Below are 57671 nucleotides of genomic sequence, written 5' to 3' on the forward strand. Positions count from 1 at the left end.
AGGCTTTTATCGTAACATTTTTTAATCTAGAAACTTCCCCAATTGAAAAATACCTTTTGTTCTCCATAAATTCCTCCAATTAGTGTTATACAGGAGCTTTTATACGGTCAAGTCATTCTATACCTCAAAGCACTTTCTTTTCGATACGTCGTCGGAAGAACCCCCGTTTCCCGTTTAAACGCCTTTGTAAAATAATTATAGTCGGATATTCCGACTCGTTCCGCAATTTCGTAGACTGGCGCATCCGTATCACCCAACAGTTGCTTTGCCAAGTGAATCCGTGTACTACGAATATGCTCGGCGATACCCATACCGAAGCTTTGCTGCGATAGCTTATAAAGATGCGATTTACTGATCCCAAAGTGTTTGCAGAGAACGGGAACGGAAAGATTTTCTTTGATATTGACCGTGATATAATCGTCTATTTTTTGAGCTAGCGTATCCTTTTTCAAGATTAGTTTTCGTGAAAGGTAGAGGTAACTGGCGCTCATTTCCATCGTTTTCGCATAAGCGTCAATGATTTCCTTAGATATATATTTTTTGCGCAAAAAAGCTCTGTGCAGCTCGTTCATATCCAAGTTAAAAGCGCTTAATTCTTTGCTGATTTCAGACCATAATCGCTCGCGGTTTTCGGTTTGCAGGACCTGGCCAAACATGATATAGCCGATCACTAGATTGTCCGCTTTGATGGGAACCACCGTTTCCGTTAGCCCGGCATGACATTGATATGTATAAAGACTCTGTTCGTTTTTACAGCGAATACATGCTGCCTGGTCGCAACTGATACACTTCGCCTCTGCGCGGGGATCGCTGCGAATGAGATGGCAATAGGAGGAATGGTGAGTTGGATAGGCGGCTAGCTCATGGAATGAATCATCGAAGATGACGGTGCGTATTTTCGTCAACGTATAAAAATTACGCAGCAGTTCCTTTAAATCGGGTAGGTTAAACTGCAGACCCATTTCCTCGCCTCCGGAAGCAAAATGACTATTTTTCTGATCAATTGTTACTATGATCATACATTTTGCAAGTGATAAGATCAACATGTAATGAAATCAAAAATACTACTTATATGGAAGGTGAACCAAGTGGCAATAGCCGGAATCGATATCGGTACAACAGGCTGCAAGTGTACGGTATATGACCGGGAGGGACATTTCCTGAGTGAGGTATATCGGGAGTATAAGAACGGTATGACCGAAAATTATAGATTAGATCCATCGCTCGTCTGGGATAATACGAAAACCGTTTTACGAGAAGCTGCAAAAGGTGTCGAACCGATAACAGCAATCGGCGTCACTTCTTTTGGAGAAGCAGTTGTATTGCTGGACGGAAATGATAAACCGTTGACCTATTCTATGCTGTATACCGATCCAAGCGGAGGCGAGCAATGCGAGCGGCTAGTAAGGCACTTCGGAAAAGAGAATTTGTCGCAAATAACTGGATTAAATCCGAGTCCTATGTACAGCATTCCCAAGATCATGTATATCAAAGAGACTCAACCTGAGTTGTTCAAGCAATGCGAGAAAGTTTGTTTGTTTGGTGACTTTATCATTTATATGTTATGCGGAGTTCTGCAGATCGATTATTCGCTCGCGAGCAGAACGATGGCTTTTGATATCAACTTCCTGGAGTGGAGTGAGTCTATCTTAAAATTCGCAGGAATCGACAGTAATTTGTTACCGAATCCTGTTCAGATTGGAAGCAAAGCAGGGAAAATCCGGAAAGGAACAGCCTTGGAATTGGGGATATGGGAAGAGGCGGTCATTGTTTCCGGATGCCATGATCAGGTTGCAGCAGCGATCGGAACTGGCGTTTACAAAGCTGGAATGGCAGTGGACGGAACGGGGACCGTCGAGTGCATCACTCCGGTTTTTGGCCGAGATACTCATCGTGAACCGTTATACAGAGGAAGTTACGCCATCGTTCCGTTTCTGGATCGCCAGTTTGTGACCTATGCTTTTTCTTTTACAGGCGGGGCTTTACTGAAATGGTACCGTGACAAGTTGGCATTTGTGGAAACGGATACAATCCGGAAACTCGGAGCGAATCCTTATGATTTCTTCAACGGGCAAGTTGATGCTTCTAAACCGTCCGGACTGTTGGTTTTGCCTCATTTTGCCGGAGCGGCAACCCCTTATATGGACCCTGAGTCCAGAGGCGCCATTATCGGTTTAACCACCGAAACCACCCGTATGCAGATTTATCAGGCGCTAATGGAAGGAGTCACGTATGAGATGGCTTTGAATATGGAGCGTTTATCGGAAGCGGGGATCGAAATTCATATGATCCGGGCGACCGGCGGCGGGGCTGCATCCGATGTCTGGCTGCAAATGAAAGCGGATATTCTGAATAAACCTATTGTCTCCCTTAGGGCGACACAGTCGGGTACACTGGGGTGTATTATGCTAGCGGGACTGGCATGCGAATTGTACGAATCCATTGAAGAAGCAGAGCAAATTTTCGTTAAAGTCAACCGGACCTATACCCCAAACCCCGATAAACATGAACAATACAAAAAATGGCTGCAAAAATACAAAAAGTGTTATGACGCTGTCAAAACCGTGCTTAAAACGAAAGAGGAGGATTAAGCCATGTTGAAAATAAAGAAACTCACTTTCGCCCTTTATTTCGGGAACCGAGGTTTTATGCCGGAATCGCTGGCGCTTGAAGCAAGGAAGGAAGTATCCAAGGCGGTTACGGACGCCGGCTACGATTACATCATGATGGATGAAAAAGCCACAAGATACGGATCGGTGGAAACCAGGGAGGAAGGCAGGATTTACTCGAAATGGCTAAAGGAGCATGAAGGACAATATGATGGGGTCATCTTGTCCATGCCGAATTTTAGCGACGAAAACGGCGCAATTGCAGCCTTGGAGGAATCCGGAAAGCCGATCTTGATCCAGGCTTATCCGGATGAAATCGGCAAAATGGGCTTTGAATATCGAAGAGACGCTTTTTGCGGTAAATTAAGCATCGAAGATGTGTTTCATCAGTACCGGGTTCCTTTTACCACATTGCACCCGCATGTCGTTCATCCGTTCTCTCCACAATTTACGCAGAATCTGTGGGAATTTGCGGCGATTTGCCGAGTGGTTAACGGGATGCGAAAGTTCGCCATCGGCTGTTTTGGAGCTCGGACCACTGCATTCAAGACGGTTCGTTTTGATGAGATCGCGTTACAGAAATACGGTATTACGGTAGAGACCTTCGATTTGTCCGAATTAATTCATCGCGTGCAAAAAATGAAGGACGATAGACCGGAAGTATTAACCAAGCGGGAAACTTTTATTAACTACACGGATTGCAGCAACGTGCCGGATGACAAGCTGACCATTCTGGCCAAAATCAGCATAGTGCTCGACGATTATATTGCTGAGTACCAATTGCAGGCGTTGTCGATTCGATGCTGGACGGAGCTGCAGACGGTACTAGGCGTTGCGCCATGCGTGATCCTGAGTGAGTTGAATGATCGAGGGATCGTTGCTTCCTGCGAGATAGATATCTGTACCGCGATTAATATGTATTCAATGCAACTCGCTGCAGAAGAGCCGGCCGCTTGCCTCGATTGGAACAACAATTACGGCCATGATCCGGATAAAGTTATTTTGTTCCATTGCGGACCAGTAGCCCAAAGCTTAATGACTGGAAAAGGAACCGTAACCGACCATAAAATGTTCGCCAAAACGGCTCCTGGATGCGGTTGGGGAAGTAACGAAGGGCGAATCAAGGCGTTCCCGATGACCTATTCCAACTGTATTACGCAGGATGGGAAACTTACTTTCTATGTAGAAGAAGGCGAGTTCACTGAGGATGTCATCGAAGACGGATATTTCGGCTGTGCCGGTGTGGCCCATATCCCAGGCTTGCAGAGGAAGCTCATTACGCTCGGACGCAATGGCTTCCGCCATCATACTGCGGTTGGTGTAGGTCATTTGAAAACGGTATTGTATGAAGCCTTCAAGTATTATTTAGGGTATGAAATTCTTAATTTGGAGAAATAAGGGGTGAGTACCGTATGATCCATAAATATATCGGACATCCTTCCCAGGTTAGCGGAGTAGAGGAACACCGACTGGTTGGAGGAAAAGGCGACGGGATGCGTCTATTGGAGGTACGCAACGGACTAGGCCTTCATTTTATAGTATCGGTGGACAGGGGGGCGGATATTTCCAGGCTGTATTTTAAAGGAGATAACTATGCATACATTTCCCCGAGCGGCTACGTAGCGCCAGCCTATTATGATGACAAAGGCACAGGATTTTTAAAATCGTTTACTGCCGGATTTTTAACAACCTGTGGCTTAACGGCGGTTGGGGCTCCTTGTGAGGATAACGGTCAGGAGCTGCCCTTGCATGGAACGGTAAGCAACACGCCAGCGGAACAAGTCAACTATATGGAAAATGAAGACAACATCGTTATTCATGCCGTTGTCAACCAGATGCGCCTTTTTTCGGAGAAGCTGATGATGTTCCGTAAGATCACGTGTTCGAAACGGGATAACAAATTACAGATTGAAGACCGGATCGAAAATAAGGGTGGTCAGGTAACTCCACTGATGATTTTGTACCATATGAACATCGGATATCCTTTGCTGAGCGAGCATGCAGAATTGTTCGTTCCCTCCAGCCACATAACGGCAAGAAACAAACATTCGGAAAAAGATATCCTGACTTGGGATCAAATGTTGGAACCCCAGGACAATTTCGAAGAACAGTGTTATTACCATAAGTTCGAGCGTGAAAGAGGATTTGCTGGAATCTTTAACCCAGTGATTCATAAAGGTTTGGTTATTTCATTTGATGCTCGGTTCCTGGACTACTTCACTGTCTGGAAAATGCTTGGACATAGAGACTACGTGCTGGGACTGGAGCCTGGTAACTGCCATCCCGGCGGCAGAGATGTCATGCGTAGAGACGATACCTTAAAGTTTATCGGCCCGGGGGAAACGGTCACGTATCAAATCGAAATCGAAATGATTCAAAGTTATCAGGCCTGGAAAAGAATCAAGGAGGCAAAAATATGTTATTTTCATTGACCGAAGTATTGAAAATGGCGGAGGATAATAATTTCGCCGTCGGGGCTTTTAACACGCCTAATTTGGAAAGTATTCTGGCGGTGATTGAAACCGCGGAAATCATGGGCGTACCGGTGATCATCAGCCATGCCCAAATACATGAAAGCATTATGCCCATCGATAAAATCGGACCAGTTATGCTCCATTTTGCCAAAAGCGCTACGGTTCCCGTATGTGTCCATCTGGATCATGGCGAGACCCTTGATTATGTAGAAAAAGCTCTAAAACTGGGATTTACCTCCGTTATGTACGATGGATCTCTGCTGTCCTATGAGGAAAATGTGCGCAATACCGTTGAAACCGTCTGTATGGCCAAACAATACGGTGCAAGCGTAGAAGCAGAGATCGGCATTCTCGGTAGCAGGGAAACAGGAGGGAATGAACCTTCTCCATTAATGGAAAGTGTCTATACGGATCCGGATATGGCAGACCGATTTGTGAAAGAAACCGGCATCGACGCCTTGGCTGCGATCTTCGGAACCGCACACGGTTTCTACAAAGCAAAGCCCAAACTGGATTTTGACAGAATTGAAAAAATCAGATCCCTGGTTAATCTTCCCCTGGTGATGCATGGAGGTTCTGGAGTGAGTCCGGAAGATTATTTAACCTCTATCGACAAAGGCATACGGAAAATTAATTATTATTCTTACATGGCTAAGGCTGGGGTGCAGGGTGTAGAACAGATGTTGAATGAGAAGAAAGTAGACTTTTTCCACGATTTGTCCGCCCATGCAACAGAAGCCATGAAAGCTGATATTGAAAAAGCGATGAAAGTTTTCTATAGCTAAAAAAATTGATGTGAACACAGTACATTTTCGGTAGCGGAAATTTTACGCGTATATTAAAGACGCATATTAAGGGGCGACAGGTCGCCCCTTAAACATAATCTTCAATATATAACTACTTTCCTTTCGATATACCTTATCAAAAAAAGATCAGAGTAATCAACAATATTGACGGTAAGAATTCATCGTTTCGAGTCCATAACGTCAAAAAATTCGAGAACGTTTGCGAATGCACTAAATTGGCAACATTTGCAGCCAGATGTATTGAAAACGAGATCCTCATGCACTGCGTTCCCTCAAGAAAACCCGCAAGGACATCCTCCTGCAAGACTCTATTGGGACTGATAAAAAAAGGTCATGAAATAACACTGATAGATATCCTTGGCTCCAAGGATAATGATGTGATCAATACGGTGCAGTTCAAGATCGAGAAGAAAAAAACCTACTGCAACCTCGACATCCTGGATGACCTTAAAAAGGAACTTGCCATTGGGCGTTAATTAAGCTGTCTCAGTCGCTCAGTTGCGGTTTTTTTTAGTTACAATAAGTTTTTTAATTTGCTTTCCTTTGGTTTGATGAGATTCAGGACAGCGAGGTACCAGCAAGATAAGATTGCAACCGAAACTAGGGCAGTTAAAGATAAGCTTCGAGGTTCATTTGAATGGATTAAACTTGAGAATGAACTGTTTCACAAAGATATAATATATGGGTGTAATAACCATTTTTGCGTGGCTTACATAATCTTGAATTTTATAAAAGTGACGTTAATAGCGTTTTTCGCGATTTAATTTTTTTATTTCTTATTTGTATGTCTTTTGAATAATAATGCAATTAAATCGCTTTCAGGATTAAAAAAATTTCAGAGTATATTATTAATCTAATTGGTCCCTAGTTAGCCTATAAACACATTTGGGAGATGCTTTTTAAGCTTTTTACGGGCTCGACGAAATGGAGTGCACCGGCCCTTGATAGCCAGTATTGTTGTATAGTTTGCACGACTCTGCCGGAACATCGACTGTAATACTAAGTGTTTTCTGCCAAAGCGTTGGTTGTACATTTAACAAGGGGGCACGCGCAATCATGAAACGCTTTTTTCTACTTTTGTCTGAGCCGTTTCGACGAAGCATACGGAATAAGCTTATGCTTGCCATGATCATGCTCGCAGTTCTTCCGGTTATCACCGTTTCCGCCCTTGCGGCAGAAAAAAGTCGACAATCGATGGAAGACGAGGTCATTGAAACGAATTTATCCACTATCAAATGGACCGGCATCTATCTTGGAGAGCAATTCAGTCGGCTAAACAGCTTGATTTATTCCATTTTGCTGAACGAGCATCTGAGCGAAAATATCATGGAAACCGAGAACGACAGTTTATCGAGCCAGTTCACTGCTCAGCGCAATATAACCGATATGTTTAGCTCCGTTTTAAACTCGGCCAATACAAATGTAATCAGCGCAGAGCTATATGTACGAGATAGCGGCAAGTTGTTCAGGTTCAGCTCCGACGGCAGCGAAATCCGTTCTCCCGAAGAAATTCCCGTTCCATATAAAGAATTGTTCGATGAGAAGCAGTATTTTATGATTCGAAATGATCCAGGAAAGCCGGGGCAGTTCGAATTCACCCGAAGCGTCAACCGGTTCGAGAACCGACAGGCTGTAGGGGGCGTGACGCTCGGCGTTCGCTGGACATATCTAGACCAGACGCTGGCGTTGCTGAATACCGCCCCGAATCAGACCGTATTGCTAGCTGATAAAAACGGCAGGATTCTGTATAAGCAAGGAAGCGTAACTCCTACATTGGATGCGGGAAATTTGATCAATCTACCGAGAGACCAACCCGGGTATGTACATACGAGGAATGCGTACATCTTTTATAGCTCGGTCGATCCGTCAGGGCTTATGCTAGTGAAGATCATTCCTGCGAACGCTATCAATCATAGCGCACGCTCTACGATGAACTACGGATTTATTGTAGGAAGCAGTTCAATTGTGGTTGCTATTATAATCGCCGTCTATATCGCTTACCGTATGTCACGACCAATCGTAATGCTAGCCCGCTCCATGCAGGGGCTTGGACCGATTGTTGGCGATGTCGAACCAGTGGACATTCAGCTTAGTGGCAGAATCGACGAAATCGGTTGGTTGGAGACTCATTTCGTAAATATGACTGGGCGAATTAGGGAGCATATCAAGACCGAATACAACATGAAATTGGAAAAAAAAACGGCTGAGCTAAAAGCCCTACAAGCGCAGATCAACCCACACTTTCTTCAGAATACGCTTCAGATGGTTGGCAGCATGATCTATGATAAGAAACCCAAGGAGGTGTATAAAATTATCAAATCTCTTAGTTCCATGTTCCGGTACGTTATCCGCGAACCGGAAGACATGTGCTCCTTGCGTATCGAAATCGGACATCTGCAGCACTATATGCAAATTCAGAAGGAACGTTATGGCTCGCGGCTTGCATACACGTTAATAGCGGACGAAGAACTACTGGAATGTAGAATTCCCAAATTGACCCTGCAGCCAATCGTAGAAAATTCCTTTTTCCACGGCTTGGATACTAAACTGGGTGATTGGCGAATTGATGTTGAAGTCCGCCTTGAAAGCGGAGAGATCGTTATCCGCGTGCGTGATAACGGCGTCGGTATTTCTGCAGTCCGACTAGAAGAGATTCGTAAAGAACTTGCAGACAGAAGAGGATTACAAACGAAGGGTAGCCGGATCGGTTTATATAATGTTGTTTTGCGCATACGCATGCACTTTGGCGAGCGCTATGGGATTGAGGTGGAGCAGGCTTCTGGTGGTGGAACGGTAGTCACCGTACGGATACCGTACGTACAGGAAGGAAGGGATGAACCATGATCAAAGTTTTGATTGTAGACGATGAGCAGTGGAACCTGAATCTGATCCGCAAAGTTGGCAAATGGGGGAAGCTTGGAATGGAAGTGGTCGGCGAAGCGAACGATGGTATTGAGGCTGTCCAGCTACTCGACACCATAAAGCCGCAGATCGTAATCACGGATATGCGGATGCCTGGCGTGGATGGTGTTGGGTTGTTGGAAGTGTTAAACGACTGCTATCCGGCGATCCGTTCCATTGTCGTCAGCGGCTATGAGGACTTTACTTATACAAAGCACGCCATTCGCTATAAGGCGGTGGATTACCTGTTGAAACCGATTGACGAGGAGGAGCTAAACTGCGCACTGTCAAAATGCAAAGCTGAGATTGAAAACGCAAAGGAAGGGAACAGGACGGTGGCACCTAATTCGGAATGGTCTAGGTCTGTTGCCCTGCTGAAGAAACAACTGTCCTACCATTTCAACGATCTAAACGCTTCCGGCATTCAAAGAGTATTATCACAGCTGGAGCAGAAACAGTTGTTATTTGCCGACGGTGCTTCCGGCATGACAGCGCGTCTCGCAGAGGAACTGCATGTTCTATTGCTCGAACTGTTGGCCGAGAACGAGTTGAAGGACGAGCGGAGGCAGGTCTTGGACGAAGAGCTTGTCCAACATAAGAGCACTCCCAAAATGACTGTAACAGCGATCTGCGACGAGTACCTGAGTGCGCTGGAACGGCTCATCCAGCGGCGAAAATTTAAGAACAAGCTGAACGTGGAGGAAGTCAGGCAGTTCATCGACCGCCATTTTGATGAGCCTTTGTCGCGCGATCGGCTTTCCCGACTATTCTACGTCAGCAAGGTGTATATCAGTAAGACGTTCAAACAGAGATACGGCTGTAACATCACCGATTACGTGCTCAAAGTACGGATGACCAAAGCACGTGATTGGCTAGTGGAGGAACGGCTTTCGATCAAAGCGGTGGCTGAAATGAGCGGGTATGATGATATTTCATATTTTCATCGGGTTTTCAAGAAGCACTTCGGCGTCGCACCGGGCGAGATGCGCAAACAAGATGAGGTATAAAATTATCCTATCCAAGAGGATAAATCCGTCCAGATAATCGTTTTCGATTAAACGCTATAATGAAAGCGCTTAATTAAAATCGATTTGAGGAGGTAACTAGTAGATGAAACAGGTATGGAAAGGCATAGTCAGTACGGTCCTTGCCACTGTTATGCTGCTGGATGTGACGGCAACAGTGAAAGGCGATTCTTTGTTGCACTGTGGGCAGTTGGTTCCCGACAATAGCTGTCCATGGCCGACCCAGTACGAGGGGACATCGCCTCGGCCAACAACTATTCCAGCTTTGCGTGAATGGACGGCTGCATCAGGCTCGTTCCAGATCGGCTCAAACTCCCGGATTCTCATTCGTCCCGATGATGTACTTGGACTTAGATCTGATGCCAAGACCTTTGGCGAAAACCTCGAAGCAATGACTGGTACTGCTGCTCGTGTCGTAGTTACGCAAGCAGATCCTGAACCTGGTGATGTATTGCTCGAGCTCCGCTCAATGGACAACGAGATTGGTGACGAGGGATATAATCTCACGGTTGGAGCCTATGTGAAAATTAAAGCGAACACAGCAACCGGCGCCTTCTATGGGACCCGCACACTTCTCCAACTGCTGCGACAGTACCCGTCGGTGCCCGCTGGTGAAGCGCGGGATTGGCCGCGCTATTCCGAGCGCGGACTGATGATCGACATAGCTCGCAATTACTATTCGTACGACTGGCTTGCGGAACGAGTCCGGGACATGGCTTACCTAAAGCTCAACTATCTTCACCTCCATTTCACGGACGACCAGGGCTGGAGCATCCAAAGCGACCAGAACCTACATTCGTCAGAGTTCCTCACAAAAAAACAAATCCGAAGCCTCGTGGAGCTTGCGGAGAGCTATCACATCACAGTCGTGCCTGAGATCGACATGCCAGGGCACATGGGCTGGGCGTTAAGGTCTCATCCCGAATTCCAATTAAAAGACGCAAATGGCGTCGTCTTCCCCAACAAGATCGACTACTCGATTCCTGAAGCTCGTCAATTTCTGTTCAGTCTTGCAGAAGAGTACCTGTCCCTTTTCCCAGGACAGTATTGGCATATGGGAGCTGACGAGTTCCTCGGAGAAGCAGAATTTGATAACTTTCCCCAACTTGAACAGTATGCCAAGCAGACCAACGGGCCACTTGCTACGGCAAAGGACGGAATTCATGGATTAATTAACGATATCAATGCGTTGGTCCGTGCACAAGGCAAAACATTACGAGTTTGGAATGATACCCTGACACTCGGTTACACCGTTCCGATTGACAAGAACGTTAATGTGGATTGGTGGACGGACTTGAATACTCCAATCCCATCAACAAACCCGATGTCACCTCAAGAGCTATTGCTCGAGGGATATAACGTTCAAAACTCCAGTTTTTGGCCTACTTATGACTATAACGATATCCATACTCCGGCCCCACCCTCAATTAAGGGCATGTATGAAATTTGGGCTGTGCAGCGCTTCCATGGCTTTGTTTATTTTGACGAAACTGCCAGCGCGGCACCATTCAGCGATATCAACCCGGCAGAGCCCCGGAATCTCGGTTCAGCGGTCCATTTTTGGAACGACGGAAATGAGAATGACTACACTGAAACGCAAACGGCCGCATCGATCTTTCCAAGGCTACGGGTAATGGCGCAGAAGACTTGGGAGTCCGCTCCACTCGTAACGACCTATGCAGAATTCCAGCCAATCATCGAGAGTGTCGGATCAGCAACTTACGGGCAGTAGGTCGACGCAACGGGCAGGAAGTCGTAATTAAGGCGATTAACCAAACGGACACAGCTTTGTCTCTAATATTAATGATAGTAATGCTCTTTCCCGGTCTTTGACCGGGATTTTTTGTTCTTATGGAATGCAAAATGAACCCCTTTGCACTGTTTCCATGATTTACATACTCGAGGCATATTAGGAGCTTTTGCACAGCCAGGACGAGCGGCTGTCCAATAAAGTGTTAGAATGATTAGCTATGTGGATGTTCTCTACTTTTAGCGGATACTCAAGATAATTTTCGTGCGCCTTAGGGCGAGATGCAAATAAAGCGAGGATAGATTTGTGCTATAGAAGAAGATAAATCTGTCTAATTAACCGCTTTCATTTTTGCGCTATACTGAGCGCATGTAAAAAAATTATGAGAGGGGTATTAGTATGATAAAACTGGCATGGAAATGCGCCGTTGGCACAGTACTTGCCGCTGTTCTGCTGGCAGGCTGCGGCGTCAATGGCGGAGGAAACACAAATGTAAGCGATGTAAATGCCGGATCGACCGGTACTGGCAATGTCAAAAGCGTTACGCTCAGAGTGTTCATTGAGGGACCACGGTTCAAGGAGTACTATGACAAGTATATTGAACAGTTCAGGGCGAAAGAATTAGCGGAAAAGAACATCGACGTCAATGTGCAGCTTGAGATGCCCCCCATCGATAATGCCCCACAAATACTGAAGACGCGTCTTGCATCGAATGACGCTCCGGATGTGTTCACGCTTCATGCCATCAATAATATTCCGCAATATAGTAAGGCTGGTTACCTAATGGATTTATCTGATCAGCCATTCGTGGGCAAGCTCTTGGATAGCGTCAAGCCGGCCGTCACGAATGAAGAGGGGAAAGTGGTTGCCGTTCCTCTTGAAACTCTGTTGTGGGGTTACCTGTACAACAAGAAGATCTTCTCTGAGCAGAGCATTACGCCCCCGACTACGCTTACCGAAATGGAGGTAGCCGTTAACAAACTGAAAGCGGCCAACATTACGCCGTTCCTGTTGTCGTATAAAGATTCCGCGATTCCTCAGCTGTTCCTGCCGCTTGCGGTTGGAGCCTTGGTTAATACGGAAGACAAAGAGAAAGATTTCGTCGATCGGATGAATAAAAACGAGGGTTCGTTCAGTGAGATGAAGTCTATGTTCGAGGTCATCGATCTTGTTAACAAAAACGGCACTGATAAGGCGCTTGAAGCCGGTGGTGGCGATGGTGCTGCAGCATTTGCGCAAGGCAAAGCGGCTATGTGGGTGGAAGGCCCATGGTACGCCGAGTCGATTCTCAAATCCAACCCGGATATGGACTTCGGTGTAGCCCCGTTGCCGATCAATGATAACCCGAATGCTACCATGATCAACCTAAGTGTATCTACGTCGCTCGCAGTCTATTCAGGCACCAAGAACAAGGAAGTGGCGACGGACTTCGTAAACTACATCCTGAACGACAAGGATTCAAATGCTTTCTTTGAAGCATTGAAGTACAACCCGGTAGCTACGGTTCACACTTTCGAGAGCTATCCGTGGATCAAAGACGCTACCGAATACGTGAAGCAGGGCAAATCTTATCAAGAGGCACGTATTCCGCAAGCCGTGAAGGACGAAGTCGGTAAAGCCCTGCAATCTTACTTTGCTGGTCTCATGACACAGGATGACGTGATCAAGGCACTCGACAAGGCTTGGCAGTCGAGTAATAAAGTCAATAAATAAGCGAGTGTAAGGGGATGGTTAACGGGGTTCGTCTCGCGCACTCCATCCCCACTTAATTCTCGCAGGTGTGAAGGGGAGTGATGTAGTGGAACAGAAAGGCTTCAAAAAGTACTTATCACTGGCGGCATTTGTAACACCTGCTTTCATACTGTACGCACTATTTCTGTTAACTCCGACGATTGGAGGTATTTATTACAGTTTAACTGACTGGGACGGACTAAACCAAGATTACAATTTTATCGGTTTAGGCAATTTCGTTGAAGCACTGAGGGACGATCCGGATTTCGTGCATTCACTTTGGTTTACAATGAAGTATGTCGTATTTATGATCGTACTACAGAATGTGTTCGCTCTTCTTCTTGCGGTCTTTATTGAGGCAAGACGGAGAACCAAGGGACTGTTCCGAACAGTGTTGTTTATGCCTAATATGATGAGTATGATCATCAGTGCATATATGTGGACGTTCGTGTTCTCTCAGGTGTTACCGCAGCTTGCAGTGAAGACTGGGCTGAATTTCATTGATCAGTCCTATCTCGGTGATCCGAAAATATCCTTTTTCTCTATTTTGGTTGTCTCGCTCTGGAATGGAGCTGGTTATCTTATGATTATTTACCTTGCGGCACTGCAAGGTGTTCCGCAATCGTTGAAGGAAGCGGCCATGATTGATGGAGCAACTCCGTTTCAGACCTTCCGCAAGGTTACAATTCCGATGATTATGCATGCTGTTACGATCTGCCTGTTCCTGACGCTTAACTCGGCGTTTAAAGTGTACGAGGTCGTATTCGGCCTGACAGGTGGTGGCCCAGGTCGCGCGACCCAAGTCATCACGATGAACATTTACGAGGAAGCCTTCTCAAATAACTTTCGTTATGGGTATGCCAATGCGAAATCGGTTATCCTGTTCATCATTGTTTTAATCTTTACCCTGATTCAGATCTGGATTACAAAGAAGAAAGAGGTGGAAGCATGAGAGCGAAAAAAATATCGAATCTGTGCATTCTTTCCATTCTTACTCTTTCCTCGGCGATCGCCCTGTTTCCGATCTATATGGCTGTCATCAATTCTTTCAAGACGCAGGGTGAAATGTATAATTCCATCCTTTCGCTGCCAACAAGCCTCCATTTCGAGAATTATAGTCAGGCGTATGACAAACTAGATCTCCTACAGAGCGCCTTCAACTCCATGATTGTATCTGTGATCGGCATAGGCGGAATCGTATTCTGCGCTTCACTGGCTGGTTACAAGCTTTCCCGGACGCGTGGCAAGGTCAGTAACTCCCTTTTTCTTCTTTTCGTCGCTTCAATGCTTGTTCCGTTTCATTCCATCATGATCCCGCTCACACGGGTGGCCAAAGATTTGCATGTCCAAGGCACTGCCTACGGGCTTGGGATTATTTATATCGGACTGGGCGTCAATATGGCCGTTTTTTTATACCACGGGTTCGTTCGATCGATTCCGCGAGAATTGGAGGAATCGGCGGAAATAGACGGCTGCAATCAATTTCAGGCATTTTTCCAAATTATTCTTCCGCTTCTGTTGCCAATCACCGTCACCATTGCCATTCTTGATTTTCTGTGGATTTGGAATGACTTCCTGCTTCCGCTGTTGATGCTGTCCGACGCGAATACGTATACGCTGATCATCTCGACCAACAAGCTGTTTGGCGAATATAACAAAGACTGGTCGTTGATTTTAGCTGCACTGGTGCTTACAGCCATCCCAGTTATTCTGATCTATAGTTTTTTCCAACGCTATATTATGCACGGCATCGCGGAAGGAGCTGTTAAGGGATGATTAACAAGCTGCTGTACGGAGTTGCTTATTACGATGAATACATGCCTTATGACAGGCTGGATGAAGACATCCAAATGATGAAAGAAGCCGGTATCAATGTGGTCCGTATCGCAGAATCCACATGGAGTACTCATGAACTGCAAAACGGTGTATTTGACTTCACCTCGGTGGACAGGGTGTTGGATGCCATGCATGCCGCTGGTATTCAGGTCATTGTCGGTACGCCGACATACGCGGTTCCGACTTGGATGGTAAAGGAGCATCCAGATGTACTTGCCGTCACTCCGTTGGGACCGGGTAAATACGGCGCCAGACAAATAATGGACATTACAAATCCAATCTATCTATTCTATGCGGAGCGGATCATTCGTAAGCTGATTTCGCGTGTAGCTGGACATCCGGCCGTCATCGGCTACCAGACGGACAACGAAACGAAGCATTACAACACGGCAGGCCCTAATGTGCAGCTTCAATTTGTTAAATACATGCGGGAGAAATTTGGATCGCTGAATGAACTTAACCAGCGGTTTGGCCTTGACTATTGGAGCAACCGCATCAACAGCTGGGAGGACTTCCCTTCCATGGTTGGCACGATCAACGGTAGTTTAGGGTCCGAATTTGCCCGATTCCAGCGTAAGCTGGTGACGGACTTCCTCGCCTGGCAGGCCGCTATTGTGAACGAATTCAAGCGACCTGACCAATTCGTTACGCAGAACTTCGATTTCGAATGGCGCGGGTATTCGTACGGTGTTCAACCGTCGGTAGACCACTTCGCGGCCGTGGTGCCGTTCGATATTGCAGGCGTTGACATTTATCATCCGTCGCAGAGCGAATTGACCGGCACCGAGGTATCGTTTGGCGGGGATATGGCGCGTTCGTTGAAGCGTGCCAATTACCTTGTACTAGAGACGCAGGCACAGGCTTTTCCACACATGACGCCATATCCAGGCCAATTGAGGTTGCTTGCATTTAGCCATGTCGCGTCGGGTGCTTCTATGGTCGCTTACTGGCATTGGCACTCGATTCACAACTCGTTCGAGACATACTGGAAGGGCATGCTGAGCCACGATCTGCAGCCGAACCCTGTTTACAACGAAGCGATCACGATTGGTAGCGATTTTTCCCGCCTATCAGACGAGCTGATTGGCTTGCAAAAGACAAATCGTGTTGCGGTCATGGTAAGCAATGAAGCTTTGACAGCAATGGAATGGTTCAAGCTTCCTGACGGTCGAACATATAACGACGTCGTTCGTCGAATGTACGACGAGCTATATAAGATGAATGTGTCCTGCGACTTTATCCATCCGTCTTTCGAATACCTAGATAGTTACGCACTGATTGTCGTGCCTGCGCTGTATGCGGTGCCGGACGAATCCCTAGAACGACTGAATGATTACACGACGGGAGGCGGTCATGTCGTCTACTCCTTCAAGAGCGGCTTCGCCGATGAAACGATAAAGGTGAGGACGACGAGTCAGCCGGGCATCATCTCCAAAGTCTGCGGCGTTACGTACAGCCTATTCGTCGAACCAAAGGCCGTCGGACTTACGGGCAAGTTGTTTGGCGATGCAGGGGAAACAGGAACGGTCGAAAGCTTTATGGAATTACTGACTCCCATCTCGGAAGAAGTGGAAGTGCTTGCATCCTACGTTCATCCACACTGGGGACAATATGCTGCGGCAACCTGGAACCAGTATGGTAGCGGCTCCGCAACTTATATTGGAGGCTTGTTTGACACTTCTTCTATGCGGCGTGTCTTGCGGTTAGCCGTCGAGGCGGCGGGGTTGTGGGGAGCGGACCAGGAACTGGAGTTTCCGCTGATCGTGAAAACGGGCGTGAACGCAGCAGGTAAAACGGTACGGTTCTATTTCAACTATTCCGACGATACGCAGACGCTCATTTATCCTTACGAAAGCGGTAGAGAGTTGCTGTCCAGTGAAAGGGTAGAACAAGGCGGGCAGATCAATATCAATCCGTGGGGAGTTCGAATTATTTCGTAAGCAAAACCATCTGGGATATCTTTTTAGTGCTTTAGACAAATCCCGGGATTAAGAATATAAGGAAGGTACGCGAAAATGAAATATATCTGTAACCCGATCAACATGGAATACAAGTATCAATTTATTGAAGCGCACGGCAAGCTGTCTGTAAATCGGGAAGCTGCGGATCCGTCTATGATATATTTTAACGAAAAGTACTTCATGTTCTCTTCCATGACTGCTGGGTTACTTGTGAGTGATAATCTTTCCGACTGGACGTTCCATCCATATAAGGATCTGCCGATCTACGATTATGCGCCGGACGTTCGGGTCATTGGGGAGTACATGTACTTCAGTGCATCAAGATCTTCGCAAAACTGTTCCTTTTACCGAACGAAAGATCCGATCTTTGGGTCGTTTGAAGAGATTGAAGGGACATTTCCGTTCTGGGATCCGAATTTGTTCGTGGATGATGACGGAAGAGTATATTTCTACTGGGGATGTTCCAACGATAAACCGATCTATGGAATGGAGATGAATCCGCAGAATATGACACCGTTAACGGAGCCGGTAGACCTTATTTTTACTAATGTATCCGTCAACGGATATGAAAGAAATGGTGAAAACCATATTCCTCCCCGAACGCCAGAAAAAATTGAAGAAATCATTCAAAAGTATGCAAGTGATAACCCGAACCTGACGGATGAAATGTTGAAAATGGTGAGAGATGCGATTGGGAATGAACCATTCATTGAGGGAGCATGGATGGATAAACATGGTGGTAAATACTATCTGCAATACGCCGTCCCCGGTACGCAGTATAACGTATACTCTGATGGTGTTTATGTATCGGACAATCCATTGGGTCCATTTTCTTTGGCTAAAAACAACCCTTACTCCTATAAGCCGGGAGGATTCATCCCTGGTGCCGGTCACGGATCGACTATGGAAGATCGATATGGGAACTATTGGCACGCTTCTACTATGAGAATCAGTGTTAATCATAATTTTGAGAGGAGAGTTGGTTTATGGCCTGCTGGATTTGATCAAGACGGCGAACTATTCTGTAACCAGCGTTACGGCGACTGGCCGATGAAGGTTGAACAAGCAGCGATGAATCCCTGGAGTAACCCCGATTGGATGCTACTATCATATGGTAAACCGGCTACTGCCTCCTCTTATGTAGAAGGAAAAGAAGCAACGAAGGCTACCGATGAGGAGATCCGTACCTGGTGGAGAGCAGCGTCCAATGTAGCTGGCGAATGGATTGAAGTCGACCTCTTGCATGAATGCGACGTATTTGCGATTCAAGTTAATTTTGCGGATGATGCGTTGAGCGTTCCACCTCCTGAAGGAGCAGAATTTCATGGAGATGCCCCCACGTACCGATACATTGACCAGCGTCGACATTTTACCAGATGGCTTCTGAAAGGTTCGGTGGATGGTAAAGAGTATTTTGTCATCAAGGATATGTCTAATACAAATACGGATCTATCGCATGATCTTATCGTGAGGGAGAACGGATTGAAGGCCCGTTATATTCGATGCACAGTCGAGGAGCTTCCTTATAACCAAGCAGCGTGCATTTCCGGCCTTCGAATTTTTGGTATAGGTAAAGGAGAACTCCCTGAAAAGGCAACTGGAATTCAGACCACTCTGGTCAGCGATCTTGATCTAGTTGTAACTTGGGACCAAGGCGATTCCGTTGGATATAACATAGTTTGGGGCTACGCGCCCGATAAACTTTATCATAGCTATATGGTATTAGGCAGTAATGAAGTCGCTATCGGTGCATTAATTAAAGGTGAGCCGTTATACATCAGGGTGGACTCTTTTAACGAAAAAGGAATCGCTGAAGGGGATGTTCATGTAGTGATTGAATAAAAACACAGGGCTACTACGGATTTTTTATTAGAATGAGTCACATGCTTAAAATTTGATCATGATTGCGGGTATTAATTAACTTATCGCTTTACTCCTAAAGGAGGAAATTTCATGCCGTTGCCTCAACTGTTAAAAGAAGATGGAGTATATAATCTTTATGTCGATGGCAAACCCTACATCGCTTTAGCCGGGGAAATTCATAATTCCAGCGCCTCGAGCCTGATGTATATGAAAGAGAATGTCTGGCCATATCTCAGAGGACTTCACCTAAACACGGTGATCTTGCCAGTTTACTGGGAATTAATTGAACACGAGCAGGGAAGTTTTCAATTTGATTTATTGGACGGAATCATTGATCAGGCTCGGGATGAAAATGTACGGCTAGTGTTATTGTGGTTTGGATTATGGAAAAATGGAATTTCCAGCTATGCTCCAGGCTGGGTTAAGAAGGAATTCACAACCTATTTCCGTGCTGTCTATAAAAATAGTGAACCATCAGAAACCATCTCTCCCTTTTGCGATAAAGCTATAGAAGCTGATGCTAATGCTTTCACACAATTCATGATACATCTAAAAAAAGTAGACGGTGATCGGAATACGGTCATCATGGTTCAAGTAGAGAATGAAATCGGATTACTTGGCAGCGACCGAGATTATTCTAACTACGCAAACGTCCAATTCAATCGGCCAATTCCTGCTATGATCAAGTCTCTCTATGGGGTTAGTGGTACGTGGGAGGAGGGATTCGGGGATAACGCGGCTGAATACTTTATGGCTTATCATTATGCCCAAGCTGTCGAACGAATTGCGAGTGCCGGTTCGAAGGCCTATCCTCTACCGCTATTCGTTAACGCTTGGTTGGAACAGTTCCCCTGGAGACCGGGAACATACCCGAGCGGAGGACCAATAGCGAAGGTAATGAAGATATGGAAAGTAGTGGCTCCTTCCATTTGCTTGTATGCGCCGGATATCTATCTGCCCAATTTTGCGGAGATTTGTGAGGAATATACCGCTAACGATAACCCATTATTTATTCCTGAAGCAAGAAGAGACATACCCACAGCTACGAATGTATTTTATGCCCTTGGCAAGCATGATGCACTTTGCTTTTCGCCATTTGGTATTGAAGACTTTAGGGAGCCTTCGGATCATGGCGAGAGTATCGATACAGGCATCATGGTGGCACTTAATATTGAAAACTCGGGCTTTGTCTTGAATGGAACAGGTCCTTATCTGGCACGCAGTTATGAGCTGCTGGGAAACATGCTGGGCATTATCCAGAAATATCGGGGAACCGGGAAAATGACGGGTTTTCTTCAGAATCATGAAGCAGGATGTATCTTGTCGTTTTCCAAGTATGACATCCGAATTACTTATAATCGTTTGCCAGAAGGCAAGCTTGCATCGGGGGGGCTTGTGATTGAAGTTTCTGAAGATGAGTTTATTTTTGCCGGAATCAGCTTTTATATTGAATTTTTGCCGAAGCGCACGAGTTCGATGAAAACAAGTTATGTAAAAATTGAAGAAGGAAAATTTGTTCAAGGTGAATGGGTCCCTGGCCGCGTTCTTAACGGTGACGAAGGAGTTTACCATATCAAGATCGGAAACAATCCCGCCGTGTTGCGCATAGAGTTGTATCAATATAGATAAACTTATTTCAATATCGAGGTATCCTTATCTGTTGAGATACCTCGGTTTGTTAGCTGCACACAGGTAATTTTGAAAACGATTACAAAAATGCAAAATCGATTATGTTAGAGGAATTCGTTTATACCTGGAGTGTAGCGAAAGGAAGTGGAATAGTTAATGAAGAAAATCAGCATCATCAGTGCATTTAGCGGCTTTATTATTTTTGATACCAAATAGGACGAAAATCAGTGCAGATTCGAATTTTTCATTAGCTGTAAATGATATTGTGGCTAATACCTCAATTGGCGATTATGAGAGGTTGGAAAACGCGGATTTGAGCGGACTGACGTTATCAAGGGGCACGCTGACTCCTGCTTTTGCAGCTGGAACAACTGAATATAGCGTTGATGTTTCCTATGATGTAACCAGTATTTCGGTAACAGCCAGCGTCTATGACAGCAACTCCAAAATGAAAGTAAACGGGAAATTTGTTGCAAGCAGTCAGGCGAACAATCCAATTATCTTGAGCGCTGGTAATAATAACATCATCACCATCGAAGTAACTGGACAAGAAGGAATAACAACGAAACTATAATTAAAGGCAGACCGGATGGCAGCTTTGGTGCGCAAGATGAAATCACGAGACAAGATATGACCGTAATGGCTTATCAAGCAAAGCAAAAACAGTGATTTCTTCATCATCCATAAAACGCTTTGCGTTCCATAGTTTTGATATCCTATCAATATTTTGATGAATCAATCCAAATCTTCTTTGACGTCTCTGATTTTACATTCATAGCAAATGCCTCCTAATGAATTACAATTTAAGATTATTGTCTCTCCTAAGGGGAGAGTCAAGATAATATTTTTCGTGGGCAGTCAACCGTGGAGAAAAGCCCCAACGTATTTTGAGGAACTAAGAGTAGGAACCGCGGTCATAAAAGATAAGAACAAAAATGGGGGGAATGTGCTCACAGCAATGCAATGGCATTAGTCTTTTAGATAAGCCCATTTATCCAGTCAGTATATTATCAAAATTGGAATCCACCTCTAATATTAGCTTTGTCAGACGTTCTTTAGGGTAGGAAAAATTGTTTTCAGCCCAATATTGAATAATAGAAATACAGCCCTGAAGATGATATTTAGCCATAAAAATCCACTCCTCGCTTATCTCCTTTTGATTCGTTTCATAATTCCATATTTCTATATATTTTTCTTCAAGAAAAGCAAGTACTCGGTCATGAAAACTTCGATTTCTATTTTTATCCAAAAAAATTCGTATTGTTCCTGGATTTTTGTAAACGTAATCAATCAATTTTGTAAACACATCTTCATAGGAGTGGGTAGGATCCCCAACTATAATTGCAGCAAGCTCATCAATAACATTACCTTCCATCTGTTCATACAAATCGTAGACATCTTTATAATGCGTGTAAAAAGTAGCTCTATGAATATCTGCCCGGTTTGTTAACTCTCGAACTGTAATGCTGTGCAATTCCTTTTCCATCAATAGTTCGGCAATAGCGTTCCAAAGCGCTTTTGATGTCTTCTTGACCCGTCGATCATCTCTGTTCATAAATTCATCCTTCTCACATGAAAATAAAGTTATATTTATGTCATAAAAAACGACGTTATGTCTATTATTATACAATAATATAGGAAACTCAACGATATCCGCTTGCTTTTTTGACTATTGACTAAGAATTTTAAGTATTTTATTTATAGACGACATTAATAGTTATAAGTGTTGTTTTGGCGACATAGTTGAGTTGTATTGAATATAGAAAAGCGACTTGGTGTCTATTAAAATGAAATTTAGAAAAATACAATTAGGTGGGGATGGAATTTTGGAATCAAAAATTCATTGCGACTAACCCATTTATATGCTTAATCTGATTACTGCTGAAGCAGGTATTTGAGCATTTATATTCAATAAAAACGTCATACTGATGGAGTTTTGTTGTCCACGGCACTTATTTTGGTTGAACTTTTGCAGTGCTGATTCCTTACGGTGTACTCTACGCTTATCCAGGTTGCGTTTATTGTCGTTACTGGGTTGTTCTTGCTGGCACCTTTATCAATGCCTGTATTGTTGTCAGACCTTATAAAATTATTCTCGCAAAAAAGGAGTTCTCAATCACAATAAAAAATGAAAAGACTTTTGCAAATTATAGATAGGAGGACATTATGGAAATTAAACAGCTTAGAAAAGCAGATTTTGAAAAAGCAAGAAACTTTGCGATTGAAGGCATGCATTTGAACTGGAGTATTTTTATTTAGCAAACCATTTTGAACATAGTCGCTTTTGCTCTTGATAAATAGATGCACCTGCCCTGCAATTCAAAGCGGTCTAATCTATATTATTAAAGTAACAAATAAGGAGGATAAGAATGGCTGTTTTTGCTGGGATAAGAGAATGTTTTGGTGCTGAGAAATTAAACACGGGAAGACAATTGGAATTAGACTTGGCCAAAGGTTTTGCAATCTTGTTTATGGTATGGACGCATGTGTTTGACGAATTGTCGCCTGATTCCAAAGGAATTCTGGTCATGCTTGTCAGAAACATATTGGGAGGCCCTTTTGCCGCACCGGTTTTTATGATTTGCTTGGGTATTGGCGTCAGTTATTCCAGAAAAAATACTCCAAAGGATTTACTTAGACGAGGATTTAACCTGCTGGGAATAGGACTCCTTTTAAATATCTTCCGTTATGTACTACCTGACCTTACAAAGTATGCATTAACAAATGAAAGCACCTATTTGTATCATACCTTTTCTTTATTTAGTGTCGATATATTGCAATTCGCAGGATTGGCTTTTCTCTTTCTTGCTTTGTTAAAAAAGCTGGAATTGAGAAACTCAGTCCTTCTACTTATTGGCGTAATAGCATCTTTGTTGGGGATGATTTTACGCGGGGCATCTACAGGAGATTATGTTTTAGATCAGTTCACAGGTTTTATCTGGGGAACTGCCACCAGAAGCTACTTCCCATTTTTAAATTGGATTATATTCCCTGTTTTTGGGTTGGTCTTTGGCTGCTTTTTAAAGCATTGTAAGGATAAAAAGAATTTCTATTTACGTATGACACCGTTATGCTTCGGACTCGTCACTATTTATTTGCTTTTAACTATCCATTTCGGATTTATGTTTTCATCAGCTGGCTCGTACTTTTTTTTAGGACTACTAGATGCAGTGTTTTTTATTATGTTGGCTTTGGGCTTTTTTGGTCTTAATTACGCCATCACACAAATGCTCCCTGCAGTATCGTTCAAGCCGCTTATGAGATGGAGCAAGAATATAAATGCTATCTATTGCATTCACTGGTCACTAATAGGTATTATCGGAATTTTTATGCAATTGCTGATTAAATCAAGCGCCTTAGCATTTTGGCAGGCAACGTTAATTGCGGCACTTCTATTACTGATTTCTGATCAAGTGGCCATATGGTATTCTGATAAGTTTAAACCGATTTTTATGAGAAAGTTATAGTAGGTTCACCCCGATGATAAATTGGTTTTATCGTTGGACAGCAAGCATGTTGCGCTAATTCTGCTCATCAGCGTGACCGCTTGCGCAAGCTACGGAAAATGTACTCTTCAAGAACATAATTCCCTAATGACAGTTCTTGGCGGTCCATTGCCTCAAATAGTTGTTTATAAGTAGACTCTGTCGTATCTTCTTTCCCCGTACGGTACTAATGGGACATGTTAGCTCAATAGCCTATTTTAGGCTGTTTTTGTCTCAATTAATGTTATAACTCACGGGAGAATTTAAGGCGTATTTAGCGATAGGCCATTTTATTCTCCACATTAAAACTAGATACGCAAGAACTAGAGCAATATTGTCAGATACTTGGATAAAATAAGTTGTTTTACTTGAATTTTTGGATATATTTGGAGATAGAATTGTTTCGGAATTCTTTTGGCGTAACATTAAAATATTCTTTGAATTTTTTATAAAAGAAGTTTAAGTTGTTATAACCTATTTCGTTTGCAATTCCATAAATAGGAACGTCAGTGTTTTCGAGTAAAATAGATGCCCTAGTCAACTTTTGAATTAATATAATTTCAGAAAAAGATCTATTGGTAGTTTTTTTGATCAAATTACTTAGATAGTTTGGATGAAAATTAAAATGCTTAGCTGTAGAAATCAAAGTACACGTCATATAATTTTTCTCTAAATAATTGAGTATTTCCACAATAGGTGCATTACTTAATGATTTTGAGTTAGATTGGCTAGAGTCATACTGAAATACCCTCAATAGTTCAGAAAATATCAGCACCATAAAGCAATCAATTATTTCGTTTGAACATAAAGATTTATCAAAATATTCACAAAGAAGCTCTTTTATATATAGAGGAATTTTTTTATTATTGTCGGAATTGAATATTATATAATTATCATGATCTCTCTTATCTGATATAGCATTAACTAAAAACTCTGAGATAATGCCTTTACTTGATAGTCTGCTAAGAAAGGCAGTTGAAAAGTATTCTTTACTCATTAGTATATTAATAATAATATCATTTTCAGTAGTTGGTAAAATAGAATGAGGAATACCTGTATCTATAATAGAGATTTGTCCTTCTTTAAGTTTTACAGTCTTATCCTTTATTACCTCTGTAAATTCCCCAGAATATACATAACTAAGTTCGATATAAGTATGAACATGCATTGGTACTTGAACAAATCGTGTATGTTTACGTGGAGTGATATTTTCACCCATATTCATATCACTATCATCAAATAAATAAGCAGTATGCCCTTTACAGTTAACTATTTCCATTTTGTTATATCTTTCAGATATAACAGGATTTGATTTATATTTTAATTCCTTTTCTGTTAATGCTCTGAGCATTCTATCTAATTCATCGTGATTCATATTTGAAACTCCTTTCAAAGTTAGTCATTATATAGTAGGATATGATATTAAAATCGGTCAGTCAATATGTGTTTATTTGATATTATAGAGCATTTAAGAAAATGCTATTCTTTTGACAAGGAAATCATTTAATAGTTTCCTTGAGGTCACCAATATAGAGACGTCTATAGACTTTTATCTAAAAACTATAGTTTTTATCAGTTAGTGTATCTAATAAAATCGCTCATTTTATAAAAGTGTTGAAAGGAGTAATTTCTGTAATTAAAAAAGGGACAAACATTAAGATTTAATTTGGGAATACTTTAAAAATTTCCATTTTGACACTATTATCTTTTATAAGGAGAAATTTTAAATGTATAATTCTATTCGACCAGGGCAGGTTTGGCTTGATACAAAGGATAAGCGTATACAAGCTCATGGCAGTTCTGTAATGTATGTAGATGGTGTCTATTATTGGTATGGGGAAAATAAGGAGAACACAATTCCTGGAAGTGGCGTTTGGCATAATGGTGTTAATTGTTATTCATCTAAGGATCTTATAAATTGGAAATTTGAAAAGACTATTTTGAAGGCGCCTTCAGATGTTGATAACCCTTTACATCCTTCTAGAATTATGGATCGTCCCCATATCATTTATAACAAAAAGAATGAAGAATTTATAATGTGGATGAAGTTAGCAGGAACAGATGATAATCCTAGAGATTGGAATTATCAATATATGGGAATAGCGACATCAAAAAGTATCAATGAAGAGTTTGAGCTTATTGATAAAATAGTTCCTTTAGATATGAGCAGTGGTGATTTTGATTTGTTTGTTGATGATAATGATCAAGCATATATTATCTTTGGAAAAGTTCATACAGAAATTGTAATTGCAGATTTAACTGACGACTATAAAAATTTAACAGGAAAATATTCAACGCATTTGCATTTCAGTTCACCTCCATTGGCACGTGAGGCACCTGCTATTTTTAAAAGAGAGCATGAATACTTTATGTTTACGTCGGGAACAACTGCTTATTATCCAAATCAAACGCTCAGTGCCAAAGCAGATAATATGCATGGACCTTGGTATATTATTGGAGATCCGTGCATAGAGGATACGGAAAAGAACACTTTCAATTCCCAAATAAGTAGTGTATTTAAAGTGCCTAATAAAGATTTATTCATTGCGATTGGGGATCGGTGGGTTGTTGACTTAACAAGAAAAAAAGAGAAGAGTTCATGGAATATTAATACAAGTGAGTCTGATTATGTTTGGCTACTTGTAGAATTTAGAGATAATATTCCAGTAATTCAATGGAAGTCAGAATGGAATCCAAATAATTTTTAATAAGGGGAAGTTTGTATGAATTTAAAAGATTCAGCAAAAGCAATAATTGAAAAGGTTGGAGGACCAGACAATATTGTAAGTCTTACGCACTGTGTAACTAGATTGAGATTTGTTCTGGCGGATGAATCAATTCCCAATGATGATGAAATTAAAAGTATTGATAAAGTATTGGGCGTTATGAAAGCTGGTGGAGAATATCAAGTAATTGTTGGGAATATTGTTAAAGATGTTTATGCTGAAGTTGATTCTTTATTAAAAGGTAATGCTAATGAAGATGACATCAAAGAAAAAATTGAAAAAGTTAAAACAAAAAATAAAACAAGTTTGATTAATAGGCTATCTAGATCACTTATGAAAATGATTTTTCCGCTAGTTCCAACAATGGCGGCGGTGGGGATTATTAAAGGTTGTTTGGCTATATTCCTTATGGCAGGCGTATTGCAGACAACAGATGGTACTTTTATTATTTTGCAAAATATAAATGATGCTTTCTTATACTTCTTACCTATAATTGTAGCATTTTCAGTTGCGAAAACATTTGATTCAAACCCTTATGTTGCTGCTGCAATAGGGGCATCATTAGTATTTCCGAATATTGTCGAAATATATAAAGATGGTACAGCTTTAACGTTTTTGAAGATACCTGTCATCTTAACAACATACGGTAACTCAATTTTCCCTGTTATGTGTAGTACATTTATTGCAGCAAAATTAGAAAAGTATCTAGATAGGTATATACCACCATTTTTGGAATTCTTAAAAATTATGACATTACTTTTGGTGATGGTACCTTTCACATTTCTAGTAGTTGGTCCAATCTTTGTAAAAGTAAGTGAGTTATTAGCGAATGGTACTATGGGAGTTTATAATTTATTTCCTTTAGCTACCGGTGTAATATTCGGGGCCTTCTGGCAACTTTGTGTTCTTTTTGGATTACACTATGCGTTTATTCCTATTTTGACCGATATAACCCTAAGAAATGGTTCTAATGCTTTGAGCCCAATTTTAGGTATGGGAGTTTGGGCATTAGCTGGAGCTGCGCTTGGTTTTGCACTTAAGACTAAACGAAAAGAAAATAAAGCTACTGGTTATTCAGCAATGACTTCTGCACTGTTTGGTATTACTGAACCAGCCATATTCGGGATTGCTTTGCCATATAGGAAACCGTTTATTTGCGCAATGATTGCTGGAGGAATTGCTGGACCATTGAATACAATTTTAGGAACAAATCAATTTTCACCAGCTGCTGTTGGAGGAATTTTAACATTTGGTGCCCAGATGGATCCTAGTGGTAATCCAGGTCCACTTATAGGATTTTTCATTTGCTTTTTCGTGAGTTTTACTATCAGTGTAGTTTTAACATACTTTACAACGAGAGCGGACGACTAGCTTAGAAGCACTGAAGTAAAAAAGGAGGATTTATCGATGAATAAATTTGGATATAAAGATGCAACATTATCTGCAGAAGAGCGTGCTAAGGATTTAATTTATAGAATGAGCATAGAAGAAAAGGTTGCTCAGTTGCAATGCTATAACCCGAAGGATAAAAATGGACCGAATTTAGAAAATTCATTTCATCTTGGAGTTGGTGCAATAGCTTTTTTGGCTGCTGCATGGGATGATTCGAAAGAAATGGTGGCCGATAAACTTAGAGACTATCAAACAAAAGTAATGGAACGTAGTAGATTTGATATACCTGCTCTTTTTCATATTGAAGGATTAACTGGAGCATTGATGCCAGAGGCAACAAGTTTTCCTACAGGCATTGGCAGAGGCTCTGCCTGGGATCCAGAACTTGAGTATGAAGCAGGGAAAATAATTGGAAAAGAAATGAGTGCAGTTGGAATTAAACATGCATTAGCTCCAGTTCTTGATGTCACTCGAGATGCGCGCTTAGGTCGTCAGGGAGAAAGTTATGGAGAGGACCCTACTCTTGTTTCTGCACTAGGAACTTCATATGTTGTAGGTATCCAAAATTCTGGAGAAAATGATGAATATAATATTATGGCTACTAGCAAGCATTTTATTGGTTATCATGCTGGACAAGGCGGAATACATGCAGCAGCGACTAATGTTCCTGAGAGGGAGTTGCAGGAGATTTTCGGAAAGCCGTTTCAATCTGCAATTAGCAAAGGAAATCTTCGATCAGTCATGAATCAATACGGAAGTGTAAATGGTGAGCCAGTAGCTGCATCTAAATATTTATTGCAGGACCTATTGAGAAAAGAAATGGGTTTTAATGGGCTACTTGTTGCAGACTATGCTTCTATTGAAGAGCTTTTTACACGAATGAAAGTCTGTGAAGGAAAGAATGAAGCTGCAGTAAAAGCATTGAATGCTGGATTTGATTTAGAATTACCAACACCAAGTGCTTATGGGGACAATTTAATTCAATTATTAGAAGAAGGTAAAATAAATATTCAGCTTCTAGATGAAACTGTATTAAGAGTTTTAACTGAAAAGTTTAGACTCGGAATTTTTGAAAATCCATTTCCTTCTTCACATGAAAAAATAAATGAAGTATTCAACAAGGAAGAATCCAAAAAAGTTAGTTTGAAATATGCCAGAGAATCATTAATTCTTCTTAAGAATAATGGGATTTTACCATTAGATGTAGCCGATAAAAAAATAGCTATAATTGGACATAATGCAAGCTCTACAAGAAGCTTATTCGGTGGGTATTCATATGGTAGCGTATTAGAACTTGCTATGGGTGCTAGAAATACGATGGCAGGTATTGAAGTACAAACAGATGACGTGCTTTGGAGAAATAAAAAGAAAGACACATATCCAGGAAGTATTATTGATGTAGAAATTCCAAAGCTTGAACAAGTTGCAAGTAAAGCTTACAAGCATTGTAAAAATATTTTAGAACAGTTTAAGCAATGTTGTCCAAACTCTGACATTCAATATCAGTATGGTTATCCTTATGTAGGGAATGATACTCGTCATCATGAAGATGCGTTAAAACTTGCAAAAGAATCTGATGTTACGATTGTTACGGTTGGCGGAAAATATGGATGGGGAACATCATGCTCAACAGGAGAAGGGATTGACTCAAGTAGTATTAATCTTCCTCAATGCCAAGAAGAGTTTTTAGTGAAATTAGGCGAGAGTGGAATTCCTTTTATAGTTGTTCATTTAGATGGAAGGCCTATATCTAGTAATGCTGCTGATCAATATGCTTCTGCGATTATTGAAGCATGGAACCCTGGGGAGTTTGGCAGTCAAGCTATTGTAGAAGCAATTCTTGGTACAAATAATCCAAGCGGTAAACTTCCAGTTTCTGTTGCATATAGTTCGGCTCAAGCGCCACTTTATTATAATCATAGTCAGGGATCAAGTTATCATGTTCAAACCGGTTCACCATTTACTAGATATATTGATCTTCCCCATACTCCAAGATATTATTTTGGTTATGGTTTATCGTATACTACATTTGCTTATCATAATCTACAAACAGAAAAATCAAAGATAAAACCATTTGAGAAGATTCATATTAGTTTTGAAGTAGAAAACTCAGGGGATAAAGCTGGAATTGAAATTGCCCAGGTCTATGTATGTGATAAAGTTGCATCTTTAGTTAGACCAGCACAAGAATTGGTTGGATTTTGCAGAATACCTTTAGAAGCTAAACAAAAGAAAAAAGTAGATTTCTATATTGATCCTAGTCAATTTGCATTCTTAGATGAAGATATGAAATGGAAGATAGAAGCAGGGGAATTTGATGTGATGATTGGCTCTTCTTCTGAGGATATCCGCTTAAAAACGAATGTCTATATTTTAGAAGATGGCTACACGCAAAGTAAGAATAGGGAATTTTACGCCTCTTATAAAATCAGTGAATACGTTTCCGAAAATTAAATTAAATATGAAATTAGTAAGATATAGCAGGTTGATAGTAATCTGCTATATCTTGTTTAATAATTGTTGCATAAAAGCAAAGTAACAGTAAAGAGTAGGAAAATGGAGGGGAATCCAAAATGATCGATAAAACAGAAATTAGCCAAATAAAAAAAGCTTTAAGAAATAGCATAGACAGTGATTACATAGCCGGTGGGAATTTAATGATTATCAAAGATGGAACAGAAATTTTCTACCACGAAGATGGTTGGGCAGATAAGGAAGCTAGGATTCCAATAAAAAGAGATTCTCTTTTCAGACTGTATTCTATGACTAAACCTGTTACAGCTGCTGGAGTAATGATACTACTAGAACGAGGTGACATTGATTTATATGATCCAGTAAGCAAGTATATTCCTAGTTTTAAAAATCAGATGGTTGATGAAGGAGACAAGTTGGTTCCGGCGGTACGGGAAGTGAATTTAAAAGATTTGCTTTCAATGACCTCAGGCTTGGTTTACGGCGGGGATAACAAAGCCGGTCGGGACACAGAAGCATTATTCATAGAGATGAAGAACAGGCTATTAGGGGATTCTCCAATGAGTACTGTAGAAGCTATGAACAAACTAGGAAAGTGCGCCCTTGCCTTTCAACCTGGGACTTCTTGGGAATACGGGACCTCTGCAGATGTACTCGGAGCTGTTATAGAAATAGCTAGTGGTATAAGATACGGAGAATTTTTAAAGAAGGAATTATTTGAACCACTGGGAATGTGGGATACTGGTTTTTGGATACCATCAGAAAAAAGGCACCGTCTTGTAAAAGCATATGCAGACAATGGGCTAGGTGAATTACAGCCTTATACTGGGAATAATTTAGGTATTATTAATCAGATGGATATGGATCCGGCATTTGAATCTGGAGTAGCAGGACTCGCGTCTACAATAGATGATTACTCAAAATTTACTAGAATGCTTATGAATGGAGGAAGCCTTGACGACGTTCAGATTTTGCGACCTAAAACAGTGAAATACTTAACGTCAGGAACTTTAAATGGGAAGCAGCAGAAAAGCTTTGACGAATGGCTAACGTTAAGTGGACACAGTTATGGAAACTTAATGCGTGTAATGACAGATTGCAGTAAAGCTGGAGATTTGGGATGCCTTGGGGAATATGGATGGGATGGTTGGCTTGGGGCATATTTTTGTAATTGTCCAGAGGACGATTTAACATTCCTATTCATGATGCAAAAAAAAGATGCGGGAACGACTACACTTACTAGAAAGCTGCGCAATATTATCCTAAGTTCATATTGTAAATAAATCCAAGTTAATCTTTTGTTTCTGGAAGTAATGTATATTGATAAGGAGATGTATATTATGAAATATGAAACTAAAACTCTTTTGGATGAACTGGTGTGGGGTGAAAGTCCACGCTGGCACGAGCGTAAACTCTGGTTTTCGGATATATTTGGAAAAAAGGTGATGAGTGTTGACATCAACGGCAAGGCTGAGATTGTTGTTGATGTGCCAACCTTGCCATCAGGATTAGGATGGCTTCCTGATGGTCGGTTGCTTATAGTTTCAGGAGATTGCCGAATATTGCGACAGGATCCGAGTGGGCTGTCGGTAGTAGCAGACCTTAGCAAGTTAGCGGTGGGTATTAATGACATGGTAGTAGATCATAAGGGACATGCTTACGTTGGTAGTTATGGTTATGACGTACGGTCTTATAAGCCTGGCCAAGAAGTAGAAGCATGGATAACCCTGGTTACCCCAGAAGGGGATGTACGTGTTGTAGCTGATGAAATGATTTGTCCCAATGGAATGGTCATTACTCCTGACGGACGTATGCTCATAGCGGCTGACACGTTTGCTAAACAGCTCGTTGCATTCAATATTGAGGATGATGGATCACTAACAGGACGTCGTGTCTGGGCACATATGGAAACCGGTCCTGATGGGATTTCTCTTGACGCTGAAGGCGCTATCTGGGCTGCTACTCCGAATAGGGGTGAGGTAATTCGTTTACGTGAAGGTGGCGAAGTAACTCACCGCATAAAGGTATCAACTACACCTTTAGCATGCATGTTGGGAGGGCCGGATCTCAGGACATTATTCATTGTCACAGTAGATGCGCATAATGAATTAGATGTAGATACCTTAAGTAATCCTGAGGCCGCTCAGAGTAAACGTGGCTCTCGAATTGAGATTGTTGATGTAGAGATTCCAGGTGCAGGTCTACCATAACTTTTAACGTTATTTGAATATTAAAAAGCTGACGCGCCTTTAATTCAGAACCTTTTCCGTGTGCTTTATCAGAAAAAACTTAGCTGATATTTATAGAAGCCTTAAAAGATATACTGGACGACACCAAAACCTAAGCATTGATACTACAAATTATTGTATCAGTGTTTAGGTTTTATTGTGCTTAAAGAAAGAACTCATGGCTAATCAAAAAGCAATATTAGGATCACAAAAAGCACACTACATATAGATATATTTCTTAGAGTTATTTTTGCTTTAAGTAGAAAGTAGTTTAACACAGGAAAAATATTAAGATAGGTCAGTAAATACGTGTTGATCTGATATTTTAGAGTATTTGAGCAGATGTTATCATTTATTCATAGAGATCGTTAATACAAAAAAACTGTCACAGAAGTATTAGCTATTGTAGGTGAAATGAAAATGATTTATCAGTAACAACACTGAAAGTAGGAGAATCAAATATATAAAGACCCTATTTTCAATGTTAGAAACGAATAAGCTTATTTTATGTTAGATTTGGTTAGTTATTTTCTTTTATTTTGATATTTTAAAAGACTAAAGTATTGATACTACTTACATAAAAAAGTGATTAGTAGATGGTATCAAGAAGGGAAAGATAATATATGAGGAAATTGGATGAGGTTTTAGAAAATAGGGAAAGTAATTATATAATGCCGTTCTTCTGGCAGCATGGTGAAGAAGAAGGTATATTGCGTGAATATATGAAAAAAATTAATGAATCCGGAATAAAAGCTGTATGTGTGGAATCACGTCCTCATCCTGATTTTTTGGGACCTAAATGGTGGGAAGATATGGACGTAATTATGGATGAGGCAAGAAAACGCAATATGAAAGTTTGGATTTTAGATGATTCTCATTTTCCAACAGGTTATGCCAATGGAAGAATTAAAAAGGAATATCCAAATCTACAAAAATTATTTCTAAAGATCCATCAACAAGATTTTATAGGTCCATATAAAGATGCAGGAATTATGGTAAAGTGGGCAGCTAATGGTTCAAGAGATGCTGTAATGAACGTTGGAGTAGAAAAATCTAGAAATGAAACAAGCAAATTTGGTTTGGAAGATAAAATTATAGGAGTAATTGCAGCTAAGATAATTAACATTGATGAAATAGATCCTGATACTTTATGCGATATATCAGACAACATAATTAATGGTGTTGTTTACTTTGATATTCCAGAAGGAGATTGGAGAATTTTCACTATTGTACAAACCTTCAATGGTGGAGAAAAGTCTACAGAAGGTTATTTGAATCCAATTGATCCAAGAGGAACACAAGTATTAATTGATACGGTTTATGAAGCACACTTAAGTAGATATAAAGAAGATTTCGGAACAACTATTGCTGGTTTTTTTTCGGATGAACCACGTTTTGGAAATGTGAAAGGACCAAACGCTTCAATTGGAAGATTTGACATGGTATTACCATGGAGAGAAGATCTGATAGACATATTGCAAAAAAGTACTTCAGAAGAGGTTGTTAAATATTTACCCTTGTTATGGGCGAATGGAAAGTCAAAAGAAAATAAAATTAGATATTTATATATGGATATGATAACTAAGCTATATTCTGAAAATTTTACCCAAAAGTTGGGGGAATGGTGCAGAGCCAATAATGTTGAATATATTGGGCATGTAATAGAGGATAATAATGCACATGCCAGATTAGGCTATGGAGCAGGTCATTTTTATAGAAGCTTATGGGAACAAGATATGTCAGGGCTAGATGTAGTATTACATCAAATATTGCCTGGAATGGATAAAGGCTATTTTAAATCATCTACATCATCAGGTTGGGATGGTGAGTTCTTCCACTATGCATTGGCAAAAATGGGAGCATCTTTAGCCCATATTGATGAAAAGAAAAACGGACGCACAATGTGTGAAGTTTTTGGAGCGTATGGATGGGGTGAAGGATTAAAGCTAATGAAATGGATAACGGATCATATGCTTGTTAGAGGAGTTAATTATTTTGTACCACATGCATTTTCGCCAAAAGAATTTCCAGATTTAGATTGTCCACCTCACTTTTATGCTCATGGTAAAAATCCACAGTTTAGATACATGAAGATTTTAAATGATTATACGAATAAGATTAGCCATTTGCTGACTGATGGGTTACATGTAGCACCCGTAGCTGTTTTATATCATGGTGAAGCAGAGTGGTCAGGTGAATATATGCTATTACAAAAACCAGCTAAAGAGTTAATGCAAAATCAAATTGATTTTGATATATTGCCCACTGATATATTAATTACGTCTGAAATTAAAGATAAGAAGCTTATTATAAATAAAGAATCGTTTTCAGGGCTAATCATACCATATTCTGAATCTTTACCTAAAAAATTAATGGAAAAATTATTAGTTTACTTAGAGGCTGGGTTTAAAATTTATTTTATAGATGATCTTCCAAAGGCTTCTAGTGAAGGGATTAATATTGATAAGGAACTTCGGAAATTGCAAGAAGTTGAAAACTGTAAAGTAGTAAGACTTGATAATTTAGTAATTGATTTAAAAAATTCAGGTATTTATGATATCCAAGTTTATGATCAGCAACCATACTTAAGATATTATCACTATACTCATCAAGATGGAGATGTATTTATGTTCTTTAATGAACATCCATATCATTCTATTGATACAGTGGTTGAAGTTCCTCTTAACTTAGATGCATATATATATGATGCCTTTGAAAATAAAGTTCTTAATATAAATGTAGAGAGAACTCAAAAAGGCAGCAAATTTAAATTAAACCTTGAAAAATATGAATCTAAAATAATTATTTTTAGTAAAAACATAAGTGGTAGGACCGAATCTATATTAACGGATAACGAGCAGATTGATATTCAGGAGCTCAGTGGTGAGTGGAAAATCTCGTTATCTACCTCTGAAAAATATCCTGATTTTGAAACGACTACAGTATTAGATAAACTAGTTAACTTAGCAGCACCGAATTTATACCCTGATTTTTCGGGTACGGTTAGATACGAAATAGACTTCAATATAAGTAAAAACTTTGAAAATGCATTTATATTGATAAAAGATGCCTATGAAGTAGTGAACATTTCCATTAATAACCGCCATGTTGGAAGTAAAATATGCCCACCATATAAATTTGAAGTAAGCAATTACTTAAAAAAGGGGAGTAATAATTTAGTAATTGAAGTGACGAATACTTTAGAAAAAGAGCAGAAGGACTATTTTTCACAGTATCTTATACATGAACCAACTGGCATTACTGGTTCTGTTAATTTAGTGCTTTACTAACAGTATTATTATAGCTTCGGTCTAAAGCGTTTTTAAGTGAGATATTTTCCTGAATTTAATTGATAAAATTACAGAGGATGGATTCTTATGAGTTTTTCAAATTTTATTAAGAACATGTTTAATACACAAGATAAAAAAGAAATAGTTAAAGAAGATGCAGTAATAATTAATAATAAACAAGAATCGGAAATAATATATAGTCCATTAAGTGGTGAAGTTAAAAAGCTTAGTGAAGTAAATGACATCACATTTGCTGAAGAATTAATGGGAAAGGGAATAGCAATTGAACCGTCTAAAGGTCAAGTCTTTTCACCAGTTAAAGGGGAAATTGCAGCGTTTTTTGTTACTAAGCATGCTATTGCATTGAGGACCGACAATGGAGCTGAGATTTTAATTCATATAGGCATTAATACAGTTGCTTTAAAAGGCAAACATTTTGTACCTCATGTAAATGAAGGAGATAGGGTTAATATCGGAGATCTATTAGTAGAATTTGATATGGAAGCTATTAAAAAGGAGGGATATGAAGTTATAACTTCTATAGTAATTACTAATACAGATAACTATAGGTACATCAAGAAAACTGATAGTAATAAGGTATTAGCAAAAGATATGCTGATGGAAGTTATATCATGATAGTAGTGTGAAAAAGTGGAAGAGTAAAATAAAGCAGCCACCAATATGAGATAAAACGATGAAACTATTCAAAGCGGAGAATAGTTGACCGTAAACGTCATTTTCGGAGGCAACAAACAACGTAGGAATATTGAGGTGTTGCTTAATCCAACGGGAAAACACCTCGATTTTCTAACGTGCTTTGTACATCTATGCAATTTGTTCAGCAGCGAAATTAATAAATGGAAGTACAGAGTCCAAACGGATTTTTATGTTCGTAACAGTGTTCCTTTTAATATAGATAAAAATGAAAACGATTACAACGAGACGGAAACGCTTATGTTAAGGGATTTCATTTATACCTGGAGTGTAGCGAAAGGAAGGGGAATAATTAATGAAGAAAAGTAAAATTACAAGTGCAATTTTAGCGGCACTATTATTTTTGGTAGCAAATACGACGCAAATCAGCGCAGATTCAAGTTTTTTATTAGCTATAAATGATAATGTGGCTAATGCCTCAATTGGCGATTATGAGAGAGTGGAAAATGTAGATTTGAGCGGACTGATGTTATCGAGCGGCACGCTGACTCCTGCTTTTGCATCTGAAACAACCGAATATAGTGTTAATGTTCCTTATGATGTAACCAGTATATCGGTAACAGCCAGCGTCTATGACAGCAACGCCACAATGAAAGTAAACGGGAAATTTGTTGCAAGCAGTCAGGCAAGCGAACCAATTATCTTGAGTGATGATAATAATGACATCATCACCATCGAAGTAACGGGACAAGAAGGAGTGACAACGAAACTGTATAGGGTGATCGTGACGCGAGCACCAGGTTCACCTTCACCACAGGAATGCATATCGCAAGAAACGGGAGGGCCTCTGTGGATCACGGCAGCGTGTATCGACCCACAGTATAACAATCCAGTTATTGATAGGGAGGTTGATCTCACATCTCCAGTTCCGCATCACAAAGTGTCAGGCCACTTTGAGGGTACTGATGCGAAGTTCAACTTCTACTTACCGCCGAAAGAACAGTGGAAGGGCCGCTTCTTCCAGAAAGTATATCCGCTTTATGATGAGAATGCCTTTGATAGTCATATTGCTTTCGGCGCAGCCAGCGGAGCTTATACGGTTCAGACGAATGCAAGTAGCGGATACCGAATTGATGCAGCCGCGGCAAAGTTCTCTAAGGTGTACGCAGCGGATTACTACGACACTGACGATTATATCTATGGATATATATACGGTGGGAGCGGAGGCTCTCTTCAGACGATTGGTGCTATTGAAAATACTAAGGGAGTGTGGGACGGTGCAGTGCCATTTGTCCCGGTTGTACCGACGTCCATCCCAAACAATGCATTTATACTGGCCTATGCGAACTTCGTGCTCGGAGACAAGGCTTTACAGATAAAGGATGCATTAGGCCCGGGAGGCAACGGTGACCCTTACTCCAGTTTGAATGACATGGAGAAGGCAGTACTGCAAGAGGTAACGAAGTTGGGAGTTCCTTTAAGAGGGTTGGATGGGGTGCTCAGCCTGAACGATCTTCAGAGTCTCCTCTTTGGTTTCGGAGACACGATTAAATCAATGGATAGCACATATGTCGAAGATTTCTGGAACAAGCCAGGCTACCTGGGTACGGAACAATCGGATCTCGGAGATTTGTTCCGCAGCGCCAAGATTGATCAATTGGCCACCATTACTCAGGTTAGCCGGGACAAGCAGAATGTACCGACAAGTTTTTCTCTTGATAATACACCATCGACACTGCCTCGAACCGGTGCGGATTACACACTTTATACAGCTGACGAAACGACAAAGGTCGGGATACTGAAAGGTTCACTTGATCCGACTAAGAAAGTCTTCACGTTGGGGAGCGGGAACTCCAGTAGCGTATTAAGCGCCCTAGAAAGCGGTGCCAAATTACATATCGACAACCGATGGCACCTTGCGTTGCTATCGTACCATCGTCACCAGGTTCCGAGCGGACCAAACTTTTATTCCTGGGATCAATTCAGAGCAGCTGATGGAACTCCTATTTATCCTCAGCGTCCTATGGAGATTGGCCCCATGATCATGAGTGGTGTTGCAGGAGGTGGCTCACACAACGGGCATATCCAAGGAAAAGTCATCCTTATCTCAAACCTGCTCGATGTGGGATCTTTCCCGTGGCATTCGGACTGGTATAGTGCAAGGATGAAGGCACACTTCGGTGAAAGCTTCAATGATCATTTCCGTGTCTGGTTCAACGATAATGCGGACCATTACGATAATGGGGCAAGCACTTATACTGTTGTACAATACGACGGCATTCTCGAACAGGCACTTCGTGACCTAAGCGCTTGGGTAGAACAGGGGGTAGCTCCTGCAGAGTCAACCCAATACAAGGTAGTCGACGGTCAGATCAAGTTGCCGGAGAGTGCTGCAGAACGTAAGGGGATACAGCCGGTCGTCGATTTACTTGTTAACGGCACTACTAAAATTCATGTTAAGGCCGGCCAACGTGTCACCTTCCAAGGAAAAGCTGCGGTCCCTCCTGGTTACGGCAAGGTTGTGAAAACCGAATGGGACTTCGAAGGTACAGGTAACTACAAGGAGTTATCTCTTGGAACACCCAAAGCTTCGGTAACGGAGTCGGTATACTATACCTATACCAAGCCAGGAACCTACTACCCAGCTCTAAGAGTGACCGCACAGCGTGATGGTGACAAGGAATCACCTTTTACACGAATTGAGAATCTGGGACGCGTTCGTGTAGTAATAGAAGAAGAGGAGAAAAAGCCAGGAAACGGAAAATCAAGCGAAAAAGAAAACTCTTTAGAAAGTATACAAAACAAGGCTGGAGAAGAGAACTCTTTAGGAAGCATACAAGACAATGCTGAGGTAAATAACGGTAAAATAAGGGTGAAACCAACGATCAATGCTAATGGAAAAGCAACTGTTCAACTGAACACTGAAACTGTTAAGCGTGCACTCAAACAAACAGATGGAGACAAACTTGAAATTAAAGTAGAGGCAATTGAAAGTATAAATGAAATTGAAATCGAATTTTCTGTAGATGTATTGTTAAGTGATGTAAATACTCGGATTAATAATTTCGAAATCGAGACAGGTTTAGCTACATTAAATGTATCTTCAAAGTTGATTTCTAAGAGTTCAGCAAAAGCAAAGAATGTAAAGGTTTCTGTGACTAAAGTGAACCCATCCAGCCTATCACCGGAGATACAAGCTCAATTGAGCGATAGACCGGTTTATAGTTTCAATTTAGAAATTGATGGTAGGAAGGTAAGTGAACTTGATGGGAGAAACGACGTTCAAGTGACAATACCATGCGAATTGAAGTCAGGCGAGCAACCGAATAAGATGATCATCTATCAAATCAGGGATAATGGGGATTTTGAAATTGTAATGAGTGGTAAATTCAACAAAAAAACAGGTGAGATAGAATTCAAGCCTAAGCGATTGGGTAAGTTTGCAGTAGCTTTTAAGGAAGTGAACTTCCAAGATGTAACAAAAGAATGGGCGAAAGAGCCGATTGAGGCTTTGGCTGCAAGGGGCGTTATCATCGGAACGGGGGATGGGAAGTTCAAGCCGGATGATAAAGTGACGAGAGCTGAATTCATTATGATGCTGATGAATGTTTTTGAACTAACCGATAGTAATGCAACAACGACCTTTTCAGATATCAAAATAGGCACATGGTGCTATGATGAGGTTGCAACAGCACAACGGTTAGGTATTGTTAAAGGCAGACCGGATGGCAGCTTTGGTGCACAAGATGAAATCACGAGACAAGATATGGCTATAATGGCTTATCAAGTAATGACATATGCTGGGCTGACATCAGATAGTGAAATCCCATTAAGATTTGTAGATGCAAATAGCATTTCTTCATATGCGTTAGAAGGCGTTACTGCAATGCAAACTGCTGGAATAATAAGTGGAATGGGTAATGGAAAATTTTTACCAAAGTCTAAATCAACCCGTGCGCAAGCTGCAGTTGTAATTAATAATATTCTCTTCTCATTATAACTTTTGTTTTACAGAGGCTTAACCATCATCGTATGATGATGGTTAAGCCTCATTGCATGTATGGCTAATGGGCAGTATGCATTAATTGTTCTCTACGAAAAATAGGGATTTCACTCAACGTGACAAGAATCAATTACTAAAATTTAAAAGCCCCTTGTGTATAGATGTTTCTTTGCGTATAATGTGCTTATCAAGGTTGCAATTTAAATTGAGAAGGAGGGAGAATATTGAGTACAGCGTCTCGGGGTGTTTACATTGGTCCCCCTCGTCTAAAAATAGCGATTCAGGCCATTGTTTGGCTAGCCAAAAGTGGCAGCATGATAAGCAGTGCGTTGATAGCGAGACAAGTCGATTCCCATGCCACCTTTATCCGCAGAGTTATGCAGTCATTGAACAATGCCGGTATTGTTGAATCAAAAGGTGGACGGGAGGGTGGATATTTCTTAAGAAAATCTTCAGCAGAGATTACAATAGGCGATATATATGAAGCAATAAGTAGTATTTCGAATGATGCTGAATTTAAAGTGGATTGCGGAGATGATGGAGAAAAGTTAGATGTTGAACAGTTAGATGTTGAACTTGAAAAGATTCTTCAGGAAGCCGAATTAAAGACAATTGAGTATTTGCGAAGTTACACGATTGCTCAATTAATGGATCGAGTCCAATTCTTTAAAGAGTAATAAAGCTAAATAGCTAACAATAAGTTGCAGATTCATATGCAACTTTTTATTAGAATAAATTGTGCTTAAAATAAGCACATAAAAGAAAGAAGCCTCCATGATTATTACTTTATTTGGTGTAAGGGGGACTATTGGCAAGATCATGCTCATAGATGACTTAGAATTCGGTTACCGCCGAGTGGTTGGCGGGGCGGGACTGGCAGAAAGTTCTCCCACTGTTAGCCCAAACGCACCCATATCTTTTCGACTACGCGGCCAAGATGCCTGGCTGAAGTCCTGAGGTGACAATCGAGAAAGGAGCGGCCGGGACTTCAGCCGCCCCTTTCATCCATCCAAGCCTGTTCAACCCTTAGGTTCACGGATTTGGCGTGGCGTGCGGGACGCACTTCATGTCGGGCTTTCCCACCTAGCCGGTGAGGAGGTAGGTTCCGACACGCAATGAGTCAATTAATTAATGAAGGGGGTGATGACATTAAAATAAAATAGTTATAGTTACAGATGCCCAGTATCGGGATAGCAATTTCAAGTAAATTATTTGCACGTGGGTTTACCAGTTTAGTTTTACGGAGTCGCCTGCCGGACAGAAAAATGCTCAGTCTTTCAGAAAAAGGCATCATATCGTTTTTGCGAAGAAAATGGCTAAGCGTCTGGAAGGTACGGATGTGAAGATCAACGGCTTGCACCCCGGACTGATCAAGTCGAGCTTGCTCAAGCAAATGCCGAGCTTTATACAGTTTAAGTTCGGGCAATATTTTAAAAGCGAGAAGAGTGAAAACGTCGCCTGGAGCAAATGATGAAGCGACAAATGAAAGTTTTTGGTCATTAAGCATGAAACTAGTTGGTTTACATGTCTAAAGAAGATGAAAATGAGGAGGACATCCATATGAAAAGGAAAATTGCAATCATTACAGGAGCGAATCGGGGCATCGGGTTTGAAATTGCCAAACAGCTAGGCAAGCTTGGTGTCACCGTCATCATGACGGCTCGCAAAGAAGATCAAGGAAGGGCTACCTGCGACAAATTGAAGAAGGAAGGGCTTGACGTTCATTTTCACCAGCTTGAAATGACTAACGAGTCCAGTATCCACAAGTTGGCTGACGACATGCAGGAGCAATTCGGAGTCGTTGATATTCTGGTCAATAATGCAGGTATCAATATCGATGGTAATAAGGATACGACAAATATCGATTTGGATACAGTTCGAACTACGATGGAAACGAATGTGTACGGCCCGCTTCTCTTATCGCAAGTGCTCATACCTTTAATGCAAAGCAGTGCAGACGGCAGAATCGTCAATGTATCCAGCAGCATGGGAGCTTTAAATGAAGGTATGGGCGGGTATGGAGGGAATTTTGCATACAGTATGTCCAAAACTGCCCTGAACGCGCTTACGATAAAATTGGCAGGAGACATAAGTAGCAGCAGAATCACGGTAAATTCGATGTGTCCGGGATGGGTTCGTACCGATATGGGCACTGCCGCCGCTCCGAGATCGGTTGAGCAAGGGGCTGATACGGCTGTTTGGCTGGCGACGGGCGATGTAGGAATGACCGGCAAGTTTTTTAGAGATCGCGAAGTGATCAGTTGGTAACAAAATAATCCCTTTTATACAGGTGATATCATTGATGAAAGCTTTAGTTCTGGGTCAACCGGGTCATCCCAAAACGCTTCGAATATCCGATATACCTATTGTCCATAAATAATAAAGTTTTAGACTGTACGGAATCGCTAAACTAACTGAGGATAGTTCAATAGTTTCACCAGAAATTTCCGGACTCCTTGTGAGAGAGTTCGGAAATTTCTGGTTCTTCCCAGTTTAACATGACTACTAGCCGTCTATCCTTGTAAGTGAGTCCTGGGGGGAGAGATGAAGGATGACGGAAAATGAGATATTTAATAGAGCTTTGAACTTAGGTCTGTACTTGCTATATCTGCATCAATCAGTGTATTGGTTGTTTTTTAATTTTATTGAGTTCAAAATCGGATAACACGAAAGAAAGAAGGTGCATGAAATTTTGACTTAACTTGCATTTAAATATTTTGTAGTGCATAATGTGTTTATTCATATTGCAATTAAAACGAAAGGGGAAATCATATTGAGTATAGCGTCCCGTGGTGTTTACATCGGTCCTCCTCGTCTAAAGACAGCAATTCATGCCGTGGTTTGGCTGGCTAAAAGTGGTAGTATGATAAGCAGCGGGCTAATAGCGAGTCAAGTCGATTCACATGCTACCTTTATTCGAAAAGTGATGCAATCGTTGAATACTGCGGGTATTGTAGAGTCAAAAGGTGGACGAGAAGGTGGATATTTTTTGAAAAAACCTTCGACAGAAATTACATTAGGCGATATATACGAAGCAATTAATAATGATCCTAACGATGTTAAAGTTAATGAGCAAGTTGGAGAACAGCTAAATGTAGAATGTGATCAGCCTGATAAACGTTTAGATGGAGAACAGTTAGATGTTGAACTTGAAAAGATTCTTCAGCAAGCTGAGTTAAATACCATTGAGTATTTACGAAATTATACAATTGCTGAATTAATAGACCGAGTTCAATTCTTTTGAGAACATTAAAATAGACGGGCTAATACTAAGTTGCAGAACCACATGCAACTTTTTATTGAAAATAATTGTGCTTTTTTATAATACAAAATAGCAAGGAGGGATAAGGAACATTATTTATTAGAAATAAGAATAGTTTTAGTTTTAGTTACTAAATCATCGGCAATATGAGCTCTTTTGATTATTAAAATAAAGATGACATATATGTTATAGAAGTGACACCGGATTATTAAATTCATCATTAATGGAGGAATTGATATGGAAAAGAAACGTGCTGTAGTAATTGGTGCAACTGGACAAATTGGGAGAGCAGCAGTAGACATACTAGTGCGAGACGGTTGGGATGTCACAGCGGTTTCACGCAGTGGAGGAAAAGATGAAAACTGGCCCGATGATGTAAAGATTGTGCGTGCTGATCGGAACAATGATGCTGAGTTTGCTGCCGCGATTGGCGACGGCTGCGACGTGGTAGTGGATGTAGTTGCTTACGGGGCTGCGCATGCTCGACAATTGACAGCTATGGCAGATCGTATTGGATCAGCAGTGGTACTCTCAACGACAGTAGTATATGAAGATGATAAAGGAAGGAACTTCGATACGGCAAGGGAACCAGGTGGTTTTCCTCATTTGCCAGTTCCCATTCATGAGAGCCAGCGCACAGTACAGCCTGGAGAGACGACTTATTCTACGGGGAAGGTAGCATTGGAGCAGGAACTCCTTGCGGCAGGCGACCGTCTACCAATCACAGTATTGCGTGCAGGTGCGGTATATGGGCCGTATAGCTCTTTCCCTTACGAGTTATACTTCGTCAAACGTAACCTAGACGGGCGGCGGAAGCGAGTACTTGATTTTGGTGGTGAGGGTCTGTTCCATCGGGTGAGCGTTCGTACACTTGCGGAACTAATCCGGCTGGCGGCAAAGCAACCGGGTTCCAGGGTGCTCAATGCCTGTGATCCCGAGGTGCCAACCGTAGCTGAGATTGGGATGGCCATCGACGCCATCATGGATGTTGAAGCACCAGAGACTATCTTAATTGATGGGCCATCGACGGAGCCATACGTAGGCAAGACCTCTTGGATGATTGAACATCCAGTGATCTGCGATATGGTTGCTGCTGAAAAGGAATTAGGTTATCGCCGGGTGGAAAATTACGATAACAGCCTGCAGGAGATGGTAGAGTGGTTAGTAGAACAATTAGCTGGACGCGATTGGAAGGAAGCCTTTCCACTATTGGCTCAAACGCATCCACATCTTTTCGACTATGTAGCTGAAGATGCATGGTTTACTAAAGCGTTGAAATGACATCGCAACTTCAAATAGAGGAAACTGTAAGCTAGAATAATGATTTTCACTAATTGATAATTTTGAAAGAACTACGACTCCTTTTTAATATAAAAATAGAAAGGCGTGAAACATATGAAATATAGAAAATTAGGCAAAAGTGATTTGGAAGTATCGGCGCTTGGATTTGGTTGCATGGGGATGTCGGAATTTTATAGCGGACGCGATGACAATGAATCGATCCGTACAATACACAGAGCGATTGAACTTGGCATAAATATGCTGGATACAGCAGATATGTACGGTCTAGGAAAAAATGAAGAACTTCTTGCAACAGCATTGAAAGGGCGACGCAGTGAAGTGATCCTGTCCACCAAATTTGGTAATGTACGCAGTGAAGATGGTAAATTTCTGGGTTTAAACGGTCGGGCCGACTATGTAAAAGAAGCATGCGATGCCAGCCTTCATCGCTTGGGTACCGACTATATCGATTTGTACTACGTGCATCGGGTAGATCCTAATACTCCGATTGAAGAAACAGTTGGCGCAATGTCTGAACTGGTACGCGAGGGTAAAGTGCGATATATTGGATTATCTGAAGCGACCGAAGAAGAAATTCGGCGTGCACAGGCGGTACATCCAATTACAGCTTTGCAGTCGGAATACTCTCTTTGGTCTCGCGATGTAGAAGACGGTATTTTGGCGTTATGTCGCGAACTTGAGATTGGTTTTGTCGCTTTTAGTCCATTGGGATACGGATTTCTAACAGGTCAAATTCAAAAACTAGAAGATTTGGCCGAAGACGATGTAAGACGACTCTCTCCTCGGTTCCAGGGGGATAATTTCAATAAAAATTTGGATCTTGTGCATCGTGTAAAAGAAATAGCAACAGAGAAAGGCATTACGCCATCCCAGTTGGCATTGGCCTGGTTGATGGCACAGAGAGATGACATCATCCCGATTCCCGGAACCAAGCGTAGAAAATACTTGGAGGAGAATGTTGGCGCGGTTGACGTTGTCCTGACACCAGAAGATTTGAAGCGTATAGACGAAGTTGCTCCTATAGGTGTTGCTTTTGGAACTGGTCATTTAAGTATGGATGATGTTGATCTGTAAAGGATATCGTTGATGCACTACTGTTCATAATGATTGCGTTAGTTTCGATAGAAGGTATCAGACAATGATAAATGTTCTCAAATATTTTAGTTTGCAAGAAAAAGGGTAGCTGTATAAAAAGGTACCCTTTTTCTTTTTAATTTAAGAATAGTGGAGGTCACTAACTCTTTTTATTTTTTTATTCAATTTTGAAATTTGTGCATATGCCCTAGCTAATCTAAGGGAAGAATTACCTCAAATCTTGTACCCGTTTCATCGGATTTTGCAACTCTGATTATCCTGCCATGCAGCAAAATGATTTTGTGAGCAATACTTAAACCTAATCCATTACCAGGAGAGGAATGTGAGGCATCTGCTTGATAAAATTTATCGAAAATGTATTTTTGTTGATTCATTTCAATCCCTGGGCCGTTATCGTGAATAGAGATGCATACTTGTCGATCCTTAGAATCGATATCGATATCGATTTTGATCTTTGAGTCTAAAGGCGAAAACTTGATTGCATTGTCCAGAAGATTGATCCACACCTGACTAAGCATGTCTTCGTTTGCAACAATCATAACTTCGGCTGAATCAAGCTGAAAATGAATGTTCTTGCCAGACCATTTCGAATCCAACAATACGACATCAGTTCGAATTTGTTCGGTTACGTTAAACAATGTCTTCTCTGTAACAATAGTTTGGCTTTCAATTTTGGTTAATTGAAGAACATTTGTGGCCAGTTCGGCAAGACGTTCCGATTCCTGAATAATGATATCTAAATATTCATTACGTTCTTGATTCGGTAAATTGTCTTTTTTTAATACCTTTGCATATCCCCTCAAAGAAACAATCGGCGTTTTGAACTCATGTGAGAAATTATTAATGAAATCGGAACGCAACATTTCAATACTCCCTAATTCTTCTGCCATATGGTTAAGACTTTCGTTCAATTTTTTCAGCTCTTTTGGTCCCTTGAGATTGATTCTGACAGCAAAACTCCCTTTGGCAAGTTCTTGGGAAGCACGAATGACTTCACGGATGGGGGAGAGCGGAATTCGGCTAAAAATAAGCGAGGCCAAGATGCCTATCAGCACACTTACGGTTCCGAAATAAGTAATAAGCCATACCCCGTTTCTTGAATCTGGATCGTCTGCTAGAGTAGGCGTGTAAAGTCCAAGGCATGCAAGAAGCACGATAATAACCATCGCAAGAAAAATGGATATGAGCATAATAAGCAATACAATAAACGTAAACATGAAAGTCCAACCAAAGCTGCCGAGATGCTTCAGAAATTAGAATATAAACTTGCTACTATTATATTTCTGAAAGAACAAGCAGAAATTGTGGAAAAGGAGGGAACAAGCAAACTAAGTCCAGATCTTTTTGACGAGAATATGGAATTTCGGATTAGCGAGAAGAATAGAAAAAGATTTGTTGATAAAATTGAGAATTCAGTTGGAAATACTTCATTTGATAATGAAGAGTTGCTAACTATTTTGAGGAATATGGATTTTAAAGTTTTTAAGTTTGAAGATAATAGTAGATTCATAGACATTTTTCATGAATGCAGAAAATATCGAAATTATTTAGCTCACGAATTCTTTGTGGAACATACTCTTAATGGAGTGGACGACAGCAAAGTAAAGGAAATGGAAGAAGAACTTGAGAACATTTTATGGGATACAAATACAGTAGTATTCTTAGCCGATCAAATAATAAATTCATTTGCTCATTTTATTCTTCAGTTCATCATCGAGGAAGCAGAGGAGGTGGAATGAGCATAGGGAGGTTGTAGTTCAATTTTACATACGAGTATTTAGCACATGAAATAGAACTTCTCTTGAAATAAGTTTGTTGTATAGGTTTTAGAAAAGAAACCCCCACCAAAGAATGATATACTATTAATAGTACATTCGACTCAGTTTAAGGGTGGGAGATATGAAGTTCTTATTAAGGCTTTTTAGTCGAAAGAAGTATACTTTGAAACTGTGTTTTACCCCCAATAAAAGGTTTATACTTAGTGCTTGGTCAAAACATCGATCTATAGCAATTCAGAAGGTACTATCACTTCCTTCATTACTAGATAACTCCGTTCTCAGTAGATGGAGAAATACTGACTTGAACGAAATTGAACTCGGCTTAACTGATGTGTTAATTCTCCGCAAGACAGCAATCTCATTTATAGAGAGTGTCGGTTCAAACCGCATACAGTTTGAAATCGATCCAATTATATTGGATCTGAGTCAAATACCTCAACCAGATGACTTTATAATTCAAGTTGTATGGAACTCGAGTCAAAATGAGGTCCTCATGGAACTACCGAGTGGAGTAGAGTACTTAGAGAACTTTGATCATGGTTGGTTCAAAAAGGGAAACCAAGTCTGGCATCTCCCTGATTGGACCCCAGAAGATAAAAGCTGGTTATTCAGTGAAATTCAACCCGCTCAATTTCCCTTTTTGCTGACGAATGTTCTACCAGATATGATTAATAGAAAACTTCCAGTGTATAGTCCTATCATCCTTGAATCCCAAGATGCAGTTCATTTCCAGATTCTCGAGTTTGGACCGGACACTATCAAACTAAAGGTGAATGTGAATGTTGACATTCCGAGGCGGATTCCTGGTCTAGAGGGTTATCTCTTGAATGGAGAACGTCTATACCCCGGTCCGGATCCAGCTCACTTGAATGATTTCCTGTCTAAGCACCCTGAAGACGAAAATGGGCTAATTCTTCTTCAAGGGGAAGATATACCCAATGTAGTTGCACAGATCGAGGGAGAATGGGGGAGATTTACCTCAGGCGATGTTCAAGGATTACTACAAGCCCATCCTATTCAGAGAGCAATTGAGCTCATCCTCACAGCATCGGTTCAAATTAGTAATGGCATAGGACAAGTCACCGCAACACCTATGCTTAAGGTTGAAGGTGTTCAGATGAGCGCTGCTGCAATCTCCCGACAATTGAAACCCAGATTGCAATACATAAGGAATGGATCCGGATGGATTGCAGTAGATGATTTAAGGCGAGTAGGTATCGGGGTTATGGGACGCGCTGTAAATGGTCTCTCTTTAGATAACGTTTTTTCTTTGAGGGCTAGGGAAGTTCTCGAAAGAGGAGGCTACCGTTTAGAAGGTCCCTGGAGCAAAATTGAGTTCCCTGAGTTCAACTGGCCACACCAATCAAGCAACCCTGCATTAGATCATCTTCAATTTCTGGCACGTTGGGGTCTGAATGGTGGGGTTAAAGGAGGACAGGTCATTTGGGGGAGTCCTCTTGTAGAGTATCTCTTTCAACTCATCACTCAGTTTCCTAAAGTGCAAATCCTCATGGTTGGTACCAAGGTAATGATGGAGTCATTAAAAAAGCAATGCAGTGACACGTTGAAATTCACGTGGATCACGTCGTCTGCCGAAGCGAATAGACTTCAACTGAAGGACGTTTCCTATATTGCAGTGACACCAAGTGTTTTGAGTAAACATACCGATTTAATAAAGCAAAGGTACGATCTGCTAATTATGTTAGAGCCGGATCAGATAACAAAAAGTACAGACACCAAAATATACGGAACACTCTCATCCATCAAGTCTCGGTGCAGATTTTCCTTGTTTTCGGATGCCAATTACCTTGAGCAGAGTAACGTGAAATCAGCGCATGAAATGCTATTGCAACTCCATTCTGCAAGCGAGCAGCGCTGGACCATTTTTGATCAGAACGCTCCGCTTGCCTTACTGCCAGAACCCTATCAGATGAAGGTGAATACAAGCGTGAAGAATAGCTCAGACGATCTCTTTTTCTCAGAGTTTGACCTAGTTGAGCCCAATGAAGAGGACCTGGGCATTAGCATTCCAGCAAGCTCAATCTCGTTTCAGGAACGCACCGTGAAAGTGTCAGTAGAATACGAATCTCGTGAGCAGCTGTTTGTGAAACAGGCCAAGTCATTTGCAGATCACAACGGAGAACCAGCGCCTTTTGTTCAGTTCATGAGCTACTGGCCTACGTATCAGGACATGACCGACTCCCAGCAAAAATGGTATTTTTACTGGAGATCCGAAGTCAGAAACATGAGATACCCCGACACGGACTTATCCTATATTTTTCTGCATATCTATGAGCTCATTAATGGAGTAGGATGGGCAGAGCCAAAGCATGGACTAATCCAGCTTACACAGCTACTGATCCACTATGGTGAAGCTTATCGTCAACTCGAGAATTACTTGTTTAATTGGATATATGATTTTGCATTAGTCCACCAGTTAACAAGTACAATTGGGGAACTGGATGTATTGGCAAGGAAGCCGGACAGGCTACCTGGAGAGTTTCTTGCTATGGAGTTATTAAACAAGTTCCAGGAATCCCCGCTTCAGCTTTCATTGGATATGCTATTAAGCTTAAGCAATTATGATATGAAACGAAGCAGATTCTACCTGGGAGAAGGGAAGGATAATCTTGAATTCTATATCCCCCGTATTCTCGCCGTTGTGGATGGCTATACGAGCAAATTACACGACATGCGTCTAATAGATATGTTTTCTCCTGGTGAGACGTTAGTGACACAAAGGTACCTTTTTCGTAGTGCAGTCTATAACAATGCACTTTACGGCAGCACTTTTGCCGTCAGTTATTTGCCCATTCTAAATCATGAACCATTGCGAGAATATATTACTCATATCATCAAATTTGCAGAGAACAAACTTCGAGATTACCAGGGCTTTAAGGGCCGGTTAAAAGGGATCTCCTTGGATCCCGAAGTGGAGACACTAATTGACCGTTACTTATCCAGAGAGTACACCAAACAGTCTATCGCATCTGCCATTCAAATAGATACTGATAAACTAGCACAGCTTCAATCAGATACAGAGTATGTGCGCGAAATGTTAACGATTGAAGAAATAGAAGATTCACTCGAGACATCAAGTAACCCTCATATGTCGGAGGAAGTCTCGCATGAGCCAGAGCTAGCCGCCCATTTACAATGTGCGACTTCAGAAGAAGCACAATCACAAGATAACTCTGTAAAATCTTCGTGGGATACTACAGACCTTGGAGAGGAATGGTTACTCTTGGCGGAAGCATTAGAAGAAGTCCACTTCAAGGCTTTGGCAGCACTCACGAGCGATGCACCAATAATAGAACTGAGCCACTTGGCAGAAGAGCACGGAACGATGCCAACGCTTCTTATCGACGATATTAATCAAGCCGCGATGGAGCACATTGGAGATTTGATCGTCTCAGAAGATGGTGTTGTGGAAGAGTACCTGAATGATGTGAAGAATTTGAAGAGGTGAACAGAATGATGGAACAGAATATGAGCGGACATAAAATACCTAAGAGACTTACCACGGCCCTTGTGAACTCTCTGACTGCCGGAGTAGTTCCGAGGATAGGACTCGAGCATATCGCAGTTGGCCGTAGAGCAGAGGTTGAAGCCATTTTAAGAGACATGGAGAATATTGCAGAGGGAGGGGCGGCCTTTAAGTTTATTACGGGCCGTTACGGGAGTGGCAAAAGCTTTCTTCTGCAGACGCTTCGGAATTATGCAATGGATCGAGAATTTGTGGTAGCGGACGCTGACCTGTCTCCCGAACGAAGATTTGTAGGAACGAAAGGGCAGGGCTTGGCCACCTATCGTGAGCTAATGATGCATTTGTCCACTCGGACACGGCCAGATGGGGGAGCCCTGGAGTCTATTCTTCAGAAGTGGATAGCTTCCATCCAACAAGAAGTGATGATAGAAAAGTCACTTCGTCCTAGTGATCCTGCGTTGAACGTTGAGGTGGAGCAGAAAATTTTCGAGATTACAACGGAGATGCAAAGTCTAGTGCACGGATTTGATTTTGCCCGAGTACTGTCCATTTACTGGAATGGCTACAAGCTTGCTGATGATCACCAAAAGCAGTCTGCTCTTCGCTGGCTCAGAGGGGAATTTCCAACCAAGACGGAAGCCAAAAGAGAGCTGAATGTGGGTGTCATTATTGATGATGAGAACTGGTATGAGTACATCAAACTCTGGGCGGAATTTGTTTCGCGAATCGGCTATAAGGGCCTTCTTCTCTTTATAGACGAAGCAGTTAATCTGTACAAGATAAGCAATAGTATTGCCCGCCAAAGCAACTATGAGAAGCTACTCACTATGTTTAACGACACAATGCAGGGGAAAGCAGAAAATCTAGGGATTTTCATAGGCGGGACGCCGAAATTCGTAGAGGATGAACGAAGGGGACTGTTCAGCTATGAAGCTCTTCGCTCCCGGCTGATTGAAGGAAGATATGCGAATCAAGGCTACTTGAACTATACGGGTCCGATTCTAAAGCTTGAAATGCTGTCTCATGAAGAAATTCTTATTCTACTGCAGCGTTTGACTCAAATTCATGGTCAGCATTTTGGGTACAGCTCATCATTAACGAATGAGGACCTTATTTCATTTATGCAGACAGCCGTAGGACGACTTGGTGCTGACCAGTTACTCACACCGCGGGAGGTAATCCGGGATTTTATGGATCTCCTTCATACGTTGCACCAGAATCCTGAGGTTTCGTTCGCACAGCTCGTAGGGGAGAGGTCAGTTGCCCCCGCAGAATCAGATCCGGATGAAGTCAATGACTTTCTGTCGGAGTTTGAATTATGACGCAAAATCCATTTCATCGGCTCGCACCATTTTTGCAGGAGTTCATTTATAAAAAGAAGTGGAACGAGTTAAGAGCTGCTCAGGTAGAAGCGTGCCGGATATGTTTTGATACTCCACATCATCTACTAATTGCCGCAGGAACCGCTTCGGGAAAGACAGAGGCTGCTTTCTTTCCCGCTCTTACAGAATTGCATGAATGTCCTTCCCAGTCCGTAGGCATTTTGTACATTGGCCCTTTGAAGGCACTGATAAACGATCAATTTGAGAGGCTTAAGGAATTGATGCAGGGTTCACCTATCCCCGTATGGCATTGGCATGGGGACGTATCCCAATCCGAAAAAACAAAGCTGGTCCGCAGTCCCTCCGGGATTCTGCAAATTACGCCAGAATCGTTGGAAGGGTTACTGATGAACCGCCCCAATGCCATTCCTAGTCTTTTTGGAGATCTAAGGTATGTGATTGTAGATGAGGTCCATGCTTTTATGGGAGCAGACCGTGGTATTCAGGTGCTAAGCCAGATTAACCGTCTTGAGCGAATGACCGGTGTGAGACCACGTCGAATCGGATTATCAGCCACACTGAGCGATTACGATTCAGCTAAAGCATGGCTGGGGGCCGGAAGCCAGCAAGCAGTGGAAGTCGTATCCTCTTCAACAGGCCGCAAACTACGTCTACGGGTAGATCATTTTTCATTCCCGGATGCCCGTGATGAGGAACAGGCAGAACAACTACAAAATGCCAAAAAAGCTTACTATAATCACATTTACGAGAGCGCCTATCTCAAAAAAGCCCTGATTTTCACCAATAGCCGCTCAGATGCTGAATTAACCACGCTAGAAATGAGAAAGGTTGCTGCGCGACGTCATCAACCAGATGTGTTCTATGTCCATCACGGAAGTATATCGGCCATGCTTCGAGAGGAAGCAGAGAATGCTCTGAAAAGCGGTCCAGGCCCCGCTGTAGCTGCTGCAACGCTAACACTGGAGCTTGGGATTGATTTAGGTGAATTGGAGCGGATTGTCCAGCTTGGTGCTCCTTATAGTACATCCAGCTTCGTGCAGCGGCTTGGCCGCTCCGGCCGGAGGGAGGATAAGGCATCCGAAATGATGTTTGTCATTCATGAGGAAGAGGACGAAGAGGCTCCACTCCCGGCTCGAATTCCCTGGACCTTGTTACGGGCAATTGCCGTCATCGAGCTGTATGTCCGGCACAAGTGGGTAGAGCCTCTGGAGACTCGCAGGCTCCCGATCGGGACAATGTACCATCAGACCATGAGCATCCTAAAAAGCATGGGGGAAGCCGAGCCTGTTGACTTAGCGAGGGCTATATTAACGTTGCCTTCCTTTAGGGAAGTAACTCCAGAACAGTATAAGACCTTTCTAAATTACTTGATTCAAACAGACCATATTCAGTGGACAGAGGATAAGAACTTGATCATCGGTCTCACAGGTGAGAAAATCGTTAACAATTTTCGATTTTATGCGGTGTTCAAGGATGATGAGGAACACTCCGTCTACAATGGCTCTGAAGAAATTGGTTCCATCACCACTGTTCCACCGCCAGGTTATTGTTTTTCTCTTGCCGGCAAGCTGTGGAAGGTAGTGGAGGTAGATACGAAGCACAAAGCTGTCTACGTCAAAGCAGCTAAAGGGAAGGTAGACACGTTATGGCTTGGATCTGGGGGAGATATTCATACCCTGGTTACACAAAAGATGAGGGAAGTGCTGGCGGGTGAGGAAATCTACTCTTATCTCTCACCTGAAGCTGTGAATCGTTTGGAGCGGGCCAGACGTCTGGCAAGAGAAAGCGGATTGCTCAAGGAGATTGTGATTCCGGCAGGAGGCGATTCCCTGTTCATTCTTCCCTGGGTGGGAAGCAAGCAATTTCGGACCATGGAGCGGTTAATCAAGCAAACACTATCTACTAGGCTCTCATTACGATCGGTCGTTCCTATGGAGCCATATTATTTAATTGTTTCTGGGCGAAGCGATGCACCAACACTGTTACAGGAAATGATCCTTGCATGTAACAACTGTAATGAGGAGCAGTTGCTCGAAGATAAAGAGGCTCCGTATTTAGGGAAATATGATGAGTTTGTAGCACCAGATTTAATACGAAGTGCATTTCTTGTAGATGGACTGGATTTAAAGGGGCTAGTGAAAAGTTTGGTGTGAGGATCTGCAAAAGTCCCGATAGTTAAAAAAGAACAAGGGGATAACACGGAGGCTTTGGACGGCATATGCCGTCCTTAGTAACCTCATGCCAATATACTACTTATTTATTATTCTTATTTTATTTAGTGCATCGTTATCAAGGTCTAATTTTAATAAACTATATTTATCAGCATGAGTATATTTCAAATCTACAATACACGTTATTGCCGTTAAATGAGTATTTAAATCAGAAATGGTCTCAGACTTAAGGATGTATTCTAGCAAAGCATCCATAAGAAGGGTGAAGATCAGTGAGCTTACACCTAAAATCACAAAACCCCCATCATATGAGTTGATTTTAATATTGAAAACGGCCATTAAAGAAAATATTAACGCTAAGGTACTTATAAAAAGCGAAGCTAATGAATTATTTAAATTAGACTTAATACTAGTGCTATTCATAAGGAATTTAATACTATCCTGCTTTTTGATAAGGATATCCAATGATTCATTTCTATAGAAATCTAGAAGAACATTAAGCATTTTATCTGAATGAAGATATAAGTCATTGCTACTTTTTAAATTTTTAGTTTTCTTATGTGTTTTTTCAATGGTTTTCTAAAGTTTATTTTATAACTATGTACAAGTGGTATGTTTTTTGCGTGTTTTAACATTGTGCTTATAGGCATAGCAAGTATTAGAATCATACCTAAAGTGTATATCAATGTTAGCAGCTCCTTTATTGATATATCGACATAAATAGAGTCTTCATTAAGGATCTTCTTAAACGGTGTTGAAGCTAAAACCTTCAAAATAAATCATGCTGAATTAATAAACTCGGAATAATTACAATAGTGTTATGTGCAATCTCTTTATACTAGAAAGATACTCCAGTATAGATGTAAAATGAGACAGTGAACGAGCTAAAGCCAAAAAGCTTAAATACAAGATAATCTTATAACATAACATTATGAATTCTAAAGCAGCCTTCCAAGAGAAAATACATTTATTTTGGCGACCTGGAAGAAGAAAAGAGGTGAATTTCTCATGAAAAAATGGTACAAGGATCGTATCGACGATCGTTACATATATGGTCTGTTTGACTCGATACCTGAAGTTACAGGAGTCTATATTGGTCAAACAACCAATGTGGAGCGCCGATATGCTCAGCATTTAGAACATGCTTCAAATGCTTGGGTGAAGGAACAAATAACAAGTGGAAGATCGCCAAAGCTGGTCATACTTGAAAAGGCTCGAACTAGTCAATATGAAGCTTATCAACTCGAAGTGGTTTGGGTCCAGGTAGCTTTACAGCAAGGTTTCACGATTTATAATACAGATGCTGATTATTTATCTGCATTGAGATTATGGAAACAGCTTGAACCTCTTACGCAAATAAGACAAATGCCTAGGCTCGACCAAACAAAAGACTTTCAAATGAAGGAAGATCCAAACTTGCTTGAACATCTTCATCACAGTTGGATTCGGCTAATCGGAGAGAAATAAAAATCGCTGGACATGCCAATTAATACGCTGTTCTTCGTGAAGGCGTTTTAAAAACATGCTGATCGATCTGAACATCCTTATTTCTAGCTTGCAGTAGTTATAAGATAAGACAATTGAATATGAACGATTAATGTGAGATAATATGTTGAGAACATAGGTTCTTAATTATAAGAATAGGACTGTGATACATGGGGAAAGCCATTGATGCAATTAATGCCGGTATGACGTATCAAAATCTTTATTTTTGGTTTTTTGCATCCGAGTTACTACATAATAATACCAATATTAAAGAAGTATACTACGAAGATGATCGTGTTAAATCTCTTGATGATGTTGTAGTTGAGTATTTCGAACCTATAGCAGGGGATTATGATATTGCAGACGAAATCACCATGGACTTTTATCAGGTCAAATATCATGTCAAGAACACACATTCAATTGAATTGTTAGACCTCATTAATCCTTCTTTCATTAACGCCTCCACGCACTCGTTTTTAGCTCGTGTACGCGATGCTTTAACGAAAGGGTACACCAACGCTCGTTTTCATTTAATAACACCCTGGAACATAAAAAATGACGATCTTTTAGAAACTTTATTGGATAATCATCACAATAAATTAAATTTGAATGCTTTTTTTGATGGGAAACCAAGAACTAAAATAGCTCTGGCCCGAAAGGCCATGATGGAACACCTCGGTTTAGACGATGAAGAAGAGCTGCGGAAAATCCTGAGATGTATTCGTATTCAGCATAGTAAACCCGGCATTTCTATTTTAATCAGAGATTTACTTAATTCAAAATTAATGCTCGCTGGGCTTAAACCTATTGATTTTAAAGTGCTCGTAAATCCCTATAACGATTTAATCGTTAATTGTGCAAGCAAAGGAAGTAAGCGTTTCAACAAGGAAACGCTCTTGTATTTGTGCCGAAG

At 41.3% G+C, this 57671-nt stretch carries 42 protein-coding genes and 1 pseudogene (2 of these 43 cut by a window edge); 37 read left to right on the forward strand and 6 right to left on the reverse strand.

Annotated elements, in window-relative coordinates; translation table 11 throughout:
- Positions 1 to 67, reverse strand: the 5' end (the start) of a protein-coding gene (locus tag BAZ21_RS22380) for a MerR family transcriptional regulator (protein ID WP_068505134.1). Its footprint begins 743 nt before the window's first position; 67 of the gene's 810 nt are visible here — the first part of the coding sequence; its start codon is at positions 65 to 67; the stop codon falls past the left edge of the window.
- Between the two features lie 40 nt (positions 68 to 107).
- Entirely contained in the window at positions 108 to 962 is an 855-nt protein-coding gene (locus BAZ21_RS22385; protein ID WP_068505135.1) for a PocR ligand-binding domain-containing protein, read from the reverse strand.
- A 126-nt stretch (positions 963 to 1088) separates the two neighbouring features.
- Between BAZ21_RS22385 and BAZ21_RS22390 the strand changes: the two genes are divergently transcribed.
- The 16 genes and pseudogenes from BAZ21_RS22390 to BAZ21_RS30335 all read left to right on the forward strand — a co-directional run bounded on the left by BAZ21_RS22390 (position 1089) and on the right by BAZ21_RS30335 (position 21254).
- Positions 1089 to 2591 carry an FGGY-family carbohydrate kinase gene (locus tag BAZ21_RS22390; protein ID WP_068505136.1) on the forward strand — a complete coding sequence of 501 codons (1503 nt, stop codon included), beginning with the start codon at positions 1089 to 1091 and terminating at the stop codon, positions 2589 to 2591.
- Positions 2592 to 2594: 3 nt separating this feature from the next.
- The gene (locus BAZ21_RS22395) at positions 2595 to 4007 is read left to right on the forward strand and encodes an L-fucose/L-arabinose isomerase family protein (protein WP_068505137.1); all 1413 of its coding nucleotides are present in this window, start codon (positions 2595 to 2597) and stop codon (positions 4005 to 4007) included.
- A gap of 14 nt (positions 4008 to 4021) precedes the next feature.
- The gene (locus BAZ21_RS22400; RefSeq protein ID WP_218061435.1) at positions 4022 to 5041 is read left to right on the forward strand and encodes an aldose 1-epimerase family protein; all 1020 of its coding nucleotides are present in this window, start codon (positions 4022 to 4024) and stop codon (positions 5039 to 5041) included.
- The gene (locus BAZ21_RS22405; RefSeq protein ID WP_068505139.1) at positions 5026 to 5868 is read left to right on the forward strand and encodes a class II fructose-bisphosphate aldolase; all 843 of its coding nucleotides are present in this window, start codon (positions 5026 to 5028) and stop codon (positions 5866 to 5868) included. Before BAZ21_RS22400 ends, BAZ21_RS22405 begins: the two co-directional genes overlap by 16 nt.
- A 230-nt stretch (positions 5869 to 6098) precedes the next feature.
- A pseudogene (locus tag BAZ21_RS22410) lies at positions 6099 to 6362 on the forward strand (RNA polymerase subunit sigma-70); the annotation flags it as partial.
- A gap of 583 nt (positions 6363 to 6945) precedes the next feature.
- Positions 6946 to 8733 (forward strand): sensor histidine kinase, encoded by a 1788-nt coding sequence (locus BAZ21_RS22415; RefSeq protein WP_068505140.1) that lies wholly within the window; start codon positions 6946 to 6948, stop codon positions 8731 to 8733.
- Entirely contained in the window at positions 8730 to 9797 is a 1068-nt protein-coding gene (locus BAZ21_RS22420; protein ID WP_068505141.1) for a response regulator transcription factor, read from the forward strand. The genes BAZ21_RS22415 and BAZ21_RS22420 overlap by 4 nt, the downstream gene beginning before the upstream one ends.
- 103 nt (positions 9798 to 9900) lie before the next feature.
- Complete coding sequence (locus BAZ21_RS22425; RefSeq protein ID WP_068505142.1) at positions 9901 to 11547, forward strand: beta-N-acetylhexosaminidase; 1647 nt, start codon at positions 9901 to 9903, stop codon at positions 11545 to 11547.
- A gap of 417 nt (positions 11548 to 11964) precedes the next feature.
- On the forward strand, positions 11965 to 13278 hold the full coding sequence (locus BAZ21_RS22430; RefSeq protein WP_373441572.1) for an ABC transporter substrate-binding protein: 1314 nt from the start codon (positions 11965 to 11967) through the stop codon (positions 13276 to 13278).
- Between the two features lie 85 nt (positions 13279 to 13363).
- Positions 13364 to 14248, forward strand: a complete 885-nt coding sequence (locus BAZ21_RS22435; protein WP_068505143.1) for a carbohydrate ABC transporter permease — start codon at positions 13364 to 13366, stop codon at positions 14246 to 14248.
- The gene (locus tag BAZ21_RS22440; protein ID WP_068505144.1) at positions 14245 to 15072 is read left to right on the forward strand and encodes a carbohydrate ABC transporter permease; all 828 of its coding nucleotides are present in this window, start codon (positions 14245 to 14247) and stop codon (positions 15070 to 15072) included. The genes BAZ21_RS22435 and BAZ21_RS22440 overlap by 4 nt, the downstream gene beginning before the upstream one ends.
- On the forward strand, positions 15072 to 17072 hold the full coding sequence (locus tag BAZ21_RS22445; protein WP_068505229.1) for a beta-galactosidase: 2001 nt from the start codon (positions 15072 to 15074) through the stop codon (positions 17070 to 17072). Before BAZ21_RS22440 ends, BAZ21_RS22445 begins: the two co-directional genes overlap by 1 nt.
- 75 nt (positions 17073 to 17147) lie before the next feature.
- Positions 17148 to 18935: a family 43 glycosylhydrolase gene (locus BAZ21_RS22450; RefSeq protein WP_068505145.1), complete on the forward strand. Its 1788-nt coding sequence runs from the start codon at positions 17148 to 17150 to the stop codon at positions 18933 to 18935.
- Between the two features lie 111 nt (positions 18936 to 19046).
- Positions 19047 to 20585 (forward strand): DUF5597 domain-containing protein, encoded by a 1539-nt coding sequence (locus BAZ21_RS22455; RefSeq protein ID WP_068505146.1) that lies wholly within the window; start codon positions 19047 to 19049, stop codon positions 20583 to 20585.
- A gap of 178 nt (positions 20586 to 20763) precedes the next feature.
- The gene (locus BAZ21_RS22460; RefSeq protein WP_068505147.1) at positions 20764 to 21159 is read left to right on the forward strand and encodes a cadherin-like beta sandwich domain-containing protein; all 396 of its coding nucleotides are present in this window, start codon (positions 20764 to 20766) and stop codon (positions 21157 to 21159) included.
- On the forward strand, positions 21159 to 21254 hold the full coding sequence (locus tag BAZ21_RS30335; protein ID WP_373441573.1) for an S-layer homology domain-containing protein: 96 nt from the start codon (positions 21159 to 21161) through the stop codon (positions 21252 to 21254). Before BAZ21_RS22460 ends, BAZ21_RS30335 begins: the two co-directional genes overlap by 1 nt.
- Positions 21255 to 21576: 322 nt before the next feature.
- Here BAZ21_RS30335 and BAZ21_RS22465 read toward each other — a convergent pair whose 3' ends face one another.
- On the reverse strand, positions 21577 to 22140 hold the full coding sequence (locus tag BAZ21_RS22465; protein ID WP_068505148.1) for a TetR/AcrR family transcriptional regulator: 564 nt from the start codon (positions 22138 to 22140) through the stop codon (positions 21577 to 21579).
- Between the two features lie 814 nt (positions 22141 to 22954).
- Between BAZ21_RS22465 and BAZ21_RS22470 the strand changes: the two genes are divergently transcribed.
- Entirely contained in the window at positions 22955 to 24052 is a 1098-nt protein-coding gene (locus BAZ21_RS22470) for an acyltransferase family protein (protein ID WP_068505149.1), read from the forward strand.
- Between the two features lie 382 nt (positions 24053 to 24434).
- Here BAZ21_RS22470 and BAZ21_RS22475 read toward each other — a convergent pair whose 3' ends face one another.
- Positions 24435 to 25445, reverse strand: coding sequence for an AraC family transcriptional regulator (locus tag BAZ21_RS22475; protein ID WP_068505150.1), 1011 nt, complete (start codon positions 25443 to 25445; stop codon positions 24435 to 24437).
- A gap of 352 nt (positions 25446 to 25797) precedes the next feature.
- Between BAZ21_RS22475 and BAZ21_RS22480 the strand changes: the two genes are divergently transcribed.
- The 14 genes from BAZ21_RS22480 (at position 25798) to BAZ21_RS22550 (ending at position 46473) form a co-directional block, all read left to right on the forward strand.
- The gene (locus tag BAZ21_RS22480; protein ID WP_068505151.1) at positions 25798 to 26778 is read left to right on the forward strand and encodes a family 43 glycosylhydrolase; all 981 of its coding nucleotides are present in this window, start codon (positions 25798 to 25800) and stop codon (positions 26776 to 26778) included.
- Between the two features lie 15 nt (positions 26779 to 26793).
- Entirely contained in the window at positions 26794 to 28167 is a 1374-nt protein-coding gene (locus BAZ21_RS22485; protein WP_068505152.1) for a PTS transporter subunit EIIC, read from the forward strand.
- A 36-nt stretch (positions 28168 to 28203) separates the two neighbouring features.
- Positions 28204 to 30642 carry a glycoside hydrolase family 3 N-terminal domain-containing protein gene (locus BAZ21_RS22490; protein WP_068505153.1) on the forward strand — a complete coding sequence of 813 codons (2439 nt, stop codon included), beginning with the start codon at positions 28204 to 28206 and terminating at the stop codon, positions 30640 to 30642.
- Positions 30643 to 30761: 119 nt separating this feature from the next.
- Positions 30762 to 31943 (forward strand): serine hydrolase domain-containing protein, encoded by a 1182-nt coding sequence (locus BAZ21_RS22495; RefSeq protein WP_068505154.1) that lies wholly within the window; start codon positions 30762 to 30764, stop codon positions 31941 to 31943.
- A 57-nt stretch (positions 31944 to 32000) separates the two neighbouring features.
- Positions 32001 to 32870 (forward strand): SMP-30/gluconolactonase/LRE family protein, encoded by an 870-nt coding sequence (locus tag BAZ21_RS22500; RefSeq protein ID WP_068505155.1) that lies wholly within the window; start codon positions 32001 to 32003, stop codon positions 32868 to 32870.
- A gap of 641 nt (positions 32871 to 33511) precedes the next feature.
- Positions 33512 to 36178, forward strand: a complete 2667-nt coding sequence (locus tag BAZ21_RS22505; RefSeq protein WP_068505156.1) for a glycosyl hydrolase — start codon at positions 33512 to 33514, stop codon at positions 36176 to 36178.
- An 87-nt stretch (positions 36179 to 36265) separates the two neighbouring features.
- A complete protein-coding gene (locus tag BAZ21_RS22510) occupies positions 36266 to 36814 on the forward strand; it encodes a PTS sugar transporter subunit IIA (protein WP_068505157.1) in 549 nt (182 codons plus the stop codon).
- 373 nt (positions 36815 to 37187) lie between these two features.
- Positions 37188 to 40832 (forward strand): S-layer homology domain-containing protein, encoded by a 3645-nt coding sequence (locus tag BAZ21_RS22520; protein WP_068505159.1) that lies wholly within the window; start codon positions 37188 to 37190, stop codon positions 40830 to 40832.
- A 227-nt stretch (positions 40833 to 41059) separates the two neighbouring features.
- On the forward strand, positions 41060 to 41512 hold the full coding sequence (locus BAZ21_RS22525) for an RrF2 family transcriptional regulator (protein ID WP_068505160.1): 453 nt from the start codon (positions 41060 to 41062) through the stop codon (positions 41510 to 41512).
- Between the two features lie 635 nt (positions 41513 to 42147).
- The gene (locus BAZ21_RS29145; RefSeq protein ID WP_176718197.1) at positions 42148 to 42306 is read left to right on the forward strand and encodes a hypothetical protein; all 159 of its coding nucleotides are present in this window, start codon (positions 42148 to 42150) and stop codon (positions 42304 to 42306) included.
- An 89-nt stretch (positions 42307 to 42395) separates the two neighbouring features.
- The gene (locus BAZ21_RS22535; protein ID WP_068505162.1) at positions 42396 to 43103 is read left to right on the forward strand and encodes an SDR family oxidoreductase; all 708 of its coding nucleotides are present in this window, start codon (positions 42396 to 42398) and stop codon (positions 43101 to 43103) included.
- A gap of 505 nt (positions 43104 to 43608) precedes the next feature.
- On the forward strand, positions 43609 to 44079 hold the full coding sequence (locus BAZ21_RS22540; RefSeq protein WP_068505163.1) for an RrF2 family transcriptional regulator: 471 nt from the start codon (positions 43609 to 43611) through the stop codon (positions 44077 to 44079).
- 255 nt (positions 44080 to 44334) lie between these two features.
- Complete coding sequence (locus BAZ21_RS22545) at positions 44335 to 45378, forward strand: NAD-dependent epimerase/dehydratase family protein (protein WP_068505164.1); 1044 nt, start codon at positions 44335 to 44337, stop codon at positions 45376 to 45378.
- Between the two features lie 114 nt (positions 45379 to 45492).
- A complete protein-coding gene (locus BAZ21_RS22550; RefSeq protein ID WP_068505165.1) occupies positions 45493 to 46473 on the forward strand; it encodes an aldo/keto reductase in 981 nt (326 codons plus the stop codon).
- Between the two features lie 212 nt (positions 46474 to 46685).
- Here BAZ21_RS22550 and BAZ21_RS22555 read toward each other — a convergent pair whose 3' ends face one another.
- The gene (locus BAZ21_RS22555) at positions 46686 to 47711 is read right to left on the reverse strand and encodes a HAMP domain-containing sensor histidine kinase (protein WP_068505166.1); all 1026 of its coding nucleotides are present in this window, start codon (positions 47709 to 47711) and stop codon (positions 46686 to 46688) included.
- A gap of 24 nt (positions 47712 to 47735) precedes the next feature.
- On the opposite strand from BAZ21_RS22555, the gene BAZ21_RS22560 reads away from it, so the two are divergent.
- The 4 genes from BAZ21_RS22560 to BAZ21_RS22575 all read left to right on the forward strand — a co-directional run bounded on the left by BAZ21_RS22560 (position 47736) and on the right by BAZ21_RS22575 (position 55255).
- A complete protein-coding gene (locus tag BAZ21_RS22560; RefSeq protein ID WP_068505167.1) occupies positions 47736 to 48233 on the forward strand; it encodes a hypothetical protein in 498 nt (165 codons plus the stop codon).
- 340 nt (positions 48234 to 48573) lie between these two features.
- Positions 48574 to 51741, forward strand: a complete 3168-nt coding sequence (locus BAZ21_RS22565; RefSeq protein WP_068505168.1) for a TerB N-terminal domain-containing protein — start codon at positions 48574 to 48576, stop codon at positions 51739 to 51741.
- Between the two features lie 20 nt (positions 51742 to 51761).
- Positions 51762 to 53081, forward strand: a complete 1320-nt coding sequence (locus tag BAZ21_RS22570) for an ATP-binding protein (RefSeq protein ID WP_068505230.1) — start codon at positions 51762 to 51764, stop codon at positions 53079 to 53081.
- On the forward strand, positions 53078 to 55255 hold the full coding sequence (locus BAZ21_RS22575) for a DEAD/DEAH box helicase (protein WP_068505169.1): 2178 nt from the start codon (positions 53078 to 53080) through the stop codon (positions 55253 to 55255). Before BAZ21_RS22570 ends, BAZ21_RS22575 begins: the two co-directional genes overlap by 4 nt.
- A 96-nt stretch (positions 55256 to 55351) precedes the next feature.
- Here BAZ21_RS22575 and BAZ21_RS22580 read toward each other — a convergent pair whose 3' ends face one another.
- Positions 55352 to 55696, reverse strand: coding sequence for a hypothetical protein (locus BAZ21_RS22580; protein WP_141695018.1), 345 nt, complete (start codon positions 55694 to 55696; stop codon positions 55352 to 55354).
- Positions 55697 to 56281: 585 nt separating this feature from the next.
- Between BAZ21_RS22580 and BAZ21_RS22585 the strand changes: the two genes are divergently transcribed.
- Both BAZ21_RS22585 and BAZ21_RS22590 read left to right on the forward strand, forming a co-directional pair.
- The gene (locus BAZ21_RS22585; RefSeq protein ID WP_068505171.1) at positions 56282 to 56740 is read left to right on the forward strand and encodes a GIY-YIG nuclease family protein; all 459 of its coding nucleotides are present in this window, start codon (positions 56282 to 56284) and stop codon (positions 56738 to 56740) included.
- Between the two features lie 188 nt (positions 56741 to 56928).
- Positions 56929 to 57671, forward strand: partial view of an SAVED domain-containing protein gene (locus BAZ21_RS22590; protein ID WP_068505172.1) — the beginning only. It continues 772 nt past the right edge of the window; the window shows 743 of its 1515 coding nt (coding positions 1-743); the start codon lies at positions 56929 to 56931; the stop codon falls past the right edge of the window.

It is taken from the genome of Paenibacillus kribbensis (assembly GCF_001705305.1).
Lineage (GTDB): Bacteria > Bacillota > Bacilli > Paenibacillales > Paenibacillaceae > Paenibacillus > Paenibacillus kribbensis_B.

Excerpts from the sequence above, each read along its gene's own strand:
- BAZ21_RS22400 (WP_218061435.1), top strand. The coding sequence starts at position 4,022 with ATGATCCATAAATATATCGGACATCCTTCCCAGGTTAGCGGAGTAGAG.
- BAZ21_RS22575 (WP_068505169.1), top strand. The coding sequence starts at position 53,078 with ATGACGCAAAATCCATTTCATCGGCTCGCACCATTTTTGCAGGAGTTC.
- BAZ21_RS22545 (WP_068505164.1), top strand. The coding sequence starts at position 44,335 with ATGGAAAAGAAACGTGCTGTAGTAATTGGTGCAACTGGACAAATTGGG.
- BAZ21_RS22470 (WP_068505149.1), top strand. The coding sequence starts at position 22,955 with ATGGCTGTTTTTGCTGGGATAAGAGAATGTTTTGGTGCTGAGAAATTA.
- BAZ21_RS22505 (WP_068505156.1), top strand. The coding sequence starts at position 33,512 with ATGAGGAAATTGGATGAGGTTTTAGAAAATAGGGAAAGTAATTATATA.
- BAZ21_RS22570 (WP_068505230.1), top strand. The coding sequence starts at position 51,762 with ATGAGCGGACATAAAATACCTAAGAGACTTACCACGGCCCTTGTGAAC.
- BAZ21_RS22450 (WP_068505145.1), top strand. The coding sequence starts at position 17,148 with ATGAAATATATCTGTAACCCGATCAACATGGAATACAAGTATCAATTT.
- BAZ21_RS22385 (WP_068505135.1), bottom strand. The coding sequence starts at position 962 with ATGGGTCTGCAGTTTAACCTACCCGATTTAAAGGAACTGCTGCGTAAT.
- BAZ21_RS22440 (WP_068505144.1), top strand. The coding sequence starts at position 14,245 with ATGAGAGCGAAAAAAATATCGAATCTGTGCATTCTTTCCATTCTTACT.
- BAZ21_RS22510 (WP_068505157.1), top strand. The coding sequence starts at position 36,266 with ATGAGTTTTTCAAATTTTATTAAGAACATGTTTAATACACAAGATAAA.
- BAZ21_RS22535 (WP_068505162.1), top strand. The coding sequence starts at position 42,396 with ATGAAAAGGAAAATTGCAATCATTACAGGAGCGAATCGGGGCATCGGG.
- BAZ21_RS22415 (WP_068505140.1), top strand. The coding sequence starts at position 6,946 with ATGAAACGCTTTTTTCTACTTTTGTCTGAGCCGTTTCGACGAAGCATA.
- BAZ21_RS22455 (WP_068505146.1), top strand. The coding sequence starts at position 19,047 with ATGCCGTTGCCTCAACTGTTAAAAGAAGATGGAGTATATAATCTTTAT.
- BAZ21_RS22495 (WP_068505154.1), top strand. The coding sequence starts at position 30,762 with ATGATCGATAAAACAGAAATTAGCCAAATAAAAAAAGCTTTAAGAAAT.
- BAZ21_RS22430 (WP_373441572.1), top strand. The coding sequence starts at position 11,965 with ATGATAAAACTGGCATGGAAATGCGCCGTTGGCACAGTACTTGCCGCT.
- BAZ21_RS22465 (WP_068505148.1), bottom strand. The coding sequence starts at position 22,140 with ATGAACAGAGATGATCGACGGGTCAAGAAGACATCAAAAGCGCTTTGG.
- BAZ21_RS22490 (WP_068505153.1), top strand. The coding sequence starts at position 28,204 with ATGAATAAATTTGGATATAAAGATGCAACATTATCTGCAGAAGAGCGT.
- BAZ21_RS22500 (WP_068505155.1), top strand. The coding sequence starts at position 32,001 with ATGAAATATGAAACTAAAACTCTTTTGGATGAACTGGTGTGGGGTGAA.
- BAZ21_RS22420 (WP_068505141.1), top strand. The coding sequence starts at position 8,730 with ATGATCAAAGTTTTGATTGTAGACGATGAGCAGTGGAACCTGAATCTG.
- BAZ21_RS22395 (WP_068505137.1), top strand. The coding sequence starts at position 2,595 with ATGTTGAAAATAAAGAAACTCACTTTCGCCCTTTATTTCGGGAACCGA.
- BAZ21_RS22560 (WP_068505167.1), top strand. The coding sequence starts at position 47,736 with ATGCTTCAGAAATTAGAATATAAACTTGCTACTATTATATTTCTGAAA.
- BAZ21_RS22550 (WP_068505165.1), top strand. The coding sequence starts at position 45,493 with ATGAAATATAGAAAATTAGGCAAAAGTGATTTGGAAGTATCGGCGCTT.
- BAZ21_RS29145 (WP_176718197.1), top strand. The coding sequence starts at position 42,148 with ATGGCTAAGCGTCTGGAAGGTACGGATGTGAAGATCAACGGCTTGCAC.
- BAZ21_RS22580 (WP_141695018.1), bottom strand. The coding sequence starts at position 55,696 with ATGAATAGCACTAGTATTAAGTCTAATTTAAATAATTCATTAGCTTCG.
- BAZ21_RS22425 (WP_068505142.1), top strand. The coding sequence starts at position 9,901 with ATGAAACAGGTATGGAAAGGCATAGTCAGTACGGTCCTTGCCACTGTT.
- BAZ21_RS22475 (WP_068505150.1), bottom strand. The coding sequence starts at position 25,445 with ATGAATCACGATGAATTAGATAGAATGCTCAGAGCATTAACAGAAAAG.
- BAZ21_RS22520 (WP_068505159.1), top strand. The coding sequence starts at position 37,188 with ATGAAGAAAAGTAAAATTACAAGTGCAATTTTAGCGGCACTATTATTT.
- BAZ21_RS22585 (WP_068505171.1), top strand. The coding sequence starts at position 56,282 with ATGAAAAAATGGTACAAGGATCGTATCGACGATCGTTACATATATGGT.
- BAZ21_RS22555 (WP_068505166.1), bottom strand. The coding sequence starts at position 47,711 with ATGTTTACGTTTATTGTATTGCTTATTATGCTCATATCCATTTTTCTT.
- BAZ21_RS22480 (WP_068505151.1), top strand. The coding sequence starts at position 25,798 with ATGTATAATTCTATTCGACCAGGGCAGGTTTGGCTTGATACAAAGGAT.
- BAZ21_RS22485 (WP_068505152.1), top strand. The coding sequence starts at position 26,794 with ATGAATTTAAAAGATTCAGCAAAAGCAATAATTGAAAAGGTTGGAGGA.
- BAZ21_RS22405 (WP_068505139.1), top strand. The coding sequence starts at position 5,026 with ATGTTATTTTCATTGACCGAAGTATTGAAAATGGCGGAGGATAATAAT.